Below are 57,671 nucleotides of genomic sequence, written 5' to 3' on the forward strand. Positions count from 1 at the left end.
AGGTCCTGACCCGGTACCGGATGCCCCGGCTGGCCTGCCTGGATCAGGGCACCGGTCTGCCCGTTCGCACACCTGCACCGCAGCGCTACGAGCACGAGAACCCCGGAGACCTGATCCACGTGGACATCAAGAAGCTTGGGCGCATCCCCGACGGCGGCGGACACCGCGCCCTCGGACGCGCCAAGGGGCAGCGGAACCGCCGTGCCGGGACCGGTTATGCCTACCTGCATCATGCCGTCGATGACCACACCCGGCTCGCGTACTCCGAAATCCTCAACGACGAAAAGAAGGAAACGGCCGCCGCCTTCTGGCTGCGAGCCGCCGCATTCTTCGCCGCCCACGGCATCACCGTCAAAGCGGTGCTCACGGACAACGGGTCCTGCTACCGCTCCCGGACCTTCGCAGCAGCCCTGGGACCGCACCTCAAACACCGGCGCACCCGCCCCTACCGACCCCAAACCAACGGCAAGGTGGAACGCTTCAACCGCACCCTCGCCACCGAATGGGCCTACGCCCGGCCCTACACCTCAGAAACCGAGCGCGCCGCCACCTACCCGGCATGGCTCCACCATTACAATCATCACCGAACCCATACCGGCATCGGAGGCAAAACCCCCATCAGCCGCGTTCACAACCTCAGTGGGAATTACACCTAGATCGGCTCGCCCAAAAACCCGGGCTGTCCGTCAGCGGGTAGAGGGTGAAGGGAACCCATCGGCCAAGGCTAGGAACATTGCCCATACCGCCACAGTAAGACTCCGCGCATGGTCATGCCCCAAAGGGAACCCTGTGCGCGTTCGAGCCGCACAGTCACCAAATATTGTTTGGCTTCGCAGCGAGGTCGCTTCTACGAATAGTGTGTGGTGCCAGCAGCGTCCGAGACGGCTTGGCTCGTAGGCATTCAGTGAATATCTACAGCGCGGGACGGCTGGCGCGCCCCACTCAAATGTATCGGGAGGTAGCGACGACGGCAGTCCGGACACTACCCCCACTGTCATGCAGACTGAGGCGATCGGTTCCGTGGTCAACATGCGCCAGCCTTGTCACCGAGGGCTAGAACCCGCTTTGCCCATTTCCGCTTCATCACCGCATGCGCCGGATCCGTCGGAACAGTTCCTCTGCTGGTGGTCGGCGCCTAACGCTTCCTGTTTCCCTTTGGAGGCTCCCGATGCCCGGCATCAGATGGCCATCCGGCGTCCTGGCCCCAAGGAACGCGACCTGCCCCGGAATCCGGGGGTAAATCTCCCGGCATGACGAAACGCCGATTATCAGGTCGGTGGCGCAGATCATGAGGAGCTTCGCGTGGATGCTGTCCCGTGGGTCCACTGGACTCACCGAGCAGTGGAGTCGCTTTGCCACTAATTTCAGAGTTCTCCCCTGACTTGCTTGAATAGAACCAAGCCACGCAAGGTTTCGACCCCGGGGTTAATCGTGACGAAGATATTTGGGGCGAGTTTTGCACATCAGCACTATCCATATTTCCGGATTCCGCGGCTTGGAGACTTCCGTTGCCGTAAGCGAGGGTTTGGCTCTTATCGCTGGCCCCAACAACGCGGGCAAGACATCGGTAGTCGATGCAATTCGGACGACACTCCTACCCTTCAGCGAACGACAAGGAGATCGCTGGGTGAGGCCCACTGACTTCACGCGTTCGACTAGCGCACAGATGGGAGCGGCCGCTCCCATCGAAATCAGTCTTGACATCCAAGGTATTGAGCCGAAAGACAGCGGTCAGCTTATCTCCATATTGTCGCCCTCAAAAGGCGCGGGAACCGGTCGAATTACCCAAAGAACGGATCTCAGTGCAAGCGGGCGGTCGAGAACCCGCTATCTGGGTGGTGACCTAGGGCAGAATGACGTCGAATCCATCGCTCGGGATGCTTTCCGCTTCGTGTATCTACCCGCGCTACGCGACGCTGAGGCAGATCTTCGACCAGGTTTGGGTAATCGCCTTGCAAGCCTGATATCCGCCTTTGCGCCTGCCGACCACGCAGATAGGGAAGAGCTAGTCCGGATTATTCGCGAGGCCAATGATGCACTTGCGAACGTCAGCGCCGTCAAACAATCTGCGGCCGCAGTTCAATCCCGGATGAGTGACATCACCGGGCTCGGCCCGTATGAACAGTCTTCGCATTTAGCCTTTTCGGAAGCCAAGTACGAACGCATTATCGGTAACCTGCAGGCGATGCTTGGAGTGGGGGAACCCCAGCAACTCGCAGACAACGGACTTGGATACAACAACCTCCTCTACATCGCGGTGATACTTGCTGCGATCGAGTCGGACGACACAGTTCCATTGACCGTCGTGTTAATCGAAGAGCCAGAGGCTCATCTTCACCCTCAACTGCAGTCCCGCTTGTTGGAATATCTCAAGAAACTAACCTCCAAGAAGACGCAGGTTATTGTAACAACCCACTCACCCCAGTTCGCTTCTGCGGCAGAGTTGCACCGCCTAACTGTCCTTGCTAAGTGTGAGGAGGGGCAGGGAGCTCAAGCGAGGCATTTGAGTGAACTTCCCTTGGATAAAAAAGAGTTCGCACACTTGGGGCGCTTTCTAGACGTGACGAAGTCTGCTCTCCTCTTTGCTGAGGCAGTCATACTGGTGGAAGGTATCGCCGAACAGTTAGTCATACCGGAGCTTGCGAAACGTCTCGACGTCTCACTGAGCGAGCAAGGAATTCAAGTTGTCAGCGTCGACGGGCTCGCATTCACCCCGTTCGTGAAGTTGTTCGGGCCCAAAGGTCTTCGAGGGAAATGCGCCATCGTCTCGGATTCAGACCCAAGAACGGATAAGCAGGGCAATTTGATCCCCGTGTCCGCCGTAGCGGAGGGCTTGAAGACGTTTGAGTCGGTGCAACACAAGGTGCAGTTAGCTGCTAAGACATTTGAATGGGACTTGGCATTCGCCAACTTTGAATCGAAAGAGCTAATCCTCGAAGCCCTCAAAGAAGTCCGACCTCAGGTGGGCAAGGAGGTAGAAAATACGACCTTTTCCTCAGCAACAGCTTTCGCTGACGAGGTTCTAGCCCGAATCGAAGACTATAAGGGACGGTTCGCCCAAGAGCTGGCGGCACTTCTGCACTCCCGCCCACAAATGACGTTTGCAGTGCCGTCATACCTTGAGGCAACGTTGACTTGGATCACCGATGGATCCTGATTTTTGGGCCCCACCTTCTCCGGGGGGTAAGTCATTTGGTCTCTCGCCCATGCAGTTCGCGGCAATGATCGGCACGCGAGATGTCTTCCTGGAAGCCTGTCCAGGGGCGGGGAAGACAACCGCCGTGGCGGGCCGGGTAGCGTGGCTCCATGGGCAAGGAGCCAAGCTTGCCCTGATTTCTTTCACTAACACTGGCGCTGATGAGATGTCGCTCAAGGTGAAAAGGGATCACGGCGTAGCGCTTAACGGAGAAGGATTCTCCGGTACTATTCATTCCTTTCTACAGAAATACGTGCTGACCCCCTTCGCTCACATACTTGTCGGAGGTAGCACAGCAGTGCGAATAGATCCTGAGATGGTGCGCTCAATGGATCCGCCAAATATCGATACGACCAGGTACACCTATCACTCGGATGGCAGGATCGGGCACAATGATCCATCCAAGAGCCTGGAAGCCGGAGACGACGTTGCCGCCATCGGGGACGCAAAGCAACAAGCTATCCTAGCCGGATTCGTAACACCCAATGACGCGATTTACTGGTCAGTAAGGGTTTTGGCTGAGGTCCCGGGCGTGGCTGCTGCGCTGGCTAGGAGATTCGACGAAATCATCGTTGATGAAGCTCAGGATACGTCAAGGCTCCAGCTCTGGAGCCTCAGTTGGATCAAAGCGAACGGACTAGGATCTCTAGTCCTGGTCGGCGACTACGACCAGTCCATCTACGCTTTCAACGGAGCCAGTACGGACGACTGCAAAGAAAGCGCGAGAAAGTGGGGACTTCATAGTCAACCCCTGACGGAAAACTACCGATCATCACAAAGGATTTGCGATGCTGCAGGCAGGCTACGCGGCGCCATCCCTCCCGATGTAGCTGTAGGAAGCGATAAGGACTGCCAAATCCCACCCCTTGTCTTTCGGTACTCTCCAGGACAAGAGCAAGGCATTAGCGCACGCTTTCAAGCACTGGCCTCTGCCCACGGCATCGAGTCGTCAGATGCCGTAGTTCTCGCGGCCTCCAACGCCACCTGCGCCCAGATCCGAGGAGAGCGGCTGGACTTGTTGCCGCGGGATTTGACCATACTTTTCGAAGCCAAGACACTGACCAGCGGACCCACGATGGCCTTGTACCGGAAAGTAGAAAATCTCCTCCGACGGCTCGCTTTCGGGGGTCGTCCAAACACCGCTGATCCTCTAACAGTGCGAAACCATGTGGTACAGCTGATAGAGGCGCTGCCAACTCCTGCTGGAGATGTGCGGTCATGGGCGGAAACGTCGGTTCGAGTCACAGATTCTCTTGTTCGGGCGATCACTCCAAATCCTGAGTCATCGCTAGAACTAGAATTGTCTAGTGTGCTGGGAGAGCTCAAGGGCGCCAGCAGCCCGACAGCTAGTGCGCCGATTCGAGTTTCAACAATTCATGGGGTCAAAGGAGAATCCATTGGCGCTGTAGCACTAGTTATGTCCCCGCAGACTGACCGTCAACGCCAATATGGTTATCCCGGACCAGCCGGTGTCTTGGCTGCTCGTCTTGGCGACCCGATGACGTCGACCCTCGATGACGACGAATCCTTGAGGCGGTCTTATGTAGCGATGACACGAGCGCGGAAATTGCTTGCCATAGGCATTCCTTCCACAGACGATCCGCCCGTCCTCCAAAACTTCCTTCGTGCCGGCTTTCACCTAGTGTCGTAGCTGTCCGCAATGGCCTGAGTCGTAGCAACCTTGCTCATCGCCCTAATACCAGGAGGTTGCCCTGATTGGGCCCCCGTTAGCAGTCCAGCGTCTATGCGATAGCTAATTGGTTTTCTTGCGTCCAGGTTTCCCAGTAGCGTTTCGGCGTCATGCCGTCCAGGGATCCGTGGGGCCGTTCATGATTGTAGATAGTCTTCCATTCCTCGGCCAAATACTTCGCTTCGGCCATGGTGTCCATGATCTCTCCGGAGAGTTGTTCCCTTCTGAATTGGGCGTTGAAGGATTCGATGAAGCCGTTCTGCCAAGGTGAGCCCGGGTCGATGAAGGCGGTGTCGACTCCGGCGGTATCGCACCAGTCGATCAGTGCGGCGGCGGTGAATTCGGGGCCGTTGTCACACCTGAGGTATGTCGGTGCGGTGCCGGTTTCGGCGATGATGTTCTCCAGCACCGCGACCACGTCAGTGGCTTTGAACGACCTTCGCGGGATGACGGCCAGCGCCGTGCGGGTGTATTCATCGATGACGTTGAGGAACCGGATGTGCCGGCCGCAGGAGGTCACGTCGGATTGGAAGTCGAAGCTGACCACGTGCATCGGATACTGGGCTGTGAGGCGTTTCTGTTCCCCGGCGCCGGGCCCGGTGCGGCGCTTCTTCCGGGCTCTGGGTTTGCAGGTCAGGCCTTCGTCGCGCCAGAGCCTGCGGATGCGCTTCCTGTTCAGCGCTACCCCGTCCCACGCCGGCTGGGCCAGCAGGTGCCAGCGGGCCTTCCGCCAGCCCCACGCCGGGTGCTTCATTGCGATGGCACGCAGCTCCGAGCGGAGCTGCGCCTCTTCGAAGCCCATGTCGGGTTTCTTTTTGCGGAACGCGGACCGGTTCTGCCCCAAGACCTTGCAGGCGAAGCGTTCGGATGCCCCGAACTTCTCCACCGCCATGCGCACGGCACGGCGACGTGGTTCGGGGCTCAGAATTTTCCCTTCGCCACCTCGTTCAGGATGTCGATCGCCAGTTCCTTCTCCGCCAGCAACCGCTTGAGCCGGGCGTTCTCCTTCTCCAGCTCCTTGGTCCGCTTGGACGCTTCGGCGTTCTTCTCAGACCCGTACTGGTTCAGCCAGCGGTACCAAGTCGCCTCGGTGACCTGGAGCTCCTTGACGACCTCGACCATCGGACGGCCATCATTGAGCATCTTTTGGCCCTGCCGGACCTTAGCGATGACCTGCTCCGGGGTGTGTCTGCGTGCCATGATTCGTGAATTACCTCCTGTGTCCATTCTCGGACACGAAACTCACACAAACACTGGACTACGCTCCGGGGACCCAACCAGCCCCAACCTTGATTACCTGCTCGCTCTTGTCCAGGGCGTCATGGGCGCAGGTGTCCGTATCGAGTTCGTGAAGAGAGCCTTGTCTCCACCGGCCAAAACTCCCTCATGGCCCACTAAATGCTCTCAGTCATGGGTGCTTTCGCACAATTCGCACCGGTCCCTGACCAGGGAACGGCAGTGAGAAGGGATTGCGCCGGCCAATCGCCACGAAGCATACAAGGGGGTGAAAGAAGGCTCCCTCGGCCGAAGGGGCCGAACTCGCGCATAATGTGGAGAAGGGCCTTCCGAAAGCTGTCCCTGACCGCGACTATGGCATCAGCCGCGAAACGTTCTATCAGCAGCTATGTTCCGCCGAGGCCAACTAGACCTCCTGACCAACAAACCCTTACACCCATATATGGCTCCACGACTGCCAGTTATCGCGCTCCCACAGCCTGACGAAATCATTATTATCGGCGTTGCGACCCAGTCGCAATTGGACGAGCGGATCGTACACTAGACGATGCCGGCTGGTGGGCGCCTATGTGCCTCTTTGAAGCCAGCTCGATCCGACAGGCGAGCTTGGGGATCTTACGTCGGCCTCTATGTGCGAAACCCTGAAGGCGAGCCAGTCACGCCCAGGCCATTGCGGTGCTCGATTTAAACCAATCCCACTCGCGTGTGATGTTGACAACATGCACATGAAGGCGTCTAATGGATTCGAATCCACTCCCTCTGTCTTCCTTAGTTGGGAATCGAGTGGATTCGAATCCACTGCAAAGACGCACACGAAGGCAGGCAACGTTTTGACCTCCACCCCTTTCTCCCTACTCATGCACCTCGTCGGAGACGAGCGCCAGGCTGAGCTGTTTTCCCCGGCCGAATCAGTTGAGTCGTGGCTTGCCGCGGAGCGGGCTCTCGCGCTGGCGCAGGCCGAGTTGGGCATCATCGCCCACGACGATGCTCAGGCGATTGCCAAGGCAGCTGTTCCCGCGAACGTCGACGCGGAGCGGTTGTGGGGATCGGCCCGTAACGTTGGATACCCGATTCTGGGCATTGTCCGTGAAATTGCGGCTGCCCTGCCTGATGGCGCCAATGGTCGCGTTCACTACGGTGCGACCACGCAGGACATCATGGATACCGGCTTGGCCCTGCAGCTCAAGCGATCAATGAAGCTGCTCGACGAAGAGTTGGGCCAGGTGGGCGACCGTCTCGCCGAGCAGGTCGCTACGCACAGCGACACGATCATGGCCGGGCGCACTCATGCCCAGCAGGCCGTCCCCACGACGTTCGGGGCAACCCTTGCGTCTCTTCTCGGGCAGTTCACCCGGCAGCGTGAACGCCTCGTGCAGGCTTTGCCTCGCATCGCTGTCGTATCGATGTTCGGAGCAGGCGGCACATCGGCCGCATATGGTGCACAGTCTGTGGCGCTTCGTGCCCGGGTTGCTGAATTGTTGGGGCTGGAGAACACGGATGTGCCGTGGCACGTTGATCGGGATGGTCTGGCAGAGTTCGGCTGGCTCTGCGTCACCATCACAGCCACCTGCGCGAAATTGGCACGCAATATCGTGGACTTGTCCCGGACGGAGATCGCCGAGGTATTCGAACCCTACTCTCCTCACCGCGGCGCCTCGTCCACGATGCCGCAAAAGGTCAACCCCATCTCTTCCGAACTCATCATCGGACTGTCCGGTACCGCGGGTGCCCTCGCGTCCTCCCTGGCCCGGATCCAGGAGGCAGGGCATGAGCGCAGCGCGGGGGAATGGCAGATCGAATGGCAGGTCATCCCGCAGCTCGCGTCACTGGCCGGCAGCGCACTGCGCGAAACGTTTGTGATCGTCGATGGTATGCGCGTCGATGCTGAACGGATGCGCCGAAACATGGAACTCGACGGCGGGTTGGTACTGGCCGAGGCGCAGATGATCCAGCTCGCTGCAGAAATGGGCCGCGAAGAAGCGCACGATCTTCTGTACGCCGCTTCCACCCGCGCACGAGAGACCGGATCTGTCCTGGCCGACTCACTGCGGGCCGTGGCAACCGAACAAGGCCTGGACAGTCTGCTCCCGGACAACCTGGTCCAGGCAGTCGATTATCTGGGCGAGGCTGGGTTCATCTGCGAAGCTGCAGTCAGCAAATGGCGCTCGGGCCTCCCCTTGTCCGCTGACTGCCCTCCCATCGCTGACCTTGCCGTCACCGGCGACGCACGCCAAGGAGACCTCGCATGAGCGCATTGGAAGTCACCACCCACAACGACGTCGGTGGAGCCAGCCGGTTCGATTTCATCCGCGCACGCGCTGGACTCTGGATGGCCCTTCCCCTCATGGCCATGGCACTCTTCCTCCCGCAGGATCTCCCCTGGGAGCAACGCGCAATGCTGGGTGTTCTGAGCTTTGTTGTTCTCTTCTGGGTCACCGAAACCCTCCCCATCCCAGTGACCGCACTCATCGGCATCGCGTTGCTGGTCCTGCTCGGAGTCGGGACACCAGCGGAGGTCTACTCCGCTTTCGGATCACCAACCGTGTTCCTGGTCATCGGAGCCTTCATCCTGGCCCGGGCCATGACCGTCCACGGCCTGGACCGCAGGTTCGCCCTCCGTGTGTTGTCTCTTCCACGGATCGGCGACAGCACGTACCTCACCGCGCTGGCGTTCATGGTTGTTTCAACACTGCTGGCCATGCTGGTCTCCGCCTCGGCCACCGCTGCCATGCTCCTGCCCATCGGCATCGGCGTCGTCCGGACCGTCGGGGACCTCATCCACGATCCCGCCAGCGGATCCAAAAGCTACCAGACACGGTTCTCCTGCATGCTCATGCTGGCCATCGCCTACGGCGCCGGCGTCGGATCGGTCCTGACCCCGGTCACCGGGATCGCCAACGTCATCGGGCGCGGGACCGTGGAACAGATGACCGGCTACCAGATCCCGCTCTTCGACTGGATCTCCATCTCCGGACCCTACGTGCTGGGCCTGGGCACACTCATGTTCATCGCACTGGTCCTGATGAACAAACCCGAGACGCGCAACATCCCCAACGGCTCCGCTTCCTTCCGCCAGCAATACAACGAACTTGGCCCCATGGGGCGCGGCGAAAAAATCGTCACCCTCGTCTTTGCACTCACCGTGTTCCTGTGGACCTTCCCGGCCGTCGTCAACACCTTCAACATCACCAACCCCGTGATCGACACCATTGCCTCCCACCTGAACGAAGGATCCGTGGTCGTGCTCCTGGCCGGCCTGCTGTTCCTGATCCCCATCCGAAAAAACACCCCCACCCTGGAATGGAGCGAAGCGGCAAAGATTGACTGGGGAACCGTCATCCTCGTCGGCGTAGGCCTGACAATTGGCGCGATGATGAAAGCCACCGGACTGGCCGAAACCATCGGCAACGCCGTCGCTGAAGTCACCGGGGTCAACAGCCTGATCGTGCTCTGCCTCGTCGCCGTTGTTCTGGGCATGGTCATCTCCGAAACAACCAGCAACACCGCCAGCGTGGGCATCGTTGTCCCGATCATCATCCCCATCGCAATGGCCATCGGAGTCGACCCACTCATCCCCGCCATGGCCGCCATCTTCGGCGGAAACGCCGGCGCGATGCTCCCGGTCTCCACACCACCGAACGCCATCGTCTACGGATCCGGCTACGTCCCGATGCTGCGGATGATCAAGACCGGCATCGTGGCGGACCTGGTCACCATCCCACTCATTCTCCTCACCGTGATTGGAATCGGCTCCGCAATCGGGCTCTCGCTGCCCTAACCGAACAGACCGTACCCGACCCCGCTAATAGGATGGACTCCATGGTCAAACTGACGGACGTCGCCCGCGCAGCCGGGGTCGGGTACGGCACAGCCTCCCGGGCGCTCAGCGGCAAAGGCCCCGTCGGCGGCGACGCACGCACCCGCGTCCTCCAAGCCGCCCGGGAACTCGGCTACGTCACCGACGGCACAGCACGCGCCCTCCGTGAAGGCCGCACCCGCAGCGTCGGACTCATCGTCCCCGACATGACCAACGAGTTCTACACCGCCAGCGCCGAAGTGCTCCAAGACGTCCTGCGCACCGCAGGCCACCATCTCTTTGTCGCCACCACGGGCAACCACCCCGGACTGGACCAAGAAGCCCTGCAAGCGATGGCAGCCCGCCGCGTCGACGGTATCGTCCATGTACCCTCCGGCCCGGCGGCCGCGCACCAATCCCCCGTTCCCGTCGTCGAACTCAACCGCTACAGCGGCCGACAAGTACCCGCCGTGGTCAGCGACGACATCAACGGAGTCAAACAACTCACCGAACTCGCAGTAACCGCAGGCTACACAGACATCGCCGCAATCGTGGGACCAGAAACCTACAGCACCAGCCGCGACCGACTGGCCGGTTTCAAAGCCGCCGCCGAAGCGGCAGGCTTCGAAGACAGCCCGACAGCAGCCAAACGTTTCCGCATCATCTCCTCTGACTTCTCGGTAGCCGGCGGAAGCGAGGCCATGACAACTCTGCTGACCAAACCGCCCCAAGCCGTTCTCCCCCTGAGCAGCCGACTCGTGATGGGCGTCCTCAAAACCGCACGCGCACACGGGATAAGATTCCCCGACGACATGGCACTCGCCGGATACGGCGACCCCGACTGGTTCGAAATCTGGGGCCCCGGCATAACCACCTTCGCACCGCCGCTCAGCGAAATGGGCGCCAAAGCAGCAGAAACCCTGCTCGACCTCATCAACAGCGAAGACATCGACCCATCAATCAACCGACTCCCCGGAACCATAAAGCAACGTGGCACCATGTAGCCAACAACCGCTAAACCCACGCTGCCACGCGCCGAAGCGCCCCCGCCAAGGCTGAAAGTCATCCCGGTGGAGGGCTGCTGGTTTGACGGAACCACAATTATCGGCGTTGCGACCGATTCGCAACTGGATGAGAAAATCGCGCACTGAACGGTTCTGGCTGGTCAGATGACCCGCCGGGGACGACGGTGACGAACCATGGCTAAGACTGTGCACATCGCGGCCTCGGGCAGGCACAGGAGACGCCAGCGCGCCGATATGCTGGTGAGGTGCTGAACCAGTTTTGGGCTACTGCAACAAGGCCTTACAAGGTCCTTGTCTTCGGTTCAATGGCCTTAATCGCTGCCGGAATCGTTCTCTCGATTGTTGGGAATGCCTCCCAGAACCAGGGAGTGGCGTTCGCTGCGCTGCCGGTCATCGGTGCGGGGCTTGTGCTCCACGGTGCGGGAAGGGTGATCCGGGGCCGGACCGTCATTAGGATGCTTCGGAAATAGCCGGGGATTCCGTCCAGGCATTCGCAAGCCTGACGGCTGTGGTGAGAGCAGGCACCGTGGGACGAATACCCCCGGCTCTCAGTGGCTTCTGCTTCAGGGTGCCTGCTCCCCCTCGATTGACCCGCGCCTGCTGGCCGCTCCGGCGCCGCCCGGCGAACTGCTGACCTGGCATTCGCCGCCCATCACTTTGGAATACCTTTACCGAACCCAATCCGACCACCATGAACTCGTCAAACCATTCAGCTCAGGTGAGCTGGAAGCGAGGGCAGGTTTGCCTCATTGCAGAACTGGAGTTTCCAATACGCGTTCCGCGCAGCATGGTCGATCCTCGTCGGGAGGTACGCAGGGAGTGTCCGCATTAGGATGGGGAGATGAACCGTTGCCTAGCCATGTTCATCGGGATCCCTGTCCTCCTCGCTGTGGCTGGTTGCGGGCAGGTGCAGGACGCCGCCAAGAGCGTCGCCAGTGACGCCGCGTCGCAGGCAGCGACGGCCGCCGCCGACGCCGTTCGGGGTCAGATCTGCTCGCCGCTGCAGGACGGGCAGCTCAGCGCACAGGACAAACAAGTCCTCTCGGGCCTGCTCTCCACTGCCCAGACCGCCGGTGTCCCGGCCCAGTTCATCACCCCGCTAGAGGAGATAGCTCAGGCCGGCGACCAGGTTCCCGTTGCCTCGGTCACAGCCTTACTCAAGGCCTGCGGTCTCAGGCCGAGCCCGGCACCAAGCAGCAAATAGCAGCCTGCGGGGCAGTTAGACCACTCTCAATGGCACGGGGCCAAATTCCGTGCACCGGATGCCGTTCTAGCTGGATCGACACTCCAATGAGCGCTTGCGGTGATCAGTCAGCCGGACCTACAACACTCTCTCGGCCCGCTGCCGCCTTCCCAGCAAGCCTCAAGGTTCACATAGGCATAATTGACCGAAGCTTCGGTCAACCGCTATTTGACCGAAGCTTCGCCAGTCTCGGGCCGCCAGAGTGCGCTGTGAGGCAGCCCAGAGGACGAAGAGTACCCGCCAGATCGTGGCAATTCATTGGCTGATTCCCCAGCGCACTGCCATAAAGTCCAGAGCTCCCGGCAATGCCCTGGACGCCATGTCCCAGGAGTGGCCCGTGTTCGCGATCTCCCGGGTCTCAATCATGAACCCGGCTTCCCCCGCGGCCGCTGACAACACCTCCATGTAGCCGAGAAATTCAGGGTCCTTGGCGCCGGCAGCGAAATAGGCGGTTTTCCCGGCAAAGTTTCCCTGCTTCATGAGCTGCAACGGGGTCTGCGCTTCGAAGGACGCCGTATCCCCGCCGAAAGAGACGTCGATCGTTTTCTGCCGTTCCTTGGCCAGGGCGGGTTCCTGCTCGCTGGCAAACGCCAGTACGGACGGATAGAGGTCAGGATGCCTTGTGCCCATCTGCACGGCGCACGTGGCCCCGAAAGAAAACCCACCCACAGCCCACTGCCGGGGATCATTATCAACGTCGAGGGTCTGACTGATCCAAGCAGGTACATCCTGGGACAGGAACGTATCCGCCTGGGCGATCCTGCTGTCCATACACATCGTATTGCCGTTAGCGGACCCGTTCGGGTCTACCACTACCACCACTGGTGCAAGACCATTGTGCGCGGCGGCAAAACGGTCCAGCTGGCTGCGGAGCGCCCCTCCGGTGAGCCAATCGGCGGGACCGCCGGGCTGACCGGAAAAGAGCACCAACACCGGCAGTGCCGGGCGCTGAGTACCTCGATACGCCGGCGGGAGATAAATGAACGCCTCGCGCATGTTCAAGCCTGAGCGGGGACCCGGGATCGCGGCTTTTCGCAGCAGGCCTACGCTCGGAAGATTTCCTGGAGACGTCCAATTGTCCAGGTTTGTGGGGGCGGGGCCGCCAGGCTGGCGCATCAGTCCGGTTTCAAGCGGCTGAATCCGCGCCACTGCCGTTCCCAGAAGGTCGCCTACGGTTCGGTTAAGGCCAAAATAGGCATTGATCTGGACCGCGCTCAACAGGAGTACGCCAAGCAGGGCAGCCGTGGCAGCTGCCTTGCCGCGCCACCGTGGGCCTCGAAGACGAACAAGCCATAACAGCAGGGCGCCGACTCCTGCCACGGACCATGCCATGATCTCCCAGGGGAGCGTTCCCGGGAATATGTAGAAGACGTAGACCAGAAACCAATGAACGGCGGCGACGACGGCAGCTGCGAGCAACACAGCGATGACCGCCCTAAGGGCCCAGCGAACACCGCGGCCCCACAGAAGATACAGGCCGCCGGCCGCACCCGCGGTCCAGGCACACCACAGCACCGGGCCCTGCACCAAAGAGATGTCGGCTATGAAGTCCACTGCAGCTATTCCCCGTCCCCGGCGTCCTAAAGTTCATTCTCACCACGGCCGGATGCCTCCGTCAGGAGAATTCGTGTTCACGGTTTGGAGGCATTGCGCTCGGGCGGGGGCACAGACGGCGACTGTATCAAGAGCACTCATGTGCATTGCTTCTCGCTCCTGAACCGTCTGGGTAAACGCGCGACGATGCCATCGCGTTCCGCGATACGACGGAACTGGCTCCCAGTCGTCCACTATGTCCCGGCCAGCCTGACCGGCACTATAGGGACTCTCCGTGTTGTGTGGGGTTCCATCCGAAATTGACCAACAACCAGGTCAACCGCGGCATCGGCCGCCACACTAAAGCGTAGAGTGAGCAAGGCGGACGCGCGTCCCATCCGCCATGGAATCTCAAACTGTTCCGTCCGCCGCATTCGTCAGGCATACGTTCTCGCCTGAGCACCCCGATCCGGGCGGGGAACCGGCCCGCCGGAGCTCCCCGACTCGGGTAAATTGGAGGCATGTCCTTCCGAAGCTCAGCCATGACCCATGCCCTCCGGTGGGTAGCTTTCGCCGGGATTGTTTTATTCTTAGCCGGCTGCACGCAGCAGCCTTCTGTCGAAACCGCAGATATCCCTTCCTGGGAGGCGACAGCCCTGCCGGCAACTGCAACGATCGTGGCTGAGGGCTCCGGCAAGATCCTAGACACACAGCCTGTTGTCACCAGCCAGAACGTACCGGAGGGGAGCTATACCCTGACGCTGGCATGCGACGGCGGTGGCAAGGCCTTCCTGACAGCACGCGTGGGCGACGGAGAATCAGTCCGCCTCGGCGCTGCCTGCTTCGGCGCCCGGGAGAGCACCAACTTCGATGTTCCTGTGGCCGGCCCACTGGAAATCACTGCATCGAGCGTGGACGCCCCCGTTCTCTACGCCTATCACCTCACCCCCCGCACCTAGACGCACTGTTCCTCAGAATGCGCCCAGCCATCTCTCAGTACAAACCCCGGCACCTTTCCCGAGCGCGCAGTTGCCGTGTGCTGCCGACTACGAGTGGTGCCAGAGCCAAGACCGGCAGGGGTAATTAATCCGTCCTATTCGGAACTGCTGCCGCTAGGCCCTGAAAAGAGAACAGCCGCCCGGGAACGATCCACCACCGAAGCGTCCGCTCTAGCAGCAAAACGTGGGTTGAGATATTTCCGTCAACCGGAGATCCGTTTATCAGCCCGTGAAATCGACGCAGGGCAGCAGGATGGGCTTACTCTTTCGACACTGGGTAGAACTACAATGAGTGCCGGGGTTTACGTCACGGGACGGCGTGGGCGGATTTGAAGGCAGAGAAAATGGATGAACGAAGGGCACGCCTGGTGCGTGGCTGGGCGGCGGCTGCTGCGGCGACGTCCATTGCTGCCTTCTCCCATGTCTTCGCCGGCGGCTTCTCCCCGGATCCGGCGCTTCTGGCCTTGTCGCTGGCCGTTTCGGGTCTGGTGTGTACGGCTTTGGCGGGCAGAGTGTTGTCGTTATGGCGGCTCTCGGCGGGCGTTCTTCTGAGCCAAGCTCTCTTCCATGGTCTGTTCAGTCTTAACCCAGCCTCCCAGGCGGAGGTCCCCCGTTCTGGCCACGCCGGCCATGCAGACCATTTGCCGATGATGGACCCTGGCGCTGTAGCGGCCATGGACCACACCTCCCCGCTGATGTGGGCAGCCCACGCCGTCGCGGCCTTGGCTACGATAGCCGTGCTCAGACATGGCGAGGTCACGGCGGTTCGTTTGGCCATGGCTCTGCGGCTCCGGTTGATTCCATTCCTCATCGTTTGCCGCCCTTTGGCCCTGGCTCCTCAGGCAGCACTCGATCCTTCGAGTTGGCCGGTCCGGGCCCGACGAAACCTCGGCGTTCCCTTGTTGGTGATGCGTCACCGAGGACCACCGCTGCGGCCCAACATGACCCGGGCGCGTCGCGCCCTCATCACTCTTTAACCCCTGCCCGCCGACAATGCGGTTGCGGGGTGGGAAGCAGCCATGGCAAATAGTTCTTTGCGTTCTTTTCCGTGGCGGGCCCCTGACAGCGGCAGATTTTCACTGCTGCTGGCCGTGCTCCTATGCCTGGGCTTAGGCCTTGCAGGTGCAACATCAGCGTCCGCCCATGACGACTTGATCTCGTCAACTCCCGGCACCAACGAACGACTGCCCCAAGGGCCGTCGAGTGTGGCGCTGCGGCTTAGTGCTCCCTTGCTGAAAATCGGCAACGAAATCCGTGTGATTGATGCCGCATCGACCAACTGGGCTCAAGGAGAGGCCGTACTGGCAAGGGACACCCTCACCCAGCCGCTCGCTCCGAATCTGCCCCCAGGCGAGTATCAGGTCCGCTGGCGGGTGGTCTCCAGCGATGGCCACCCGGTTAACGGCAGTTATTCGTTCCTTGTTGGGGACGACGCCCAACTCGGATCCATCCCGGCTCCGGGTTCGACACAGGTCCCGGCGGGATCGGCGGCCTCACCGGCCGCCACGGATCCCTTCCAACAGGTTCCCGGTTGGATCCCTGCCGCCGGGTTCGGAGCCGTTGCTGGGCTCGGACTCTATCTGGCGTGGGGCTTCGTCCGCCGTCTCCGCAAGGCGGCGCGCGAAAGCGACTAAGCCGGCCACTCATTCAAATATCAAACTTTCCGCTGCCCACAGGCAGTCATTCGTGGCAGCGGCCGACTCCATCAGGAGCTTATTCATGTCTAAAAAGACCCTCTACCCCGTCCTGTCCATGCTCGCGGCAACCACTCTCGCACTGACCGGGTGCGGCCAAGGTACCGCGCCAACATCATCCGCTTCCGCCACCGCAAGTATGGCCGCACTGACCATTTCCGAACCATGGGTCAAGGCGGCTGATTCAGGAATGTCCGGGGCCTTTGGAACGATCCGCAACAACAGCGACAAAGACGTGACCATCATCAGCGTCAGCACCCCGGCCACTCCCATGGCCGAACTTCACGAGACGGTCATGGGAGCCAACGGGACCATGCAAATGCAAGCCAAGCAAGGCGGATTCGTGATCCCGGCCAACGGGGAACTAAAGCTGGAGCCCGGCGCCAACCACATCATGCTCATGGACCTGTCCAAACCCGTCATTGCGGGGGACGAGATCACTTTCGAGCTGGAAGCCTCCGATGGAAACAAGATCCCGTTCACGGCTCAGGTCAAGGACTTCGCCGGCGCCAACGAGACGTACACATCCGGGGAGGGCTCCTCACCGACACCCGGGTCCGCGACCAAGGAGTCCACGGGGCCGAACCACAGTGAGTCCGCGACCCGGGCCCCGTCAAAATAGTGCCAGCGAATACTGAGAAGCCGGAACAAACCGGAACGGGAGTTCGCCGTCGGCATCTGCTCTTCGGCGGTGCCGCCGCAGGCCTCGGGGCCCTCGCCGCGGCCGGGGCGCAATTGGCCAGCTCCGGCGCCGCAACCAACCCGGCACAAGCGGTCGAAGCCAATGGTTCGGAAACCGTGCCGTTCTACGGCCCCCGGCAGGCGGGGATCGACACCGGCGCGCAGGCACATGGCGTCTTCATCGCCCTGGACCTGTCGCCGGAATCAACGCCACAGCGAATTAAGTCACTCCTCAAACTGCTCAGCAGCGACGCCGCCAATCTCACCCAAGGCAGGGCTGCGCTGGCCGACACTGAAGGCGAACTTGCGCTTCGACCGGCACGGCTGACAGTGACATTCGGGTTCGGGCCCCGCTTGGTCGACGCCGTGCGACCGGAGCGGCGGCCTTCGTGGCTCAAGGAGCTTCCCGCGTTCTCCATCGACAAGCTCGTCCCTGAATTCAGTGACGGAGACTTGCTGTTGCAGATCTGTGGTGACGATCCCCTGACCGTTGCCCATGCACAACGGATGCTGCTGAAGGACAGCCGGAGTTTCACGACGGTGCGCTGGGTGCAGACAGGTTTCCGGCGCGCCTACGGTACCGAGAAACCGGGTACCACCATGCGGAATCTCTTTGGCCAGGTGGACGGCACCAGCAATCCGGAACCAGGCACCGAGGGTTTCGAAAAGGTTGTCTACGGGGACGGGAAGATTCCCGCCTGGACCGAGAATGGAACGTCGCTAGTCATCCGTCGAATCAGCATGAACCTGGACAAGTGGGACGAACTGGATCGCTCCGGGAGGGAAGAATCCGTTGGACGCAAGCTCTCCAACGGGGCACCTCTGACGGGGAGCGGCGAACATGATGACCCCGACTTCGCCGCCGTCAATCCTGTCGGTTTCCCGGTGATCGCCGAGTTCTCCCACCTGAGGCGGGCGCGCCCGGAGGATCCAAACCAGCGGATCTTCCGACGTGCTTTCAACTACGACGCATCCCCCGGAACCGGAGCATTGTCAGATTCCGGACTGATCTTCGCCTCCTACCAGGCAGATGTGGACCAGCAGTTCGTGCCCATCCAACGCAGTCTGGACGAGCTTGACCTGCTGAACGAGTGGACAACCCCGGTCGGCTCGGCCGTGTTCGCCATCCCCCCAGGATGCGCACCCGGCGGCTTCGTCGGGGAGCAGCTCTTTAGCTGAGCACCAAGGAGGCAGTGGTCGCGCGCGGAGCTTCCCGCGGGGCCACTGCCCCAGCTCTTCAGCCCGGTGTGCGCGTCGGGCAGCTTCACCGGGAGAGCCAAGAACGCCGCACCAACAACGGCCGACACCGGCCGGACCAAAACGGTGGCACGGGTCTCCGGCCCGTGTTGGTTCGCATGCTGTCCACGCAGCACCATTGCTGCGGCAGTCTTCTAACACGGAGACCACCACTGATTCTGCAAGCCAAGATGCTGGGTCCGCGGCATGGGTGAGGGTCAAAAGTGGTCCGGCTAAACGGCCACTACCCAGATCGCGTCGGAGGCGGAAGACCCCAGATCAATGCTTCGTTCCTGGCCGCTGAGACGGATCGTCGTGAGATCTGCGTAGCGGCGATGCTCCTGGACGGACAACTCAGTGTCCGGTGACAAGCCAAGTTCGGTGAAGTACCGCAGCATCTCCGGGTCTGCGTCGGAAATACGGGTGACCGTAACGGTAACACCGGCTTCCGCGGCCGAAAGCTGGGTAGCAATGGGCTGCCACTGCGGCCCGCCGATGGAAGGAATGGGGTCCCCGTGCGGATCGCGCGTGGGACGTCCCAGATGCTGGTCGATGCGTTCGATCAGTTTGTCAGAGACGGCGTGCTCGAGGACTTCGGCCTCCTCGTGGACTTCGTCCCAGCCGTAGTCCAGAACCTGGACGAGGAATGTCTCCAAGAGGCGATGCCTTCGCACCATCGTGACGGCATGCTTTCGACCTTCATCCGTCAGCTCAATGCTGCCGTAGGGTGCGTGGGTCACTAATCCCTGCGCCGCCAGCTTCTTGATCCCATCGGACACCGTGGGGGGACGCACGCCAAGGCGCTCAGCCATGGCGCCAACACTGATCGGCGTCGCGGTCCACTCCGTGGCGGACCAGATCAGCTTCAGATAGTCCTGGGCCGATGCGGAGAGGTCAGAAACAAGCATTGCTTCATACTACTTTGCCGGGCCCCGCAAATGTTAGCCTTATCGAACACTATTGTTTCAAAGGGGAAACCTAAGGAGTTTGCAGTGCCGAAATTCAGCATCGAGAAGCTGCTCACCCGGCGATCTATGCTCTCCGGCGCCGCGGCCCTCGCCGCCGTCCCGGCGTTCTCGGCGTTGACGCCCGTGGGGGCCCGCGCCAGTGATGGCGGGCAGCACGCCGGCCACGGCACCCCGAACCAAGGAGCGGCCGCTCCCGCATCCACCGGCGAGCAGGTCACAGCCAAGGCGCTGACGGCGGACGCCACCGGCATGAGCCATGCCGGCCACGCCGGGTTCGCCGGAGGCTCGGTCATGCCTGACAGGGCCGGCATCGACCCCACAGCGATCCTGCGGGATTTCGACCGGGGAAAGACCAGTACGCTGCCGGACGGCCGGACGTTGCGCGAGTGGGACATCATTGCGGTGGATAAGGATTTTGAGATCGCCCCGGGAGTGACGTTCCCGGGCTGGAGTTACAACGGCAGGATCCCGGGACCGACGCTATGGGCGCGTGAAGGGGATCTGCTGCGGATCCATTTCACGAACGCCGGCGCGCACCCGCACACCATGCATTTCCACGGTGTCCACCGCGCCGAGATGGACGGTACACCCGGCATCGGGGCCGGGTCGATCTCCCCTGGCCAAAGCTTCACCTACGAATTCGATGCCACACCGTTTGGCACCCACCTCTACCACTGCCACCAGTCACCGCTTGCCCCGCACATCGCCAAGGGACTCTACGGCGGATTCATCATCGAGCCGAAGGACGGCAGGCCCGCCGCAGGCGACGAAATGGTGATGGTGATGAACGGCTACAACACCGACGGCGGGGACGACAACGAGTTCTACTCGGTCAACGGCCTGCCCTTCCATTTCATGGACTTCCCCGTCCAGGTCAAGCAAAACGAACTGGTCCGGATCCACCTGATCAACGTCCTCGAATATGACCCGATCAATTCGTTCCACGTGCACGGGAACTTCTTCCACTACTACCCCACCGGGACCATGCTCACCCCGAGCGAGTTCACGGACACCATCTCCCAGGTCCAAGGCCAACGCGGCATCGTGGAGATCCGCTTCCCCTACCCGGGCAAGTACATGTTCCACGCCCACAAAACCGAGTTCGCCGAGCTCGGCTGGATGGGCTTCTTCGAGGTGAACCCGGCATGAGTATCGACGAAAAAACCAGCACGCCCACACCGGCCGCGGCCCGAGACGGCCGCCCGTCCATGCCCCGCTGGCTCCTGGGCCTGGGACCGGTGGTCCTGATCGCTGTTCTGATGGCAGTGTTCGCCCTGCTCAACGGCCCTGGGTTGGCCAAACTCGGCGAAGGCGCCCCTCCCAAGGAAGAAGTCACGATCGAAGACGTCCGCTTCCTTCCCGGGCAGATCCAGATCACCGCCCGCAACGAAGGCCCCGACCCGGTCACCATCGCCCAGGTGAACGTCTCGGACTATTACGCCTCCTTCACCCAAACCCGCAACACCATGGCACCGCTGGAGGCCACAACCCTGACAGTCAATTACCACTGGGTGGACGGAGACCCATACGAGATCGCCCTCGTGACCTCCATCGGCGGCAAAATCCCGGCCACCGTCGACGCTGCGGCGCTGAGCCCGGAGCGAGGCACGTCGTTCTTCGGACTCATGACCCTGCTGGGCATCTACGTCGGTGTGATCCCGGTAGCGCTGGGCATGCTGTGGATGCCTTTCATCCGCCGCTCCTCAGCCTCCTGGATCCGGCTCCTGCTCGGTGTCACCGTCGGCCTCCTTGCCTTCCTGACCGTCGACGCCACCCTCGAAGGGATGGAGCTCGTCGCCGGCAGCGGCGCATTCGGCGGGCCGCTGGTGGTGTTCCTCGGCGCCTTCGCCGCCTACCTGGTCCTTGAGGCAACCGACGCCTGGATGCGCGGGCACCAGGAACCGGCGCCAGCTGGAACACCGGCGGTCTTGCCGCCACGCAGACTCGCGCTGCTGATTGCCATCGGCATCGGCCTGCACAACCTGGGCGAAGGCCTGGCCATCGGCTCGGCCTACGCTGTAGGTTCCTTGGCGCTCGGGGCCACGTTGATCGTGGGCTTCGCCATCCACAACACCACCGAAGGCCTGGCCATCGTCACCCCGCTCGCGAAGGAACCCGCCCGACTGGGACGGCTCGCCGTGCTGGGCCTGATCGCAGGTGCCCCGGCCATCGCAGGGGCCCTCATCGGAGCCAGCGTCTACCAACCCACGCTCGCGGCTTTCCTCCTTGGGCTCGGCGCCGGCGCCGTCGCTCAGGTAGCCTTCAAAATCCTCCCCCTTATGAAAGACTCCACCGGGAAAATCCTTAACCCCCTCGGCAGCGCCGGCATCATCCTCGGACTCGCCACCATGTTCCTGACCGGCCTGCTCGTCCAAGCCTGACCGCCTCCCACCGACCGTGGCCCCTTGGGCCGGGCACCCTGGGACGCCGCCGGATCAGTACCCTCAGGCCCCGAGGCAGGCGCCCTTTGGGGTGATGGCCTTGCGGCCACCTGTCGGGGACCCTTACACTCCTGCCAAGGGTGACTGGGATGGTTCCGGTGGCTCGCCGCAGTCCGGTCGTCTTTTCCGGACGTGGTGTGCCAGGTCTGGTGTCGTCGGAACGTTCACAGTTGCCCCGGCAGTGAAGTGAAGATCGTGGTTTGACTCTGGCTGGGGAGCGGCAAGCAGGGACTGTGCGGCAGGCATGGACCCATACCGCAACAGACGTGCCCCCTCGCAGGAGTTCCGATGCCCGGTCGTTCAGCCAACCGCCCCCGCCCCACTTTCACGCGCCTGGTCGCGCCCTTGGTCCTGGCTTTGGTTGCTGCGGTGCTGCCGCTGGGCGTCCCCTCTGCCACGGCGGTCGGGCCGTGCGAGCCCGTGGTGAATCCGGTGGTCTGCGAGAACTCCAAGCCGGGCAGCCCGGCCTCGGAGTGGGACATCACCGGACCCGGAGATGACAGCATCCAGGGCTTCTCCACCGAGATCAGCGTCAACGCCGGTGATCCGATCCGGTTCAAAATCGATACCGATGCCCCCACCTACACCATCGCGGTCTACCGCACCGGTTGGTACGGCGGCGACGGGGCCCGCAAAATCGCCGATGTCACACCCTCGACCATGCGCCAGAACCAACCGCAATGCCTCAACGACCTCAGCACCGGCCTCTACGACTGCGGCACTTGGGCGGTGTCGGCGACGTGGCAGGTCCCGGCCACCGCGGTGTCCGGGATCTACGTCGCTTTGCTGACCCGGCCCGACACCGGCGGGCAAAGCCACATCACGTTCATCGTCCGCAACGATGGCAGCACCTCCGATGTCGTCTTCCAAACGTCCGATCCGTCCTGGCAGGCCTACAACCCCTACGGCGGGGCCGACTTCTACCAAGGTCCGAACGGCCGGGCGTACAAGGTCAGCTACAACCGTCCGGTAGCGACACGCGGCGGACCCGGCGGCCGTGACTTCTACTTCGCCAACGAATACCCCATGGTGCGCTTCCTGGAGCAGAACGGCTACGACGTCAGCTACATCAGCGGCCTCGACACCCACCGGAACGGCGCCCAGCTGCTCAACCACAACGTGTTCCTCTCCGTGGGCCACGATGAATACTGGTCCGGCCCGCAACGGGCCAACATCGCCGCGGCCCGGGACGCGGGCGTGAACCTGCAGTTCCTCTCCGGCAACGAAGGCTACTGGCGCACCCGGTTCGAGCCCTCGAGCGTCGACGGCGGGGAAGGCAGGACCCTGACCTCCTACAAGGAAACCTGGGCGCACGCCAAGATCGATCCCAGCCCGGAATGGACCGGCACCTGGCGGGACCCCCGCTTCGCCTCCCAGGCCAACGGCGGTGGCCTGCCCGAGAACGCGCTGACCGGCACCATCTACATGTCCAATTACTCCGACCTGCCGGTCACCGTTTCCTCGGAAGAAGGCAAAACACGGCTCTGGCGCAACACCTCCCTGACCACACTGCCGGCCGGTTCCTCGGCCGAGCTGGCACCCCACACCGTAGGGTACGAATCGGACGAGGATCTCGATAACGGGTTCCGGCCCGCAGGCCTCGTGCGCCTGTCCACCACGGTCGGGGACGTCCCGGAATACCTGCAGGACTTCGGGACCACCGTCGCCCCCGGCACCACCAAACACCACGTGACCCTCTACCGGGCTGCAAGCGGGGCCCTGGTGTTCTCCGCCGGCAGCGTGCAGTGGAGCTGGGGCCTGGACCAGGTCCACGACGGCGAGGGCGCCCCGGCGGACCCGCGGATGCGGCAAGCCCAGGTCAACCTACTGGCCGACATGGGCGCCCAACCGGCAACCCTCGCCGCCGGGCTCGTCGCGGCAACAGCCAGCAACGACAGCACGGGGCCATCGACCATCATCACCACACCGGCCAACGGGGCCACCATCGGTCACGGTGCCAGCGTCACGGTCACCGGAACAGCCACCGACACTGGAGGCGTCGTGGCCGGTGTGGAAGTCTCCACCGACGGCGGAACCAGCTGGCACCCCGCCCAAGGCAAACAAAACTGGACCTACACCTACATCCAGAAAGGCCTCGCCACAGCCACCATCAAGGTCCGCGCCGTCGACGACAGCGCCAACATCGGCCCCGCCGCGACCGCCACCGTGGCCCTGGAGGGCCCCTACAGCGTCTTCGGCCAAACCGTCCCGGCCGTGCAGGACTCCGGCGACGGTGGCGCCTACGAAATGGGCCTGCGCTTCACACCCTCGGTGGATGGGTTCATCACCGGTATCCGGTTCTACAAGAGTGCCGCCAACACCGGCACCCACACCGGGTCCTTGTGGAACTCCGCCGGGGAACGCCTGGCCACGGCCACGTTCACCAACGAAACAGCCTCCGGTTGGCAAAGCACGTTGTTCAGCCAGTCAGTCCCCGTCACGGCAGGACAGAAATACACGGTCTCGTACTGGGCGCCCAACGGCCGCTACTCCGTGCAAAACTACCAGTGGGCCAGCTCCGGATCCGAGGACGCCCCGCTAAAGGTCGCCGGCGGCTTCGGCGCCGAACCGGCCGGTGTCTACGGCACCTCCCCCGGCTACCCCACCAGCAGCTACAACGGCGGGAACTACTTCGCCGATGCCCTGTTCACCACCGTGGACAATTCACCCCTGACAGTCTCGGGACACACACCGTTCCCGTCCTCCTCCAGTGTCCCCGCCACCACCACGGTCAGCGCGGTCTTCTCCAAACCAGTCACCGCCGCCAGCGTCCAACTGACCCTGCAGTCCCCCGCCGGTCCCGTTGCCGGAACAACTGCCTATGACCCAGCCACCCGTCGGGCAACGTTCACCCCATCCTCCGCACTGGCCTTCAGCACCACCTACGCTGCTGCAGTGGCCGGCACCGACGCCCAAGGCGGCCCCGTCACCGCCGGGGGCACCTGGTCCTTCACCACCGGGGCGAGCCTCCCCGTTCCCGGGGACTGTCCCTGCAGCCTGTTTAATGACTCCACCACACCGGGCATCGCAGAGATCCAGGACGGCACTACCCTGACCCTGGGCGTCCGGTTCTCCAGCGTCGCGGCAGGTGAGGTGACCGGCCTCAGGTTCTACAAGTCCGCCACCAACACCGGCACCCACAACGGCGCCCTGTACACCGCCACCGGCCAGCAACTGGCCACCGTTGACTTCGCCAACGAAAGCAGCTCCGGCTGGCAAACAGCCCTGTTCAGCCAACCCGTGCCCATGACGGCCAACACCGACTACATCGTCTCCTACACCTCCCCCACCGGAACCTACTCGGCCACACCGGCCGGCTTCGGGCCGGGGCTGAACGTTGGGCCGCTGCGGACCGTGGCCGACGCCGGAGCCTACACCTACAGCGCAGGCTTCCCCAGCTCACGCTCAACCGCCAGCTACCTGGTCGATGTCCTCGTCAACGTCCCACCACAGGTCTTCACCCTCACCGGGCAAACCCCGCTGCCGGGTTCCTCCAGCATCGCCCTGGAAACCCCCGTGACCGCCGTGCTGTCCGAAGCCACCGGAAGTAACGGCGCCGCGCTGGCCCTGAAAACCAGCTCCGGGACCGCCGTTCCCGGGACCACCGCCTACGACCCCGACACCCGGCAGGTCACTTTCACCCCCGGAGCGCCCCTGATCGCCAGCACCTCCTACACGGCAACCGTGAACGCGACGTCCGCCTCCGGCCGGCCGCTGACCGGAGGAACCTGGTCCTTCACCACCGTCCCGGCACCGCGGACACCCGGGGTGTGCCCCTGCACCCTCTACCAGGACACCGTCCTGCCCGGCACCAGCGAAGTCAACGACGGGGTGCCGCTGACCCTCGGTACCCGCTTCGCCACCGACACCGCCGGGGACGTCACCGGCCTCCGCTTCTACAAAGCCCCCGGCAACACCGGAACCCACACCGGATATCTGTACAGCACCTCCGGCCAGGAACTGGCCACCGTCACCTTCACAAACGAAAGCAGCTCCGGCTGGCAAACGGCCGCCCTGGACGCGCCCGTGACCGTCCAGGCCAACACCGAATACATCGTCGCCTACACCGCCCCCACCGGACGGTACTCCTACACCCGGACCGGTTTCGGCAACGGGTTCTCCTCCGGTCCCCTGCGCACCGCCGAGGATTCGGGCGCGTTCACCTACACCGGCGGGTACCCCGGCTCGGCCTCCACCGCCAGCTACCTCGTGGACCTGGTCTTCTCCCCGACCCTGCCACCACTGACAATCACCTCCCGCACCCCTGCCCCGGGTGCAAGCATGGTCCCGGACACCGTCAAACCCTCCCTCAGTTTCTCCGCCCCCATCACCACCGGGGCGACCTTCACCCTCACCGCCGGCGGCTCGACGGTGGCCGGAACCACCACCCTGTCCGGCGACGGCCGGACCCTGACCTTCACCCCGGCCACTGCCGTGCCGGCCAAGGCAACCATTGTGGCCAGCGTCGACAACATCGAGACCAACCAAGGCCAGAGCCTGCCCACGACCACCTGGCAGTTCACCACAGCTGATCCGGACGCCACGCAAACCTCGATGTTCGGTGGCCAGGAACCACAAACAGCGTCCGCGCAGGACCCCTCATCCGTGGAACTCGGGACAGCGTTCGCAGTCACCGAACCCGGCACCGTGACGGGCATCCGGTTCTACAAAGGACCCGGGAACACCGGAACACACACCGGGTCCCTCTGGAATGCGGCAGGAACCCGGCTTGCCCAGGTCACCTTCACCGACGAGACCGGCACCGGCTGGCAAACCGCGGCGCTGCCCAGCCCCGTGACCCTGACACCCGGGCAGACCTACATCGTGTCCTACCTGGCACCGAACGGAGGCTACTCCTACACGCCGGCTTTCTTCACCAACACCTGGGCCGCCGGCATTTTCACGGCTCCCGGGCCTGCCAACGGCCGCTACGTTTACGGCACAGGGGGGCTCGCGCCCACCAATTCGTGGAACGCCACCAACTACTTCGTCGACGTTCTCTTCAGCACCGCCCCGGCATCCCCGGGCCCCTGACCTGACCGGACCTCGCCGCGGCAACCACTGAAACCCAACGCGATGCCCGCAGCCGATGGTTCTCAGCGGAGTACTGCCGGTGACCAGGCGTGTTCGATAAACAGCGATGGTGCCGTGCCCGGATCCGTGCCGAGCTTCCAGATGTTGGTGTCCCCCGAGGTGGCCTCGTCGGCCAGCCCATACAACAGGGTCCGGTCATCGAGCCATTCGATCTGGTCATCGACGCTTCGCTTCTCCGCCAGGACCGTTTCCTGCCCGGTGGCAAGATCCAGCACCGCGACGGACCAGTGCGCCGCGAGCGGTTCGCCGATGTTCTTTTTGAAGGCGATCCGGGTCCCGTCCGGTGAAAGCGAGGGACATTCGACATTGTCGGCGATAGCGGTCAGGGTCCTGGCGCCGAGGGACCCGCGCACCAGCCAGATCCTGCCGGACGAAGCGGCGGTGGCGTAGAAAACGTCATCCTGCCCTGGCGCGAAGGTCACCCCCCAGATGTTCCGGTCGGCCGAGACAAGCCGTTCGCCATTGACCATCAGGGCGAAATCCTCAAGATTCACCGGACTGTCGGTCCCCTGCCTGATCTCCGTGGCGGTGGAAAACCCAGCCACGGCATACGAGTGGCCCGAGACGAACACGGTGGTCGCGATCCGTGATCCGTCGCCGCTGATCCGGGTCCGGCTCGGGATCCCGGACAACGGCCACGAACGCATCTGCTGCCACTGATCATCGAGCACCGAGACGTCGTAGGTCGTCACCAATCCGCGATTGGACCGAAGACACACCACGGTCCGCGCCGCACCGTACACCCGGTCGCACTGTTGCCCGCTGACAGCCCGGGCGCCACCGGGCGCCGCCAACGGCACCGTCGCCGCGTTGCCATACCCCTGGCCGGCCGCTGTGTTCCGGAAAAGGACAAACGGTTCCTGCGGCAAAGGCTGCCCAGCGACCACACCAACGTTCGGCGCGGCCAGGCGGCTCTGCTCAAACCGTTGAAACGCGCCCACCGCATACACGCCCGCCGCGGCCAACACCAGGACAGTGACAGCCAACAGGAGACCCCACCGGAGCTTTCCCGCCCCGAGCCCGCTCAAACCAGCCCCCGGAAACGCCCGTGCACAGCTACCTGCACCGACCCCGGCAAACTGAGGACGCCCACCTGGCCCACGCCGGCTCGCTCAGCAGGCGGGCCGGAGGCAAGCGTTCCTGCCGCCGCGCCCACTCCGGACGACAGAAGACCGCCCGGAACTCATGGCGTATCCCCGGGGGTGGTGCACTGGCAGACGGACTCCACCGCCAGAATGGTTCCCAGCAGGTCCTCAAGGGCATGCGCCAGTTTCGGGTCGGCGAGTTCGTACCGGACCCTGCGGCCCTCGGGCGTGGCCACGACAAGACCACAATCACGCAGACACGCCAAGTGATTGGAAAGGATCTGCCGGCTCACACCCACCAGCTCGGCCAGCTCCCCCGAATAAGCCGGGCCCTCCTTCAACCGCATCAGCACCGAGGCCCGGGTGGGATCCGCCAGAGCCTTGCCGAAGCGTGCCAGGACACCTGTTTCAATCGCAGTCTTCACAGGTTGATATTACAGGTTCTTGTGTAACAATGCCCCTATGCCGCCCACCGCGTGGCGGGATACGGCACAGTTCTTTCACGTTGCCGCGCCCAACCAACAGGAGCCCACCATCATGTCGTTCACACAACCCGGCGGAGCAGCGCAGGGCGCCACGATGCCCTGCCCGAAATGCGGTTCGACGATGCTGCCCATGCAACGCTTCGAGGTCACCCTCGAACAGTGCAGCGGCTGCAGCGGCATCTTCCTGGACCGCGGCGAACTGGAACAACTCATGGCCGCCGAAGCCAGGTTCTATGCCCAGCCACCTACCCCGCCCGGCTACACCCCCCAGCCTCCGCCCTACTACCCAGAGCAGGACCGCGGGCGCCAGGCCCCCGGAGGCTTCCTGCGCGACCTGCTCGGCGGGTCCACAGACCGCCGCCGGGGCGGCCATGGCGGCGGCGGACATCATGGCGGCGGCCACCACTAGCAATTCCTTCCGACCCCACGGCGCCTCCCTGGGGGCATGCCAGATCCAGTAGCGGTAGCCAGCCCGCGACCAGAGCGGCCTGGTCTGTGCAGGAAATTGGTCTGGCAGGCCAAGGCCGCCCCCTTAATGTACATAATTGCGTGTATTCACGATTCAATGTACTTTTAAGGACATGGAAACCCTGACCCACGCCCCCGTGCTCGCGCGGTTCGGTTACGCCGTGTCGGACCCCACGAGAGCCCGGATCCTGCTGGCCCTGACCAGGGAACCGGCGTACCCCTCCAAACTGGCAGAGACCTTGGGTGTTTCCCGGCAGAACATGTCCAACCACCTGACGTGCCTGCGCGGCTGTGGCCTGGTCGTGGCCCTACCCGATGGTCGCCGGACCCGGTACGAGCTCGCCGATGCCAGGCTCAGCCATGCCATCACGGACCTGCTCGGTGTGGTTCTGGCGGTTGATCCCGCCTGCTGCGCCCCTGAGAGCCCCTGCCCTGCCTAACAACTGATGGAAGCCCCGCGGGGACCGACCCGACAGGCCCCTGAATTGTCCTGGAGGGCTGGTCCCGGGTTTTACCGCGACATGATGGAGAGACGACGATGAGCGACGCCTGCTGCAACCACGACGAACCTGAAGATGAGGGGGAAACGAGCGAGAAGTACGCCGAGAAGCCTGGTTTCTGGCGGAGCACAGAAATCCGGGCTGCCCTGGTTGCCGGCGTGCTGCTGCTCGCCGCCTGGATCACTTCGGTCGCAGGTGCCGGGGACTGGGTGACACTGCCGTTGGAGGTGGCGGCGTTGCTGGTTGCCGGGTGGACGTTCGTTCCTTCTGCTCTCCGCCGGCTTCTCAAGGGAAAGATCGGCGTCGGTACCCTGATGACCATCGCGGCGCTGGGTGCCGTCGCTCTGGGGCAAGTCATGGAGGCGGCAACGCTGGCGTTCCTGTATGCCATCTCCGAGGGTCTGGAAGAATACTCGTTGGCGAAGACCCGCCATGGGTTGCGGGCCCTTCTGGACTTGGTGCCCAAGGAGGCCACCGTTCTGCGCGCCGGCCAGGAGGTGACGGTCGATCCCCGGACTTTGGCGATTGGTGACAGACTCATCCTCCGCCCAGGCGAACGACTGGCCACCGACGGAACCGTCCTGACCGGCAGGACGGCCCTGGATACCTCTGCCTTGACCGGCGAATCCGTTCCCGTCGAAGCGGGGCCCGGCACGGCGGTCTTTGCCGGATCGATCAATGGCACCGGCGCCTTGGAGATCGAGGTCACGAGCACTTCGGAGTCAAATTCCCTCGCACGGATCGTGCATATTGTCGAGACCGAGCAGTCCCGCAAGGGCTCAAGCCAGCGACTGGCCGACAGCATCGCACGGTGGCTGGTACCTGGCATCTTGATCGTGGCCGCTCTGATCGCCGGTTACGGTTTGGTGGTCGGGGAACCGGCGCTGTGGTTTGAACGGGCTCTGGTGGTCCTCGTTGCCGCGTCCCCGTGCGCGCTGGCTATTTCTGTTCCGGTCACCGTTGTCGCCTCGGTCGGCGCCGCCAGCCGTATCGGTGTCCTGATCAAGGGTGGCGCCGCGGTGGAATCCTTGGGGCGGATCCGCACGATCGCCCTGGACAAAACGGGCACGCTGACCCGGAACCAGCCGGCAGTCGTCGACGTCGTTTCCGTAGAGGGGTCGACCAATGATCATGTCCTTGCAGTTGCTGCAGGTCTGGAGTCACGCTCGGAGCACCCTTTGGCAAAGGCCATCCTGGCAGCCAACCCCACCCCGCCTCCAGCGGTGGATGTTGAGACCGTGCCCGGTGCCGGCGTCCGGGGTGTCGTGGCGGGCACAACGGCCCGACTAGGCCGCCCGGGCTGGATCGAACCGCAGGCCCTGACCGCGGATGTCACTCGGATGCAGGAAGCCGGGGCCACCGCGGTCCTGGTCGAGGAATCAGGACAGCTCATTGGCGCGATCGCGGTCCGTGATGAGCTTCGTCCCGAAGCCGCCTCGGTCATCCGGGAGCTGACCCGGCACGGCTACGAAACCGTCATGCTTACCGGAGACAACGAAATCACGGCTGCGTCCCTGGGCCGGGAGGCCGGGATCACCGAAGTCCATGCCGGTCTTCGTCCCGAGGACAAGGCCACGATCATCCGTGTGCTGCAGACCCGGCAGCGGACCGCGATGGTCGGTGACGGCGTCAATGATGCGCCCGCCCTGGCCACGGCCGACGTCGGAATCGCCATGGGGGCGATGGGCACTGACGTGGCCATCGAAACCGCCGACGTTGCCTTGATGGGCGAGGACTTGAACCACCTGCCCCAGATGATGCTGCACGCACGCAGGACACGGGCCATCATGCTGCAGAATGTGGGGATGTCCCTGGCCCTGATCGCCGTGCTGATTCCGTTGGCCCTGTTCGGTGTGCTGGGCCTTGCTGCAGTCGTGCTGATCCACGAACTGTTCGAGGTTGTTGTCATCGGCAACGGTATCCGTGCCGGACGGGCCAAGGCTCTTCCGACGGGCACCGCCACACCGTCTTCGTTGAGTAACGCTCCGGTGTCCGCGTGAGCGCAATACACATCCGTCGTTCGCGGACGGGACGGGCTTTTCTGGGATTGGCAGCCCTGGGCTTGGCCGCCATGGACCTGGTGGTCAAGACCCTGGTCGTGGTCACCATGGCCGATGGAAGGACGGCCGACCTTGGACTTTTCAATCTGCGCCTGCATTACAACACCGGGGTCGCCTTCAGCCTCGGCTCGTCGTTGTCGCCCTGGGTTGTCGTGGCAGCGACGGCCGTCATTGTCGCGGGCATTGCCGTGTTCCTGTTCCGCTCGGTCCCCGGATACAACCGTCTGTCCCGGGTCGGGGCCGCCGTGTTGCTCGGCGGTGCGATGGGAAACCTGATCGACCGCTTGGACGGGGCGGGCGTTGTTGACTACCTCCACACCGGCTGGTTCCCTACCTTCAACCTCGCGGATGTGTTTGTTGTCGGCGGGGTCGGCCTGCTGATCCTGGGCTACCTGCGCCCTCCCGCCAAGCCCCGGAGTGGTGACTGATATTCATGGGTATTGGTGACTTCTTCGCTTCCACGGTGGTCTCCGGGGCCCTGGTCATGGCACTGCCGTTGGCCGCTATCGCGGGCCTCGTGTCCTTCCTCTCTCCCTGCATCCTGCCCTTGGTGCCTGGCTACCTCGGCTTCGTCTCGGGGCTCACGGACCCGACCCAGCCCCGCAACAGGCGCCGGGTCCTGGCCGGGGTTGCACTCTTCATCCTCGGATTCGGGGCCGTGTTCACCCTGTACGGGGCGGCGTTCGGGGCCATCGGGTCATGGCTGTTGCGCTGGCAGGATCCACTCATGCGGGTCCTGGGCGTCATTGTGATCCTGATGGGGTTGGTGCTGCTGGGACGGTTCTCCTGGCTGCAGCAGACCCGTAAGTTTCAATTGCCCGGAAGCGGCGGGTTATCCGGCGCTCCGCTGCTGGGTGTGGTGTTCGGGCTGGGCTGGACGCCGTGCATGGGTCCCACACTCAGCGCCGTGCTGAGCCTGAGCGTGACGTCGGCGAACGCCTGGCGCGGGGCGTTGCTGGCGTTCGTGTACTGTCTTGGACTCGGTATCCCGTTCCTGCTGGTCGCGCTGGGCCTGAACTGGGTGTCCAAGGCCCTCGCGGTCATCCGCCGGCACATCCGGGCCGTCAATATCGGCGGTGCCGTCATGCTCATCGTCCTGGGCATCCTGATGGTCTCCGGGATCTGGGTGCAATGGATCTACCAGCTCCAAAACCTCGCCGGAACCTTCCTCATGCCCGTCTAACCCAATGAACACCCCGACACATGCAAAGGCCCCAACCGATGACCCCACACCTCCCACCCAATCCCCGCCCCGCACGCCGCACCGTGCTCGGCCTGGGCGTGGCCGTGATGGCCCTGGCCGGCTGCGGGTCCAAGGACAACCTGGCCCAACAGGCCAACGCCGGAGACAACAAGAACTACATAGCCGGCGACGGTTCGGTCAACGAATACCCTCCCGGGTCCCGCGGGGCCCCCGTCACCTTGGAAGGTGAACTGTTCAGCGGGGAGAAAGTCACCGCACGGGACTGGGAAGGCAAGGTGGTCGTCCTGAACTTCTGGTACGCGGCCTGCGCCCCCTGCCGCGTGGAAGCACCGGACCTGGCAGCCCTGTCGGCGGAGTTCAAAGACCAAGGCGTGCTGTTCTACGGCGTCAACGTCCGCGACGATGCCGCCACGGCCGCGGCCTTCGAACGGACCTTCAACATTGCCTACCCGAGCTTTGATGACAGCGACGGCAGCGTGCTCCTGGCCATGACCGAGTACGTCCCGCCCCGCGCGGTTCCCACGACGCTGGTCCTGGATAAGCAAGGACGCGTCAGCGCCCGCATCCTCGGAGCAACCCAGAAGGGCACACTGAAGGCCCTGATCACCTCAGCCGCGGCCGGAACCTGAACCGGCCACCGCCGGCAACAATGAAGGACACACCCATGTCGACCACCACACCCCTGGCCGGGACTGGCCCCGTCGGGGACACCGCCCCGGCGGCCGCCAGAGACGCCGCACCCGTGCTGATGACCCGCGACAGGCCCCTCGGCTGGCTTCTCGTCGTCACCGGAGCCCTTGGCTGGCTGGCCTCCGGGATCCTGGTCCTGGAGAAACTCCAAAAACTGAGCAACCCCGGGTATGAGACCGTCTGCGACATCAACCCGTGGATCTCCTGCGGCCAGGTCATGCAAACCTGGCAAAGTTCGGTCTTCGGGTTCCCGAACATGTTCATCGGTATCGTGGCGTTCGCCGTCATCATCACCGCCGGCATGGGCCTGCTGTCCGGGGCGGTCTTCGCGCGCTGGTATTGGCTCGGACTCCAAGCCGGTGTCACGCTGGGCTTCGCCTTCGTCATTTGGCTCTGGTCCCAGGCACTGTACGCGATCCACGTCCTGTGCCCGTTCTGCATGGTCGTCTGGGCGGTGATGATTCCGCTGTTCGTTTGGGTCACCGCACGGAACATCACCCACGGCATCATCACCATCCCAGCCCGGGCGGCGCGCGTCGTCGGCGAATCGGGCTGGGTCGTGACCGCTCTGCTCTACGTCGCCGTCGCTGCGAGCATTTTCTTCGCCTTCCTCCACGTCTTCGTGGGCACCCCCGGCCTTTAGCAGCCCCACCCCCCGCTGCGCGGCAGCCATCGAGGGAATCTCCTGTGACGGACAGGGTCCGTCCCGACCAAGGACCACGGCGCATGGAGCAGAAGCAACGCCCGGATCACCACCGTCCCGGACCGCGGCCGGTCCCAGGGCCCAACCGGCCCACCGTCCTCACCGGACTGCGTGATTTCGTCGACTCGATCGCGAACACGTCCCCGGCCCGTCTGGCGTTCACGGTCTTCGTTTTCGTGATTCTGCTCTTTACCGGCCTGCTGTCCTTGCCGGCTTCCTCCGCATCGGGTGAAGCCACGCCCCTGCACCAGGCCATGTTCACCGCAGTGTCAAGCGTCTGCGTCACGGGCCTGACCGTCGTCTCAACAGCCACGCACTGGTCCTTCTTCGGGCAACTGGTCATCCTCATAGGCATCTTCGTGGGTGGTTTGGGTACCTTGACCCTCGCCTCCCTGCTGGCCCTCATGGTCAGCAAGCGGCTTGGCGTCCGCGGCAAACTCATTGCCCAGGAAGCCATGAACAACGCGGGCCGGCTCGGTGAAGTGGGTACCCTCCTGCGGATCGTCATTGTCACGTCCGTGGTGATCGAGGCCGCCCTTGCCCTGGCTCTGATTCCCCGGTTCATGCTCCTGGGCGAACCGTTCTGGCAGTCGGTCTGGCACGGGGTGTTCTACTCGATTTCCTCCTTCAACAACGCCGGCTTCACGCCCCACTCGGACGGCATTGTCCCCTACGAGACAGACCTCTGGATCCTCATCCCGCTCATGCTGGGAGTGTTCCTGGGCAGCCTCGGCTTTCCCGTGGTGATGGTCCTCCAGCAGAACGGCCTGAACTGGAAGAAGTGGAACCTCCACACCAAGCTCACCATCCAGGTGTCCTTCATCCTGCTGCTGGCCGGAACGGTCCTCTGGGCTTTGATGGAGTGGGACAACGTGCGGACCATCGGCACCATGCCGGCCGGCGAGAAGGTTGTCCATTCGCTGTTCGCCTCCGTGATGACACGGTCCGGCGGGTTCAACCTGGTGGACCAGAACCAGCTGGAGCCCACCACCATGCTGCTCACGGATGCGCTCATGTTCGCCGGCGGCGGTTCCGCTTCCACGGCCGGTGGCATCAAAGTGACCACCATTGCCGTCATGTTCCTCGCCATTGTGGCCGAGGCCCGCGGTGACGCCGACGTCAAGGTCTACGGCCGCACCATCCCCCAAGGCACCATGCGGGTGGCCATCTCGGTCATCGTTGCCGGAGCCACCCTGGTTTCCGTTGCAGCTTTCTTGTTGCTTTCCATCAGCGGCGCTTCACTGGACAGGGTGCTCTTTGAAACCATTTCCGCCTTTGCCACCGTGGGACTGAGCACCAACCTCAGTGCCGAGCTGCCGCCGTCGGGCGTTTACGTCCTCACAGCCCTCATGTTCGCCGGCCGGTTGGGCACGGTCACCCTTGCTGCGGGTTTGGCTCTGCGCCAGCGCAGCCAACTGTTCCACTACCCGGAAGAGCGGCCCATCATTGGCTGAGAACCTGACGGCAGACGCCGAAGCCAGGGGTTAGAGCCATCCCTGGGGGTTGACGGTCTGCCCGTTGAGCAGGACCTCAAAGTGCAGGTGGCAGCCGGTGGAGTTTCCGGTGGTCCCGGCCGCTGCGATCCGTTGACCCGCACCGACGGTCGCGCCCACCGCGGTTTCGATGGCGGCCAGGTGGTTGTAGGTGCTTTTGAGTCCGTTGCCGTGGTCGACCACGATCCGGTTTCCGCCGCCATAGGGTGACCAGCCGGCCTCCACAACAGTCCCGGCGCCAGCAGCGAACACAGCGGTTTGGCAGGCCGCGACGAGATCCTGGCCCGTGTGAAGTTCACCGGTTCCGGTGATCGGGCTGGTTCGGATGCCAAACGGCGACGCAATGGACATGCTGGCCAACGGCGCTCCGAGCCGGCCCGAGGAAGCAGCAGGGGACGTACTGGCTGCCTTGGGTGCAGCCACAGCCCCGGCAGCCGCTACCGGCGCCTTCGCGGGCGGGGCCGCCTTGGTGGTGACGCCCGGGCGTTCGAAACTGATCGAGGCCCCCGCCGAGGCCTGCACCGGCGCGGCCGTTGCCGCGGAAGCTGCCACCTGTTCGGTGGTGGCGGTGGGAGCCGGGTTGGCGTGGGCGGCGGTCAGCGCGACGGTGAGGACCGTGGCCACGCCCAGGGTCGTCGCGGCTGTCACCTGTTTGCCCCGGCTCCAGGTCATGCCGCTGGCTGAGGCGTGGCGGGGTGTTCGGGTGGCCGCGGTCCGGGAGGCCGGCAACGCCATGATGGCGGTGGTGGGTTTCCGGCGGCGGCCATGGGGAGATGAAGATGCCACGCAAGGATCCTTTCGATCCGCCTGCGAAGTTAGCTGTCGGGTTCGGGCCAAGGAACAAGCCCGGCCGTGCATCGAGTGCCCTCTGGCCTTCGACGAACGGCTTCACCCCAAGGCAGACTGGCTGCCGGTTCTGGGTCCTCCACCCCCGCCGCGGAAAAAGATCGTTGATCAATGCCACCGGCGGGGTTCAGCGTGCGGCATCAAAGGCTTTTATTACAGAAAAACCTGAATCAATAGTAGCGACAAAGCCCGATCGTTACAATTCCGTGACCAGGGCACTCCATGGCGTGTCACGACCGGCCGGGTGTCCTCGCTCGGGATCCACCATACCTGAAGGGATCTTCAGATGATCAGTCGAGGTGGCCCTCGAGTCCTTCGTGTCCGGCGTCCCGGTCAAAGGCCCAGGGAGTCCAGCAGGGCATCTTCCTCTTCGGCTCCCCGGCGGGCTCGCCGGGGCCGCGTGGAGCGGACTTCCCCCTGGTCTTGACCGTCGGCTTGGTCGTGTTCCTCGGCCCTGATGCGGGCGTGTTGCCGGGCCATGTAGCCGAAGCCGACGAAAGCCAGGACCCCGAAGGTGATCCATTGCAGGGCGTAGGAAAGATTGGATCCTTCCTTCACGGCCGGGGCGGCCAGGGGCTGCGGCACGTTTCCCGGCTGCGGGGATTCGGAGGCCATCAGGCCATAGCTACCGGTCATGAGGGGGTAACCGATTTCCTGCTGGTAGCCGGCCAGGTCGATGCTGGCCAGCTGGCCGGCGGGAGCGTCACGGCCCAGGTCAGGTTCGGCCGGTTTGATCCTCACCACGGCAGCCACCTGCCCTTCCGGTGGGGCGGGCACGCTGTCCGGGTAACCGGGGCGTTGGTTCCCGATCGGCAGCCACCCTCTGTTGATGACGATGGTTTCGCCGGTGGCGAGCCGGAAGGGAACGACGACTTCGTAGCCGGGCGCGGAATTGTTGGGCCGGTTGCGGATGATCCGCTGGTCCCGGGGCAGGTAGCGGCCTTCCACGGCTACGGTCATCCATTTGGCATCGGGTGCGGGATTGTTGAAGTGTGCCCGGGCCTCAGCGAAGGGAACCGGTGGCTTGTCGTAGTTCTCCTGGACCCGGCGGATCTCCGCGACCGCCTGGTTCCGGCGGTCCATTTGCCAGTTTCCCAGGGCAAGGCAGGCCGCGGCGAAGGCCGCGGCGGCCAGGAGGTATCCCGCCCAGCGCCAGGACAGCAGAAAGCGGTAACTCACGGGGCGTCCTCCTGTCCCCAGTGCCGGGTCAGCAGCGAGCGGATGGCTGTTGCTTCCGGGGCCAGCCGGTGGTCCTCGCCACGGGCCAGGAGGCCGTATTCGACCATGGTCCTGCCATCCTCGGTGTTCCCGGCCCGGACCCAGACACGGCGCCGGTTGATGTACAGGGAGATGATCAGTCCGAGCACGGCGAGGCCGGAGAACACCAGAACCCCTGCCTGGCCGGGGTCGCTGCGGACGTCGACGCCGATGTAGCGCTTGAGGCCGTCGAAGCTGATGCTTCCCTTGCCCTCGGGCAGCGTATAGGTGGCCCCGGGGCCCAGCGTGATGCCTTTGGCGGGGAGGTCGCGGCCGTTGAGCTGGGTCAGGTTCTTCACGTCCAGGCTGTACACGTTTTGAGGTTGCCCGGTATCCAGCCCGAGGTCTCCGTAATAGGAATTCAGGTTCAATTGGGGGTTGAACGGGTCCGGATCGAAGCTGTAGGCCACGCCCGCCTCGTTGGTGACCGCCGAGGGCAGAAAGAATCCGACGAACCCCAGCTGGGAGGGGGCCGCGTCGGGGGCTTTGATCACGACGGTGGAAGTGTAGACGCCGTCGTTGGGGATGGAGACCACAGGGCCGCTGAAGGCGGTCTTTCCGGTGCCGTCCTTGATGGTGACGACGGGTGCGTAGCCGTTGCCCACCAGGAACATTCCGGTAGCGCCGAAATAGACCGGTTCGTTGACTTTCAGGATCTGCTGCCGCGTTGTGCCCTCCGCGCCGTCCTTGGTGGTCAAGGTGGCGGTGAAGTCAATCGGCTGGCCGAACTGTTTGGTTGATTCACGGTCGAAGCGGACATCGAAGTTTTCCAGGGTGACGGCGAACGGGGCAAGGGTGGCGGCGTCGAAATTGGTCCCCGGGGTGAAGGCATCGTAGCTGACCAGGGTGTTGACGAAGGTACCGCCCTCGATAATGATTTTTTGTCCGCGGTAGCCGAACATCCCACCGATCGCGACGCAGACCAGCACCCCGATCAACGAGGTGTGGAAGAGCAGGTTCCCGGCTTCCCTCAGGTAACCGCGTTCGGCTCCCACGGAGGGCAGGTCCCCGTCAGCGTCGCGGACGTGGACGCGGTAGCCGCGCTCCTTGAGCAGCCTGGCGGCGTCAGTGACCGCTTGTGCCGCCGGAACCGCGGCGTCGGCGGGCAGGATGAGGGTCCCGTAGTGGGGCAGCCGGGAGAGCCGATTGGGAGTGCGCGGTGGTTGTGAGCGCAGGGCCTTGTAGTGGGCCCTGGCCCGCGGGGTAACGCAACCGATCAACGACAGGAAGAGCAGGAGGTAGATGGCGGAGAACCAGGCGGAGGCATAGACGTCGAACAGTTGCAGCGCGTCGAGGATTTCACCGTATTCAGGGTTGTCTTTGATGTAGCGGGTCACCAGGGCCGGGTTGGCCGGGCGTTGGGGAAACAACGATCCCGGGACGGCGGCGATGGCCAGCAGGAGCAGCAGGAACAGGGCCGTTCGCATGCTGGTCATCTGCCGCCAGGCCCAGCGCAGCATGCCCCTGGCGCCCAGCGGCGCCGTGACGGGCAGGGTTTCTGTGGTCCGGACGGGTCCCGGAGACTGGCGGGCCGTCATCGTTCGCGCACCGGGCGGTTGGCCAGCTGGCGCAGGTACTCGTTGTAGGCATCTAGGTCCGGGTCCCCTGCCACCGCGGCGCTCCGGTCGGCTTTGACCCATCCCCGGGCCTCCTCGCGCTGCCAGCGCACGAGGATGAACATCAGCAACAGCACCCCGGGCAGTTCCCCGTAGGACCAGGCCAGGCCGCCGGCCAGACCCTGGTCCGCCATGACGTCGAGGTTCCAGCTGGCCGGCGGGTTCGCGAAGAAACGGACCATGGGCGCGGTGGCCATCATGATCACGACACCGAAGAAGGCGTGTAACGGCATTTCGGCGAAGATGTCCAGCATCCTGCCGAAATGTGTCTGGCGGGTGGGCAACGGATCCGCAGAAATCAGTGGGACGGTGAACAGGATACCGGAGGCAAGGAAGAGCAGTTCCAGGCCCACGTGGCCGTACCAGTTAGGCAGCAGCAGGTCAGCGATCCCGGAGAAATACACGCCGTAGAAGCTGAGCAAAAACAACGGCACCATGAAGGCGGGGTGGATGGCCAGCCTGCCCCAGCGGGAACGCAGCCCCCAGAGGGCAATCTTCAGGACCGGGGTTCCCAGACGGTTGTGCGGGGTGGCGCGCAGCAGCAGCGTTCCCGGCGACCCGATGACCAGCAATGGCGGGACGGCCATCATGAGTGTCAGTTGCTGGAACATGAAGATGGAGAACATCCGCAGGCCGTAGCCTTCGATGCCGGCACCCATGATGATGATGATGGCCAGGCAGCCGAACAGGAAGGAAATGGTGCGTACGACCGGCCAGTGCCGTCCCTGTCGCCAGAGCTTGATCGCCCCGGCCAGATACAAGAGCGCTGCCAGCAACGTCAGCGCGGGGATCAGCGGTACAGGTTGCAGGTTGGGGGAAAGGTATTCGCCCAGGGAGGGCGGCAGTGATGGCAGCCAGACGGGGCCGGCGACTCCCGGGTCATCCATGACTGGACTCCTGCCGGGCCGGTACCTGCCGCCGGGTGGGGGCTACTGGGTGCTGACGGCCTTGAGGCGCTCCTGGCCGGCGTGTCCGACGTGGGTCAGGCCGAGGTCCAGGAGCATGCGTACGTGCGCGTCGGCCAGGGAGTAGTAGGCCATGCGCCCGGCCCGGCGAACCTGCACGACGCGCGGTCCGCGCAGCAGGCGCAGCGCATGGGAGACACCGGATTCGCTCAGCCCGGTGGTTGCGGCCAGGTCGCACACGCACATCTCCCCTTCGAGCAGGGCGATGAGGATCCGGACCCTGCCCGGATCCGAAAGGAGTCCGAAGATCACGGCGAGATCGGTGACGTCGGATTCCTCGGGCATCCGTGACCGGACGGCCTCGACCTTGTCGGCGTCGACCAGACGGACGGCGCATTCGCTGCCCGACGGCGCGGGCGTGCTGCGGGCTGCCTGTATTGTTCCGGTCATTCATCAAGACTACCTCTACCTGCTAATGCTTCGCATTTGCCTTCGATCCCGCCGCTGCCGGACTGGACCAGGGCAGCGGTACGATTAAACGTCTGAATAACTCTACAGATAATCTGGAATCGTGCCGGACCCGTGTCGGTGCGACTTGGCCCCGCTCAGTGATGCGGGGTCAGGCCCGGATCACCAGTAAGGACTCAACGTGGCTTTGAAGGCCCCCGCCGCCGGCGGCAGTGCCGCCGTCTCGCCGAAATTGCGCTGGCTGGCGGTGGCCGGTGCGATTGCCGTGATCGTCGTTCTCTTGGCGACCGCCTATGGCAGGGGAAGTCTCCCGGCGGAGACCCGTGATCCGGGGGCATTGGTCCGTTGGGGTTACGGCGTGGCCCAGACCATGCAGAACGTTGCCGCTGCGGCCACGATTGGCGCCCTCATTTTCGCGGCCTTCATCGTTCCACCACTGGCCCGGGGCCGCCGCCGTGGCCTTTGCACCGACTCCCGCGGGCCGGACCTGTCGGCGGCGCAGCTGTCGGCCGAAGCCGAACACCCGGCCTTCTCGCGGATCATGGTCCTGGCCTCCGTGTCGAGCCTTGCCTGGACCGTGTCGGCGCTGGCCGTACTGGTTTTCAGCTTCTCGGACATCGCCGGCATCCCGCTCTCGGGCAGCGCGCAATTTGCCGCGCAACTGACCTCCTATGTCACGGAACTGCCCAATGGCGCCGCGTGGTTGTGGGTGGTCATCATTTCCGCGTCCGTTGCCACCCTGACCTTCGGAGTCCGGTCCGTGAACGGGTTGGCCCTGACGGCACTGCTGGCCCTGGGTGGACTGCTGCCGGTGGTGCTGATCGGTCACGCCGCCGGCGGGAGTGATCACGAGCAGGCGATCAACTCGCTGGGCCTGCACCTGGTCGGTGTATGTCTGTGGTTCGGCGGGTTGATTGCGCTGGCCGTGGGTGGAACCGCGCTGGGCAAGGACACCGCCGAGGTCCTTCGCAGGTTTTCCACCCTGGCCGGCTTCTCCTTCGCCCTCGTCGTGGCCTCGGGCATCGTCAACGCCACGATACGGATCGATTTCCCCTCAGGGCTCGCCTCCCCCTACGGGGTGCTGCTGATGGCCAAGACGGCCGCAGCCATCGCACTGGGAGCCATTGGCCTGCTGCACCGCAAACGCCTCATCCCGGCGCTGAGCGTGAAATCCGGAAACGGAAAGTCCACTGCGCTCTTGTGGCGGTTCATCGTCGTCGAGCTGCTGATCATGGGTGCGGTCAGCGGCCTGGCCGCCGCGCTCAGCCGCACCCCGCCACCGGCGGGGGAAGACATCCGCCCCGCCCTGACCAAAGCAGAAATCCTGACCGGATATCTGCTTCCACCCGAACTGACGCCAGAGCGCTGGTTTACCATCTGGCGCCCGGACTGGCTGTGGATTGCCTTCGCCGTCCTGGCCGCGTACCTCTACCTGGCCGGAGCCCGGCGGCTGCGCCGCCGCGGGGACGCCTGGCCCTGGGCCCGGAGCGTACTCTGGCTGATCGGGCTGGTTGCCCTGGTGTTCTTCACCTCTGGCGGGCCCTCGGTTTACGGGCGGATCCTGTTCAGCGCCCACATGCTCGACCATATGGCGCTGACCATGATCGTCCCGGTCTTCCTGGTCCTCGGCTCCCCCGTCACCTTGGCCCTGCGTGCCATGAAACCGCGGAAGGACGGCTCCAGGGGTCCACGCGAGTGGACCATGGTCGTGGTCCATTCCAAGGTGGCCGCCGTCGTGACGCACCCGCTTTTTGTTGCCGCCAACTTCGCCGGCTCCATCGTGCTGTTCTACTATTCCGATGCCTTTGGCTTCGCCCTGCGCGAGCATGTTGGCCACGAACTGATGACCGTGCACTTCCTGATCACCGGATACCTGTTCGTCCTGTCCATGATCGGAACCGATCCGATCCCCCGCAGGGCCCCGTACCCGCTCCGGCTGCTCCTGCTTCTGGCCACCATGGCTTTCCACGCTTTCTTCGGTGTCACCCTGATGGGATCGACCACTCTGATCCAGCCTGAATGGTTTACGGAACTGGGCCGTGAATGGGGCGCATCGGCGCTCGATGACCAGCAGATGGCCGGTGCCATCACCTGGGGCATCGGCGAAATACCAACCCTGCTCATCGCCGTCGGCGTGGCGGTCATGTGGTCACGTTCGGACGCCCGCGAAACGCGCCGCAGCGACCGGGCGGCTGCGCGGACCAACGACGCCGACCTCGACGCCTACAACGCCATGCTTGCCCGACTGGAGGAACGCGACGAGAGGAGCCAGCGCCATGGCGGCCGAGGCTGACCCAGACGACAAACATGACATGTATAGTACAGAATGTTCTGAATCCAGATGTTCCTGTACTATCGCGGGTATGCGGATCCTTTCGACAATCGACGTCATGGCCCGGTTCGGCAAGGCCCTGGCTGACCCGACGCGTGCAGCGGTGCTGCAGGAACTCAAGGACGGGCCGGCTTTCCCTGCCGATTTGGCCGAGACCATTGGTGTCAGCCGGCAGATCCTGTCCAACCACCTGGCCTGTCTTCGTGACTGTGGCCTGGTCGCTGCCGAACCTGTTGGTCGGCGCATCCGGTACGAACTCGCCGACGCAAGGCTCGGCCACGCCCTGAATGACCTGCTGGACACCATTTTGTCGGTCGACCCGGCGGGCGATTGTGTCGATCCCGGGTCCGCCCCGTCCACGGAAGCGCGTTCCGCCGCTTCCCACGATCCTTTGGAGGTCCGCCATGAGCGGTCATGACCACGACCACGCGGCTGAGGCTACCGCGCGGCGCGGCAAACTGATCACGGTCTTCGCCATCACGTTCACCGTGATGATCGCCGAGATCATCGGCTCCGTGCTCACCGGCAGCCTGGCGCTGCTGGCTGACGCGGGGCACATGTTCACCGATTCAGCCGGCCTGCTGATAGCACTGATCGCAGCCTCCCTGGCCTTGAAACCAGCCACCCTGCAACGGACCTGGGGTTACAAGCGGGCCGAAATCATTGCTGCCGCGGGACAGGCGGCGCTGCTGCTGGCCGTGGGCGGCTTTGTCATCGTCGAAGGCATCCGGCGCCTCTTCGAGCCCCCCGAAGTCGGCGAATCCATGATGCTCTGGTTCGGCATCATCGGCTTGGCGGGCAACGCGGTGGGCCTGCTCATCCTGGCCTCCGGACGGAACCACAACTTCAACATGAAGGCCGCCTTCCTTGAAGTCCTCAACGACGCGCTGGGCTCTATTGCCGTCATCACCGCCGCCATCATCATTGCCGTGACCGGGTGGCTGCAAGCCGACGCGCTTGTGTCCTTGCTCATCGGGGTCCTCATTATCCCGCGTACCATCAAACTGCTGCGTGACACTGTCAGCGTCCTGATGGAATCCACTCCCAAGGGCCTGGACCTGGCCCTTGTCCGTGAGCACATCCTGGCCCTGCCGCACGTGATCGATGTCCATGATCTCCACGCCTCCCTGGTCGCTTCCGGAACACCCGTCCTGTCAGCTCACGTGACAGTGGAAGACAACTGCATGATTGACGGGCACGCAGCCACGATCCTGGCGGACCTGCAGGATTGCGTGGCAAAGCACTTCGACATCAGCGTCGAACACTCCACCTTCCAGATCGAGCCCGCCGCCCACCGCGACCAGGAAAGCATCCACCACTGATGACACAAACAAAAACGCCTCCCCCGCCCATGGACACTGCCAAGAAGGCCCGGATCTTCATCTGGGTACTGCTCGGTGTCCTCGTCACCATCGGCGTGATCTGGTACACCGTTTTCTCCCTCACCAAACCCGACCCCACCGCCGCCGCACCAGCCGCCGAAGCCCAACTCGTTCGGGACGACAGCCACCGCGTCACCGCCCCGGTCACCGAGAAGGCCCAACTGGTCGAGTTCCTTGACTTCGAATGCGAGGCATGCCTCGCAGCCCAACCCCTGGTCGAGGAACTGAAGAAGGAATTCGGGGACCGCATCACGTTCGTCAACCGCTACTTCCCGCTCCCGGCGCACAAGAACTCCGCCAACGCCGCACTGGCCGTGGAGGCCGCAGCACAACAAGGCAAGTACGAGCAGATGTATGCCAAGATGTTCGAAACCCAGTCCCAATGGGGTGAGAAGACCGACTCCCAGGCACCCCTGTTCCGGACCTTCGCCCAGGAACTTGGCCTCGACCTGGCCGCCTACGACACCGCGGTGGCCGATGACAAAACCAAGGAACGCATCAGGAAAGACATCGCCGACGGCACAGCGCTTGGCGTCAAAGGCACTCCCACGTTCTTCCTCAACGGCGAAATGCTCACCCTGAACTCCAAGGAACAATTCCGGCAACTACTCGCCGACGCGGCCAAGTAACAGGCCCACCCCTCGGACGGGCCTGCCCAAGCTCCGCGGCCCGTCCCTATCCTTGACCCACCTGACCAAACCCGCTGAAAGGACCGGTGCGACGATGAAAGCTGTACGCGCACCGTTCCTTCTGCCCCGCGCCGCCGGTGTCGCCCTGACGGTCCTTGTGCTGGCCGCGGCGGCCCACGTCCTGGCAGGAGGCGAACTGCCCGCCCTGCCGGTCCTGTCAGCCCTGGCGGCAGTGGTGACCCTGACGGCCGTCGTCCTGGCCGGACGGAAAATGACGACACCGGTACTGGCCGCGTACCTGGGCATCTGCCAGGCCGCCCTGCACCTGGCCTTCTCCGCCCTCTCAGGACCCGGCACCCCGGTAAATGACCTTTCCGGGCACCACCCTGCGGTGCTTGGTCCGGGCCCCGGCGGCGGAGGTGTGCCCGGGGTCCACGATCATCTCAGCGCGGACATGAGCGCCGGGATGCTCGCCATGCACGTCGCAGCCGTCATGGCCACGGCACTGGTGATGGCCAAGGGCGAAGCCGCAGTTTGGGCTTTGGCTTCCTGGCTGCGGCCGTTGGTGGACCCACCCGCGGCGGTTTCGATCAGGACACCGCATTTTGTCGTTCAGGCTGATGCAGACCTTCTTCGGTTGCGGCCCGGGAGGCCGGAACGGCCGCCGGCGCGGGGACCACCCTGGCCCGCCGCCGCCTTCACGCCCTGAGCCATGGGTTCGGGGCGTTGCTCGCGCGCACACTCGCAAGCCGCCATCTCACCGAACAGAAATGCAGAACACCATGAATCCCCGAAACAAACGACGCTTCCGCCTGCGCCTGGCACTCGCCGCCGCAGTGCTGCTCCCGGCCTTGTCGGCAGCGCCGGCCATGGCCCACGACGCCCTAGAGTCCACCGTCCCGGCCGCTGACACTACAGTCACCACGGCTCCAGGCGTGGTATCCCTGACGCTCTCCGAGCCTCCGATGGACGCAAGCCAGCTCAACCTCAGCGTCATTACCGTCACCGACGAGGCAGGAAAAACGCTCAGCGACGGCAAAGTCACCGTCGAGGGAGCGACCATCTCCACCGCCATCACAGCCGGGACCAACGGCCCCTACAAGGTTCTGTGGAGGACAGTCTCTTCCGACGTCCACCCGATCGAAGGCACCTACACCTTCACCGTCCAAGACCCGGCACAGGCCGTCACAGCCACACCGTCCGCGGCACCGACACCGACGCCAACGGCGACTGAAAGCGCAACTCCGGCCGCAGCCACGAATCAGTCGCCGCCAGAAGCTGCGCGGCCTGACGACTCGAACGCTCCCATGGCGGTAGGAATCGCAGCAGCCATCCTCGCGGTAGCGGCAGTGGTTTTCTTCATCGCCCGTAAGCGCCGGGACAAAACACCAGCCCAGTAATACCGCTGCTCACAACGGCCGGCGCCCGTCAGACCGCAAAACCCCGGGTCTGGCGGGCGATCGTGTTTATTCCAACGTTGCCGATGCGCGCCGGCGTGCCACGGCGCGCGAGATCACGGCAGCGATGACTCCCGCGACCATGACCAGCAGGGAAGCCAAGCCGACATAAAACACGACATTGGAAAGACCAGACGGCGCTGATGAACCATCCACAACGGCCATGATGCTAAGCCAGTACGCGACCGTGGCGAGCACCCATAAAACGCCGGCAGCAGCCGTCAGCCACGTCCAGTGCGAAAACCACGACCGACGGTGCCCGTAAGAGAAGGCAACGGCTATCGCCACCACACCAGCCACAGCAAGCAGCTGCAATCCAAAAACGTACGGCCCGGCAAAGAGCCCCACAGGCACACACAGACCACCCACGAGCACGAGCCGCCGCGCAGCCAGTGGCATCCTGGCGGCCTCGGTCACTGGTACAGACGCACTTGCATCAGGCTCTGGGGACATCCTCTAGCAACTCCTCGGGGAAATAACGGCGCCACTACCGACTCCGTTGGAAGACACTGGGCGCGTCTCAGGAGCCAAACGACCCCATCAGCCCAATATATGAACATACTTTCATATAGTTGGCCGCCGGATCACCCTGACAAAACCAAGAGGCAGGGTCACGGAACAGTTCACCCTACGTATCCTGTGCAGGCTCGCCAGTGTTCGGGGCCTCGACCGTCATGATCGGTTTGAGAGCGGTGACACGATCAGGGGGTCAGGATCTAGCGACAGTGGTCCTTCGCTGGGGATGGCTGCTCGACTCCCTCAGCCATGGCACCACCAACCAGGCCGATGCTTGCAGGGTGTGGGTCCACGTTTTCCGGTACCGTGCGATAGCGCTCAGGCCGCGTCAGGTCACACAGGCCCGGCAGTCGAGTGCCATTCGGGCAATACCAGGAACCGGTCGGGCTAATCCGTGCCCAGGTCCGAGACGGCCTCCACGCTGCCGCCGCGGAGCCGGTGTGTCTCATGCAGTTTCGCGAGCCGCTCCGGGTCGTTGAGTAGGTCATCGGGTACGTCCACGATCTGGGCGGTTTGCCCCTCAAGGGGCTGGATCTCGTGCCAGAGTGGTGGCCCTTCGCCCTCAACGGACGGTACTGGGCCCGGCTCCGGGCCTATGGCGAGAATCTTGCCGTTCTCGTCGCTGATGACGGTACATTTCATGGTGCTCCCCTAGCGCAGCGCTGTGATCAGGAGACGGTAGCTGGCGCCGTATGAGCTCTCAGCTCGCAAATCAGCGAAATACGTGAGCCTGTCACGGCTTTGGCTGAATCCGTTGCTGAGCGTCGTCACGCCACCTGTTGACGTCACTATCGAAGGTGGCATGGCAACAGCCAGGATGGCGGGCCCGAAAGCGCGATCCTCCCACCAGAAGGAGTGACGGACGGTCGCTCCAGGTGCAATGTAATTGCCGAGAATCCCACCTTGTGGGAGGAACCATTGATTCATTGTGAAACCTCTTGCTAGATCCGGGACATGGGCAGCGCGGTAGTTAGACCTTGGCACCGGCAGTCCGCGATGACAAGACCCAGATCTTCTCTGCACTTCGGTTCCAAACCGAGCGCAGCGAGAAGACCCGGGCCACAGGACTTCGTCGCGTTATGTCAGCGCCTCCGAAGCTGCCGTCATGAGCCTGGACGTATCAACCCACGGCTTTGCCAGTCTTGAATCAACTCACCTGCGCCCGCGGAGTTGTCTCACGCCCCTACCGGTAGGTCGCGACCCTGAACTCCTCTACTTCGGTAGGACGGGCCGCCTTTCGAGTTCCGCTCTATGGGTTTCGTGGCATCGCCGATGGAGTCAGAACCGTAGAATCCTTAAGTGCTTGCGATACTGGGTACTGCAGTGACTGTGACAGGTTTGGATGGCCCCGGTAGGACGGTTATTTCTGGCCCCACTTCGTGACTTGCCGGGGTTTCGTGACGGTTATATGTGGCCCCACCTTCAACGTTGTTTTCATCAGTGGATGGATGCGGCGGAGGGTTGGTCCGGATGGAGTCAAGGGTGGAGTTGTTCGCGCGGATTCGACGGGATGCCCGGGTTGAGGGTTTGTCTGTTCGTGCGTTGGCGGTCCGTCATAAGGTGCACCGTAGAACGGTTCGCCAGGCGTTGGAGGCGGCTGCTCCTCCGGAGCGAAAGCCGAGGCGGGGTGTTGCGTGGCGGTTGGAGCCGTTCAAGGGCGCGATCGACGAAATGCTTATCGGTGACACGACTGCGCCTCGGAAGCAGCGGCATACGGCCCGGAGGATTCTGGCCCGGCTGATAGAGGAGCACGGAGCGACCGAGCTGTCGTATTCCACGGTGAGGGATTACGTGCGGGTCCGTCGGGCGCAGATCGATGTCGAGGCTGGACGCAGGGTAGAGGTATTCGTTCCGCAGGAACATGCACCTGGGGCTGAAGCGGAGGTTGATTTCGGCGAGGTCTTCGTCGTGCTCAACGGAGAGAAGACCAAGTGCCACATGTTCGTGTTCCGGCTATCCCATTCGGGGAAGTCCATTCATCGGGTGTATCCGACCCAGGCCCAGGAAGCCTTTCTTGAGGGCCATATCGAGGCGTTCAATGAGATCGGCGGTGTCCCGGTCAAGCACATCCGCTATGACAACCTCACGAGCGCTGTTACTTCGGTGTTGTTCGGGCAGGGCAGGAACCGGCAGGAGAACGATCGTTGGGTGTTGTTTCGGTCTCACTATGGGTTCGATGCCTTTTATTGCCAGCCAGGTATTGCCGGGGCGCATGAAAAGGGTGGGGTTGAAGGAGAAGTTGGGTGGTTCCGCCGGAACCGGCTCACCCCGATGCCAGTCGTTTCGTCCCTGGATGAGCTCAACAGCAGGATCAAGGGTTGGGAATTACTGGACGAGGGCCGCCGGATCAATGACAGGATCAGGACCATTGGTCAGGATTTCGCTGCGGAGCAGTCTTGTTTGGCGTCGTTGCCGGTTGAGGTTTTTGATCCTGGTCTGGTGCTGAGTCCGCGGGTGGATCGTTCCTCGATGGTGACCGTTCGGATGGTGAAGTACTCGGTTCCTGCGCGGTTCATTGGGCGCCGTGTGAGGGTGTCGTTGCGTGCTTCGGAGGTCGTGATTTTCGATGGTCTCGTGGTGGTGGCCAGGCATCAGAGGATCGCTGCCCGGACAGGGTGTTCGGTTCAGTTGGATCACTATCTGGAGGTCTTGAAGACCAAGCCCGGCGCGTTCCCGGGTTCCACGGCTCTGGCGCGGGCGCGGGAGTGCGGCGCGTTCACCAGTGCTCATGAAGCATTCTGGGGCGCCTCGCGGAGGGTCAACGGCGATGCTGATGGGACCCGGGAACTGATTGATGTGCTGTTGCTGCATCGTTGCATGGACGCCGGTGACGTCGAAGCGGGGATCATTGCCGCTCTTGCTGTGGGGGCGGTCAGCGCCGATGTCGTCGCGGTCGAAGCCCGCCGGCACGCCGCCGAAGCCACCTCGGCGGGTGGGGCCAATACGGGCCGTCATCTCGGTCCACCCGCGGTCCGGGAAGTGCAACGGGTTGTCAGCCTGACTCAGCGCCGCCTGATGGACCCGGCTGCCGTCATCGCTGGGCTGCCACACGATACCCGACCGCTGCCCACGGTCAACGCCTATGACGAACTGCTCGCAAAGCGCAGCTCACACACCACCGAACAGGGATCAGCGTCGAAGGAGAACATCTCATGAGTCCCACCGCACCGGCCGCCACCATCACCCCGACGCTACGCCGGCGGCGCGGCCTGACCGAACAAGCGGCGATCGCGGCCGTGGACCAGGCCTGCCGCCGGCTCCGCCTGCCTACCGTCCGGGCCGTGTTGAACGAAGCCCTCAGCGTTGCCGGGAAGGAACAGCTCACTTATAAGGGGTTCCTGGCCGAACTGCTGCTGGCAGAATGCGACGACCGGGACAGGCGGTCCTCGATCCGCAGGGTGAAAGCTGCTAACTTCCCGCGGAACAAATGGCTTGGGGATTTCGATTTCGACGCCAACCCGAACATCAACCCCGCCACGATCCACACCCTCGCGACCGGGGACTGGATCCGCAAAGGCGCCCCGCTCTGCCTAATCGGCGATTCCGGGACCGGCAAATCCCACCTGCTGATCGGGTTGGGCACGGCCGCCGCCGAACAGGGCTACAGAGTTAAGTACACGCTCGCGACACGTCTCGTGAACGAGCTCGTCGAAGCCTCCGACGAAAAGGTCCTGGCCAAGACGATCGCCCGCTACGGCAGGGTCGATCTGCTCTGCATCGATGAGCTCGGCTACATGGAACTGGATCGCCGCGGCGCCGAGCTGCTGTTCCAGGTCCTGACCGAGCGCGAAGAGAAGAATTCGATTGCGATCGCCTCCAATGAATCATTTTCGGGCTGGACCAAAACGTTCACGGACCCAAGACTCTGCGCCGCGATCGTGGACCGGTTGACCTTCAACGGAACGATCATTGAAACCGGCACCGATTCCTACCGCCTCGCCCACACCCTGGCCCAACAAACCGCAGGCTAGCCAGAGATCGGTCACCACCCGGGTTGAATAGGGCACTGAATCTGTCGGTGGGGGCGGCTCCCGACGCAACAAGTTCACAGCTGCAGAACGATAACATCCCTTTCGTGGGCTATCATCGACATATGGCGATTGAATTTGTGGATCCTGACGATGCCTGCGGTCAGCTTGATCCGGCGGCAGCACTGTTCCATTCCCTCAGCGACCCGACGCGGCTGAGTATCGTGAAGCGCATGGCCGGCGGTGAGGTGCGGGTCGGTGACCTGACCGGGGAGTTGGGCCTGGCCCAGTCCACGGTCTCTGCCCATGTTGCCTGCCTGCGTGATTGCGGTCTGGTTGAGGGGCGGGTGCAGGGCCGCAGCGTCTATTACTCGCTGTCCCGTCCGGAACTGATGGACATGCTCGCCCAGGCCGAGGTCCTCCTGGCCGCCACCGGCAACGCGGTTAGCCTGTGCCCGAACTACGGTGCCGGAAGCACCAGCCCGGTCCCGACGAAGGAGAACGCACGATGAGTGATGCCTGCGGCTGCAGCGACGAGAAAACCGGGACCGAAGAAGTCGGGGAAGCTGTTGGGTTCTGGCAGGTCAGTGAGATCCGGGCGGCGGCCGTCTCCGGTGTGCTGCTCGTGGCGGGGTGGATCGCTTCCCTGACCGGCGGGCCGGCGTGGCTGACGCTTCCTCTGGAAATCATCGCGCTGCTCGTTGCGGCCTGGACGTTCGTGCCTTCCACCCTGCGGCGCCTGGTCAGAGGCAGGATCGGGGTTGGGACCCTGATGACGATCGCCGCCGCCGGCGCCGTCGCCCTCGGGGAGTTCGAGGAAGCGGCCATGTTGGCCTTCCTTTACGCCATCTCCGAAGGGTTGGAGGAATACTCGCTGGCCAAAACGCGCCGCGGCCTGCGGGCGCTGCTGGATCTGGTCCCGGCCGAAGCGACCGTCCTGCGCAACGGCGCAGAAGTCACCATCGACCCGGCAGAACTCGTCCCCGGCGACCGGATGGTGGTCAGGCCCGGGGAACGGCTGGCCACCGACGGCACGATCATCACCGGTCGCACGTCCCTGGACACCTCGGCCCTGACCGGCGAGTCCGTTCCAGTCGAAGCCGGCCCGGGAAACGAGGTCTTTGCCGGGTCGATCAATGGAACAGGCCCGCTCGAGGTTGAGGTGACCAGCACCGCGGAGAACAACTCACTGGCACGGATCGTGCATATCGTCGAGGCCGAGCAAAGCCGCAAGGGACCGGGCCAGCGCCTGGCCGACTCCATCGCCAAGAAACTCGTCCCCGGCATCCTGATCGCCGCCGCGCTGATCATCGTCTTCGGGTTCATCGTGGGCGAACCACTGTTGTGGTTCGAACGCGCCCTCGTCGTTCTGGTCGCCGCCTCACCCTGCGCCCTGGCGATCTCGGTGCCTGTCACCGTCGTCGCTTCCGTCGGGGCGGCCAGCCGCATCGGCGTGCTCATCAAGGGCGGAGGCGCCCTGGAAACCCTCGGCAAAATCCGCACCATCGCCCTGGACAAGACCGGAACCCTGACCCGGAACAAGCCCGCCGTGATCGACATCGCCGCGACGGGCACCGCGACCCGGGAACAGGTCCTGGCCCTCGCGGCCGGCCTGGAAGCCCGCAGCGAACACCCGCTCGCCCGCGCGATTCTGGCCGCCGCCACGGACCGGGCCGCCGTCACCGACGTGGACGCCGTCCCGGGCGCCGGCCTGGAAGGCCGGCTCGATGGCAGGACCGTCCGCCTCGGCCGCCCGGGCTGGATCAACGCCGGTCCGCTGAGCGCCAAGGTCGAGGCGATGCAACACGCCGGCGCGACCGCCGTCCTGATCGAGGACGACGGCCAAGTCATCGGTGCCGTCGCGGTCCGCGACGAGCTGCGCCCCGAAGCCCGCGAAGTCATCGCCCGGCTGAGCGCCTCCGGCTACACCACCGCCATGCTCACCGGAGACAACATCATCACCGCCACCGCCCTGGGCAAGGACGCGGGCATCACCGAAGTCCACGCCGACCTCCGCCCCGAAGACAAAGCCGAGATCATCCGCACGCTCAAGACCCGCCAGCCCACCGCCATGGTCGGCGACGGCGTCAACGACGCACCGGCACTGGCAACCGCGGACACCGGCATCGCCATGGGGGCCATGGGCACCGACGTCGCCATCGAAACCGCCGACATCGCCCTCATGGGCGAGGACCTGAACCACCTTCCCCAGGTCCTCGAGCACGCGCGCCGAACCAGGAGCATCATGCTCCAGAACGTGGGCCTGTCCCTGGCCCTGATCGGCGTGCTGATCCCGCTTGCGCTCTTCGGTCTGCTCGGCCTGGCCGCCGTGGTCCTCATCCACGAACTGGCCGAAATCGTCGTGATCGCCAACGGCGTCCGGGCAGGCCGGACCCGCCGCGACACGGCACTCAAAGCGCAGCCCACCGCAACCTTGGAACCGGCAGCGTGAGCGACGAAGCCCCAGTCCGGCCCGGTGGCGGGCCCGCCAGGACAGCCCACCTCCGGGTCAGGACAGCACTGCTCGTCTCGGCAGCAGGCCTGGCCGCCGCCGACCTGGCTGTGAAAACCGTGGCCGAAGCCCTGCTCTCGAACGACTCGACAATCGAACTGGGCCCACTCAACATCAGGCTTCTCTATAACCGCGGCGTCGCATTCAGCCTCGGAGCGGACCTGCCAACATGGGCCGTCATCGCCGCGACCGGCGTGATCATCACTGCCCTGCTCTGGTACACCCTGACCACCGCTCCATCCCTGACCGGCCCATCCCGCGCAGGAGCAGCCCTGCTGCTCGGAGGCGCACTCGGGAACTTCATCGACCGGCTCGACGGACAAGGCGTAGTGGACTACCTCCACACCGGCTGGTTCCCCACCTTCAACCTCGCTGACATATTCGTCACCACCGGCGTCGGGCTCCTCGTACTCGGCACACTCTTCGTGAAGCCGGCAGCCCCGGACAGGGCGAAAACAGAACCATAAGCGGTGGCCACCGCCCGGAACCTGACCCGCGAAAACGACCAGGCACAGGCCCCAGCCTGTGCTCCACACCCAACAGCCCGACAGCTCACCCCGACGAACAGCCACGCTCCTGAAACGGGGCCCGACCAGTGGTCCTGCACGCTATCGACATGCACAAACGCCCATTCCGCCCGTGAAAAGTGGGGCCAGAAATACCCGTCCCACCGGGGCCAACAAAGGTTGACATAGCCACTGCAGGAGCCTTCATCTCCTTGCCCCGCTATGACGTTGCCTTTGCTAGGGAACCCCGTAAGCAAGGAGGACCGTGGTGAGCAGTCAAGCGGAGGAGCGCCCGTTCCGCCCCGCACCTGAAACACCCTCACTGTTCCCTCCGGTCAACCCCGACCAGGAGCTGTTCGAAACCGCCGCGGGAACGCTGCGAATGCTGGCCGAACCGACCCGCCTGCACCTGCTCTGGCAACTTGCCCAAGGCCCAAAGACCGTGACCGAACTCGTCGACACGGCCACCATGCCACGCACCGTTGTCAGTCAGCACCTGGCCAAACTCCGCCTCAGCGGCCTGGTCGATACCCGCAAGGACGGCCGGCACGTCATCTACTCCCTCCAGGACGGACACATGGTCCGCCTGATCCAGGAAACCATCAACCACGCCGACCACCAGATCACCGGCGAACCCACCCACAACCCCTAACCAACCCCGAATAACGGGTCGATAGATCAGACCCTCGCAGTCCAGTCCTTGCATGCCACTCGGAGCGAACGCCGGGCGTACGGTCGTCCTGGGACTTTGCACCTGCATCGGCGCACCCCAGCCGTTCCTGCCAGTTCAGACAAATTGATAGCGCTCGAATTGAGCGAAAGCGGAGATGATCACGGCCACGACTCCCCGACTTCTCTGCTGGGATCCATCCCAAGGTCAGTGGTCTTTGATGTCGCGCGCTATGAAGCATCCAAGGGTTCCAAGAGACGACTGGCCTTCCTCCCAAGGCGATCAAGTTTCCAAAAACGCCAAGCCGCAGAACGGTGTTCTCTTCGGTCAAACTCACCCACACATCACCAAGGCGTACCATCGCTACTTCTTGTCCCATCAAACGCTGAACACAGCACAGTTGAGAAAACCTATGTGAGACAGTTTGCCTAGACGACGTCGAGCTCTAGAAAACCCGGACTCTTCTTCCGACTTACCCGAGACTTTTGGGTCTCACCAAAGGATCCTTTGATGCGACGTTAACCTGAGTCCTGTGAAGTCTGAGGGACTCTATTTCCTCTCCAATTCGCCGATGATTTTCATCATCTCTTCCGTGGCTTTCACGACGTTCAGAACCGGGCGAACGTGGGGGAAGAATGAATCCATGTGCTCCTGCTCTGCAGACCAGAGTAAGGAGACTCCTACGTACCCGAGGTACGACTGAGTCTCATACGCGCGCAACTCCCTGCCATCTGAGCTAACCCAAGCAAAGGTTGGGCGGAGCCAAAGCCCGTGAATTGGTGACCCTTGCGAGGCACCATATTTGCGCAGGAGCCACAACCCTTCATCTATGGTAAAGCAGAACCTTACGTTCTTGGCGGTGACGGCGCCGTTCAGAAACTCGAGCAAGCCCGCCGGGACGGGAAGGCCGTCGAGAACCATGCGTGATGCAAAGTGTTTGGCAAAGTACCGTCCGAGGTCGAGTTGCTTTCGTTCCCAATCGATACCAAATATGGCCTTCATGTCCAGACCTGGTGCGCCCCACAGACTGTCTGCGTTCTCCCATATGTAGGCGGAGTAAGTGTCATAGGCCCGATCGAAAGGCTGACTGCGGGTATCGTTGCACCGTCGGCAAAGGTCCATCTCAAACCTCACGGCCGGCGATTTCCTTATGCTCTGGATGTTGTGGAGTCTCCCTTCATCACCACCCCATACAAGGTTCGGACCGTCGCCCTGCAAACGTGCCAGGTCCGTTCGCTTGTACTTGTGTTCTCTGCTGTCAGCTACGGCGCCGCACCACCAGCAGGTTCCGTCGCGCTCCACGCGAAATGGCGACAGATCGGGGTGGGAATCGCGGAAAAGATCCATGTTCTAAGTATTCTCGATGGCACTGACAGAATTCCTGGACCTGTAGCGGCGATTCGCTTACAACCGCAGGGACGACATATGGGTGCTTATCGGCGACTGCTACTCGTCCCACTTCGACACGTCCCGCTGCCAGTCAACCAACGGGAGTAGAAGCACCTGCGTAAACTCCCGTGCGTCAACGAATCCGACGTTTCCGCAGGTGAGCTCAAGTTTTCCTTATGGATGTACGTGCCTTGCGCCGTTGGCAGGGCTGCCTTCGAATCGCTTAAGGCCGGGGTTTCCTGCATTAGATGCAGGTTTCCACGAGTGGGGAACTGTTAGTCGAATCCTCTGAAAGCGCCGTCGGCGCCTGTGTCGTCCGCAAATTCTTCCCAATCCATGTTCGCTATGTTCAAGTTGTTGTCGACACTCCATAGTCTGCGCGCGATACAACGGAACTGCTGGTGCGACAGATCGTTCAGATCCACCACCAACACGGGATAATCGGGTCCCAGAGCAATTCCGTCCACTATGAAAAGGACACTGGCGTGCTCGGCATTGCCCAGGGCCACAGCACGGAGGCGTTCCTATTCAGCGTTGTTCCAAGCGCTGTCGTCGACTATTTCGACGTAGGCGCGAAAGCCGTCGTCGTTCTCCGTCAAAACAACGGAAAGTGCATCTGACCAGGCTTCCGCATCGCTGAAATTCGTGCGGATCAGAAGCGAGTCCTTGGAACTCGGAAGAGTTGACATGCAGCCATCCAACCATGGGCTTCAAAGTGGCTTCACGATCTACATACGAGTGTCCGCCGGCGTACTCCCGGCCCATGAATAACCGTGCATGCCAGTTGAGTGGGACGAGTAGAAGGAGATGTGAGAACTGGGCTCTCGGCGCCTTTAGCTGTTTGCGTAGGTCAGGCGGTTGTAGCGAGAAGTAGGGAAGGCGCAAGCGGGTTCGGTTCCGAAAGGCGTGACGGGCTCCGTGCAGTCATCAGGACAGTAAGTCGTTGATGACGTTGAACATTGCCGCAGTGGCCGGGCCTGCAAAGGGGTCGACCGGCAGCGGTGTCGAGGAGAGTTTGACGCCGACAACACCAGTTCTCCGGTTGATGTACACCATTTGTCCGTGGATGCCCAGGCAGAACACGGCATCGCGGTCCTTCGAAAGGAACCAGAACTGGCTTCGGTACTTTCCGCCTGGCATCCTTTCTGCATAGCTTCCAGCGGCAAAGGCTTGATCGGAGTCGCGGCCTCCGGAGAAGATATCCTCAACCCAGTCGGAGGACAGGATGCGGTTGCCTCTTAAGGACACGCCTCCGTCGCGAATCATCGCGCCGAAGAGGGCTAGGTCAGTCAAGCAGGCACTGATTCCGCCATCGAATATACCCGTTCCGGCGGAGTCGACGGAAAGCCAGGCATCGAAGTCTGCTGCGAGGGGAAACCAGAGCAACTCGGAAGCGAGGTCTGAGAATTTCCTGCCGGTAGCGGCCTCGCATACCCATCCGAGGACATCTGTCTCACAGCTGCGGTAATCGAAGTGTCCACCATGGCCGCGCTCCTGCTGCACTTCGCACAGAAATGCCTTTAGACCACATGCCGCGCCGTTCTTCGTTGCGGACCATCCGACCGCCTCATCCAGTTGGCGCACCTCGGACGTTGGGTCAAGATAACTCTCTGAAAACCGGACCCCACTGCGCATGTCCAGTACGTTGCGCACAGTAGCGCCCTTGTATCCGCTGGAACTGAGAACGGGGATGTAGTGC

General features: G+C 63.4%; 50 protein-coding genes, 2 pseudogenes and 1 riboswitch (1 of these 53 running past the window's edge). Of the genes and pseudogenes, 37 read left to right on the forward strand and 15 right to left on the reverse strand.

The window, feature by feature from the left end; translation table 11 throughout:
• The 4 genes and pseudogenes from OCL88_RS12465 to OCL88_RS12475 all read left to right on the forward strand — a co-directional run.
• Positions 1-656, forward strand: a 656-nt coding sequence (locus OCL88_RS12465; protein WP_264962720.1) for an IS481 family transposase, incomplete at its 5' end; no start/stop codon positions are given.
• 800 nt (positions 657-1,456) lie between these two features.
• A pseudogene (locus OCL88_RS21280) lies at positions 1,457-1,603 on the forward strand (AAA family ATPase); the annotation flags it as partial.
• A 24-nt stretch (positions 1,604-1,627) separates the two neighbouring features.
• Positions 1,628-3,157: an ATP-dependent nuclease gene (locus OCL88_RS12470; RefSeq protein ID WP_264962721.1), complete on the forward strand. Its 1,530-nt coding sequence runs from the start codon at positions 1,628-1,630 to the stop codon at positions 3,155-3,157.
• A gap of 49 nt (positions 3,158-3,206) precedes the next feature.
• Positions 3,207-4,847 carry an ATP-dependent helicase gene (locus OCL88_RS12475; RefSeq protein ID WP_264962722.1) on the forward strand — a complete coding sequence of 547 codons (1,641 nt, stop codon included), beginning with the start codon at positions 3,207-3,209 and terminating at the stop codon, positions 4,845-4,847.
• 91 nt (positions 4,848-4,938) lie between these two features.
• Here OCL88_RS12475 and OCL88_RS12480 read toward each other — a convergent pair.
• Positions 4,939-6,086 (reverse strand): IS3 family transposase gene (locus OCL88_RS12480; RefSeq protein WP_156784043.1). Its coding sequence is split into 2 segments (ribosomal slippage): positions 4,939-5,813 and positions 5,813-6,086, totalling 1,149 coding nucleotides; the frame shifts between segments, so codons are not numbered across the junction.
• An 866-nt stretch (positions 6,087-6,952) separates the two neighbouring features.
• Between OCL88_RS12480 and OCL88_RS12485 the strand changes: the two genes are divergently transcribed.
• The 5 genes from OCL88_RS12485 (at position 6,953) to OCL88_RS12505 (ending at position 12,147) form a co-directional block, all read left to right on the forward strand.
• A complete protein-coding gene (locus tag OCL88_RS12485) occupies positions 6,953-8,371 on the forward strand; it encodes an adenylosuccinate lyase family protein (protein ID WP_210730854.1) in 1,419 nt (472 codons plus the stop codon).
• Positions 8,368-9,900 carry an SLC13 family permease gene (locus tag OCL88_RS12490; protein ID WP_168529329.1) on the forward strand — a complete coding sequence of 511 codons (1,533 nt, stop codon included), beginning with the start codon at positions 8,368-8,370 and terminating at the stop codon, positions 9,898-9,900. Before OCL88_RS12485 ends, OCL88_RS12490 begins: the two co-directional genes overlap by 4 nt.
• Before the next feature lie 41 nt (positions 9,901-9,941).
• The gene (locus OCL88_RS12495) at positions 9,942-10,922 is read left to right on the forward strand and encodes a LacI family DNA-binding transcriptional regulator (protein WP_168529331.1); all 981 of its coding nucleotides are present in this window, start codon (positions 9,942-9,944) and stop codon (positions 10,920-10,922) included.
• Between the two features lie 326 nt (positions 10,923-11,248).
• The gene (locus OCL88_RS12500) at positions 11,249-11,413 is read left to right on the forward strand and encodes a DUF3188 domain-containing protein (protein WP_210730858.1); all 165 of its coding nucleotides are present in this window, start codon (positions 11,249-11,251) and stop codon (positions 11,411-11,413) included.
• Between the two features lie 371 nt (positions 11,414-11,784).
• Positions 11,785-12,147, forward strand: a complete 363-nt coding sequence (locus OCL88_RS12505) for a hypothetical protein (RefSeq protein WP_168529335.1) — start codon at positions 11,785-11,787, stop codon at positions 12,145-12,147.
• Positions 12,148-12,441: 294 nt separating this feature from the next.
• Here the strand turns inward: OCL88_RS12505 and OCL88_RS12510 are convergent, their stop codons facing one another.
• On the reverse strand, positions 12,442-13,740 hold the full coding sequence (locus OCL88_RS12510; protein ID WP_264962723.1) for an alpha/beta hydrolase: 1,299 nt from the start codon (positions 13,738-13,740) through the stop codon (positions 12,442-12,444).
• A 500-nt stretch (positions 13,741-14,240) separates the two neighbouring features.
• Between OCL88_RS12510 and OCL88_RS12515 the strand changes: the two genes are divergently transcribed.
• The 5 genes from OCL88_RS12515 to OCL88_RS12535 all read left to right on the forward strand — a co-directional run bounded on the left by OCL88_RS12515 (position 14,241) and on the right by OCL88_RS12535 (position 18,271).
• The gene (locus OCL88_RS12515; RefSeq protein WP_168529339.1) at positions 14,241-14,678 is read left to right on the forward strand and encodes a hypothetical protein; all 438 of its coding nucleotides are present in this window, start codon (positions 14,241-14,243) and stop codon (positions 14,676-14,678) included.
• 383 nt (positions 14,679-15,061) lie between these two features.
• Positions 15,062-15,694 (forward strand): hypothetical protein, encoded by a 633-nt coding sequence (locus OCL88_RS12520; protein WP_168529341.1) that lies wholly within the window; start codon positions 15,062-15,064, stop codon positions 15,692-15,694.
• A gap of 174 nt (positions 15,695-15,868) precedes the next feature.
• Complete coding sequence (locus tag OCL88_RS12525; protein WP_168529343.1) at positions 15,869-16,351, forward strand: copper resistance protein CopC; 483 nt, start codon at positions 15,869-15,871, stop codon at positions 16,349-16,351.
• Positions 16,352-16,436: 85 nt separating this feature from the next.
• The gene (locus tag OCL88_RS12530) at positions 16,437-17,033 is read left to right on the forward strand and encodes a copper chaperone PCu(A)C (RefSeq protein WP_168529345.1); all 597 of its coding nucleotides are present in this window, start codon (positions 16,437-16,439) and stop codon (positions 17,031-17,033) included.
• On the forward strand, positions 17,033-18,271 hold the full coding sequence (locus OCL88_RS12535; protein ID WP_168529347.1) for a Dyp-type peroxidase: 1,239 nt from the start codon (positions 17,033-17,035) through the stop codon (positions 18,269-18,271). Before OCL88_RS12530 ends, OCL88_RS12535 begins: the two co-directional genes overlap by 1 nt.
• A 290-nt stretch (positions 18,272-18,561) precedes the next feature.
• Here the strand turns inward: OCL88_RS12535 and OCL88_RS12540 are convergent, their stop codons facing one another.
• The gene (locus OCL88_RS12540; RefSeq protein ID WP_168529349.1) at positions 18,562-19,236 is read right to left on the reverse strand and encodes a metal-dependent transcriptional regulator; all 675 of its coding nucleotides are present in this window, start codon (positions 19,234-19,236) and stop codon (positions 18,562-18,564) included.
• Between the two features lie 84 nt (positions 19,237-19,320).
• Between OCL88_RS12540 and OCL88_RS12545 the strand changes: the two genes are divergently transcribed.
• The 3 genes from OCL88_RS12545 to OCL88_RS12555 all read left to right on the forward strand — a co-directional run bounded on the left by OCL88_RS12545 (position 19,321) and on the right by OCL88_RS12555 (position 26,771).
• The gene (locus OCL88_RS12545; protein ID WP_264398859.1) at positions 19,321-20,445 is read left to right on the forward strand and encodes a multicopper oxidase domain-containing protein; all 1,125 of its coding nucleotides are present in this window, start codon (positions 19,321-19,323) and stop codon (positions 20,443-20,445) included.
• On the forward strand, positions 20,442-21,677 hold the full coding sequence (locus OCL88_RS12550) for a ZIP family metal transporter (RefSeq protein WP_168529351.1): 1,236 nt from the start codon (positions 20,442-20,444) through the stop codon (positions 21,675-21,677). Before OCL88_RS12545 ends, OCL88_RS12550 begins: the two co-directional genes overlap by 4 nt.
• 348 nt (positions 21,678-22,025) lie before the next feature.
• Positions 22,026-26,771 (forward strand): DUF4082 domain-containing protein, encoded by a 4,746-nt coding sequence (locus OCL88_RS12555; RefSeq protein ID WP_168529353.1) that lies wholly within the window; start codon positions 22,026-22,028, stop codon positions 26,769-26,771.
• 62 nt (positions 26,772-26,833) lie between these two features.
• Here the strand turns inward: OCL88_RS12555 and OCL88_RS12560 are convergent, their stop codons facing one another.
• On the reverse strand, positions 26,834-27,817 hold the full coding sequence (locus tag OCL88_RS12560; RefSeq protein WP_264398861.1) for a TolB family protein: 984 nt from the start codon (positions 27,815-27,817) through the stop codon (positions 26,834-26,836).
• A gap of 197 nt (positions 27,818-28,014) precedes the next feature.
• Positions 28,015-28,341, reverse strand: coding sequence for an ArsR/SmtB family transcription factor (locus OCL88_RS12565; protein WP_264398862.1), 327 nt, complete (start codon positions 28,339-28,341; stop codon positions 28,015-28,017).
• A gap of 37 nt (positions 28,342-28,378) precedes the next feature.
• On the opposite strand from OCL88_RS12565, the gene OCL88_RS12570 reads away from it, so the two are divergent.
• From OCL88_RS12570 to OCL88_RS12605, 8 genes are all read left to right on the forward strand, one after another.
• Positions 28,379-28,810 (forward strand): zf-TFIIB domain-containing protein, encoded by a 432-nt coding sequence (locus OCL88_RS12570; protein WP_264450108.1) that lies wholly within the window; start codon positions 28,379-28,381, stop codon positions 28,808-28,810.
• A 172-nt stretch (positions 28,811-28,982) separates the two neighbouring features.
• A complete protein-coding gene (locus tag OCL88_RS12575) occupies positions 28,983-29,309 on the forward strand; it encodes an ArsR/SmtB family transcription factor (RefSeq protein WP_168529357.1) in 327 nt (108 codons plus the stop codon).
• 98 nt (positions 29,310-29,407) lie between these two features.
• The gene (locus OCL88_RS12580; RefSeq protein WP_168529359.1) at positions 29,408-31,369 is read left to right on the forward strand and encodes a heavy metal translocating P-type ATPase; all 1,962 of its coding nucleotides are present in this window, start codon (positions 29,408-29,410) and stop codon (positions 31,367-31,369) included.
• Positions 31,366-31,857, forward strand: a complete 492-nt coding sequence (gene lspA, locus OCL88_RS12585) for a signal peptidase II (RefSeq protein WP_168529361.1) — start codon at positions 31,366-31,368, stop codon at positions 31,855-31,857. The genes OCL88_RS12580 and lspA (OCL88_RS12585) overlap by 4 nt, the downstream gene beginning before the upstream one ends.
• A 5-nt stretch (positions 31,858-31,862) precedes the next feature.
• Positions 31,863-32,612, forward strand: a complete 750-nt coding sequence (locus tag OCL88_RS12590; protein ID WP_168529363.1) for a cytochrome c biogenesis CcdA family protein — start codon at positions 31,863-31,865, stop codon at positions 32,610-32,612.
• Positions 32,613-32,650: 38 nt separating this feature from the next.
• Entirely contained in the window at positions 32,651-33,262 is a 612-nt protein-coding gene (locus OCL88_RS12595) for a TlpA family protein disulfide reductase (RefSeq protein WP_168529365.1), read from the forward strand.
• Positions 33,263-33,297: 35 nt separating this feature from the next.
• A complete protein-coding gene (locus OCL88_RS12600; protein WP_168529367.1) occupies positions 33,298-33,966 on the forward strand; it encodes a vitamin K epoxide reductase family protein in 669 nt (222 codons plus the stop codon).
• 83 nt (positions 33,967-34,049) lie between these two features.
• On the forward strand, positions 34,050-35,480 hold the full coding sequence (locus OCL88_RS12605) for a TrkH family potassium uptake protein (protein ID WP_264398863.1): 1,431 nt from the start codon (positions 34,050-34,052) through the stop codon (positions 35,478-35,480).
• Positions 35,481-35,510: 30 nt separating this feature from the next.
• On the opposite strand, the gene OCL88_RS12610 is transcribed toward OCL88_RS12605, so the two are convergent.
• The 5 genes from OCL88_RS12610 to OCL88_RS12630 form a co-directional block, all read right to left on the reverse strand.
• Complete coding sequence (locus OCL88_RS12610) at positions 35,511-36,305, reverse strand: M23 family metallopeptidase (protein WP_264398865.1); 795 nt, start codon at positions 36,303-36,305, stop codon at positions 35,511-35,513.
• A gap of 4 nt (positions 36,306-36,309) precedes the next feature.
• A riboswitch (cyclic di-AMP (ydaO/yuaA leader) is annotated at positions 36,310-36,508 on the reverse strand.
• A gap of 190 nt (positions 36,509-36,698) precedes the next feature.
• Positions 36,699-37,544: an SURF1 family protein gene (locus OCL88_RS12615; protein WP_168529369.1), complete on the reverse strand. Its 846-nt coding sequence runs from the start codon at positions 37,542-37,544 to the stop codon at positions 36,699-36,701.
• Positions 37,541-39,160 (reverse strand): cytochrome c biogenesis protein ResB, encoded by a 1,620-nt coding sequence (locus OCL88_RS12620; protein ID WP_168529371.1) that lies wholly within the window; start codon positions 39,158-39,160, stop codon positions 37,541-37,543. Before OCL88_RS12620 ends, OCL88_RS12615 begins: the two co-directional genes overlap by 4 nt.
• The gene (locus OCL88_RS12625) at positions 39,157-40,125 is read right to left on the reverse strand and encodes a cytochrome c oxidase assembly protein (protein WP_168529373.1); all 969 of its coding nucleotides are present in this window, start codon (positions 40,123-40,125) and stop codon (positions 39,157-39,159) included. The genes OCL88_RS12620 and OCL88_RS12625 overlap by 4 nt, the downstream gene beginning before the upstream one ends.
• A gap of 42 nt (positions 40,126-40,167) precedes the next feature.
• Positions 40,168-40,593 (reverse strand): ArsR/SmtB family transcription factor, encoded by a 426-nt coding sequence (locus tag OCL88_RS12630; RefSeq protein WP_168529375.1) that lies wholly within the window; start codon positions 40,591-40,593, stop codon positions 40,168-40,170.
• 199 nt (positions 40,594-40,792) lie between these two features.
• Between OCL88_RS12630 and OCL88_RS12635 the strand changes: the two genes are divergently transcribed.
• The 6 genes from OCL88_RS12635 to OCL88_RS12660 all read left to right on the forward strand — a co-directional run bounded on the left by OCL88_RS12635 (position 40,793) and on the right by OCL88_RS12660 (position 46,354).
• A complete protein-coding gene (locus OCL88_RS12635) occupies positions 40,793-42,904 on the forward strand; it encodes a cytochrome c oxidase assembly protein (protein WP_168529377.1) in 2,112 nt (703 codons plus the stop codon).
• 70 nt (positions 42,905-42,974) lie between these two features.
• Positions 42,975-43,361, forward strand: a complete 387-nt coding sequence (locus OCL88_RS12640; protein ID WP_168529379.1) for an ArsR/SmtB family transcription factor — start codon at positions 42,975-42,977, stop codon at positions 43,359-43,361.
• Positions 43,348-44,265 carry a cation diffusion facilitator family transporter gene (locus OCL88_RS12645; protein ID WP_168529381.1) on the forward strand — a complete coding sequence of 306 codons (918 nt, stop codon included), beginning with the start codon at positions 43,348-43,350 and terminating at the stop codon, positions 44,263-44,265. The genes OCL88_RS12640 and OCL88_RS12645 overlap by 14 nt, the downstream gene beginning before the upstream one ends.
• Entirely contained in the window at positions 44,265-44,954 is a 690-nt protein-coding gene (locus OCL88_RS12650; protein ID WP_168529383.1) for a DsbA family protein, read from the forward strand. Before OCL88_RS12645 ends, OCL88_RS12650 begins: the two co-directional genes overlap by 1 nt.
• A gap of 94 nt (positions 44,955-45,048) precedes the next feature.
• Positions 45,049-45,663 (forward strand): hypothetical protein, encoded by a 615-nt coding sequence (locus tag OCL88_RS12655; protein ID WP_168529385.1) that lies wholly within the window; start codon positions 45,049-45,051, stop codon positions 45,661-45,663.
• A 73-nt stretch (positions 45,664-45,736) separates the two neighbouring features.
• Positions 45,737-46,354, forward strand: coding sequence for a copper resistance protein CopC (locus tag OCL88_RS12660; protein WP_264962724.1), 618 nt, complete (start codon positions 45,737-45,739; stop codon positions 46,352-46,354).
• A gap of 66 nt (positions 46,355-46,420) precedes the next feature.
• Here OCL88_RS12660 and OCL88_RS12665 read toward each other — a convergent pair whose 3' ends face one another.
• On the reverse strand, positions 46,421-46,810 hold the full coding sequence (locus tag OCL88_RS12665) for a hypothetical protein (RefSeq protein ID WP_168529430.1): 390 nt from the start codon (positions 46,808-46,810) through the stop codon (positions 46,421-46,423).
• A 504-nt stretch (positions 46,811-47,314) separates the two neighbouring features.
• Entirely contained in the window at positions 47,315-47,569 is a 255-nt protein-coding gene (locus OCL88_RS12670) for a hypothetical protein (RefSeq protein ID WP_168529390.1), read from the reverse strand.
• Positions 47,570-48,397: 828 nt separating this feature from the next.
• Here OCL88_RS12670 and istA point away from each other — a divergent pair.
• The 6 genes from istA to OCL88_RS12700 all read left to right on the forward strand — a co-directional run bounded on the left by istA (position 48,398) and on the right by OCL88_RS12700 (position 54,565).
• On the forward strand, positions 48,398-50,083 hold the full coding sequence (gene istA, locus OCL88_RS12675; RefSeq protein ID WP_168529392.1) for an IS21 family transposase: 1,686 nt from the start codon (positions 48,398-48,400) through the stop codon (positions 50,081-50,083).
• Positions 50,080-50,898, forward strand: coding sequence for an IS21-like element helper ATPase IstB (gene istB, locus OCL88_RS12680; protein WP_264962725.1), 819 nt, complete (start codon positions 50,080-50,082; stop codon positions 50,896-50,898). The genes istA and istB overlap by 4 nt, the downstream gene beginning before the upstream one ends.
• Before the next feature lie 122 nt (positions 50,899-51,020).
• Positions 51,021-51,407: an ArsR/SmtB family transcription factor gene (locus OCL88_RS12685; protein WP_168529396.1), complete on the forward strand. Its 387-nt coding sequence runs from the start codon at positions 51,021-51,023 to the stop codon at positions 51,405-51,407.
• Positions 51,404-53,347, forward strand: coding sequence for a heavy metal translocating P-type ATPase (locus OCL88_RS12690; RefSeq protein ID WP_168529398.1), 1,944 nt, complete (start codon positions 51,404-51,406; stop codon positions 53,345-53,347). Before OCL88_RS12685 ends, OCL88_RS12690 begins: the two co-directional genes overlap by 4 nt.
• A complete protein-coding gene (lspA, locus tag OCL88_RS12695) occupies positions 53,344-53,874 on the forward strand; it encodes a signal peptidase II (protein WP_168529400.1) in 531 nt (176 codons plus the stop codon). The genes OCL88_RS12690 and lspA (OCL88_RS12695) overlap by 4 nt, the downstream gene beginning before the upstream one ends.
• A 307-nt stretch (positions 53,875-54,181) precedes the next feature.
• Complete coding sequence (locus OCL88_RS12700) at positions 54,182-54,565, forward strand: ArsR/SmtB family transcription factor (RefSeq protein WP_168529402.1); 384 nt, start codon at positions 54,182-54,184, stop codon at positions 54,563-54,565.
• A 567-nt stretch (positions 54,566-55,132) separates the two neighbouring features.
• Here OCL88_RS12700 and OCL88_RS12705 read toward each other — a convergent pair.
• From OCL88_RS12705 to OCL88_RS12720, 3 genes and pseudogenes are all read right to left on the reverse strand, one after another.
• On the reverse strand, positions 55,133-55,930 hold the full coding sequence (locus tag OCL88_RS12705; protein ID WP_264962726.1) for a hypothetical protein: 798 nt from the start codon (positions 55,928-55,930) through the stop codon (positions 55,133-55,135).
• A gap of 317 nt (positions 55,931-56,247) precedes the next feature.
• A pseudogene (locus OCL88_RS21285) lies at positions 56,248-56,661 on the reverse strand (DUF6924 domain-containing protein).
• Positions 56,662-56,899: 238 nt separating this feature from the next.
• Positions 56,900-57,671, reverse strand: partial view of a serine hydrolase domain-containing protein gene (locus tag OCL88_RS12720; protein WP_264962729.1) — the 3' portion only. 203 nt of this gene lie beyond the right edge of the window; 772 of the gene's 975 nt are visible here — the last part of the coding sequence; its start codon lies off the right edge, out of view; it ends in the stop codon at positions 56,900-56,902.

The sequence above is a fragment of the Paenarthrobacter sp. PAE-2 genome (assembly GCF_026013155.1).
GTDB classification, from domain to species: Bacteria; Actinomycetota; Actinomycetes; order Actinomycetales; family Micrococcaceae; genus Arthrobacter; species Arthrobacter ureafaciens.

Bases quoted from the DNA above. Each gene is read 5' to 3' on its own strand.
- OCL88_RS12500 (WP_210730858.1), top strand. From the start codon at position 11,249: ATGGCCTTAATCGCTGCCGGAATCGTTCTCTCGATTGTTGGGAATGCC.
- OCL88_RS12705 (WP_264962726.1), bottom strand. From the start codon at position 55,930: ATGGATCTTTTCCGCGATTCCCACCCCGATCTGTCGCCATTTCGCGTG.
- OCL88_RS12670 (WP_168529390.1), bottom strand. From the start codon at position 47,569: ATGAAATGTACCGTCATCAGCGACGAGAACGGCAAGATTCTCGCCATA.
- OCL88_RS12660 (WP_264962724.1), top strand. From the start codon at position 45,737: ATGAATCCCCGAAACAAACGACGCTTCCGCCTGCGCCTGGCACTCGCC.
- OCL88_RS12690 (WP_168529398.1), top strand. From the start codon at position 51,404: ATGAGTGATGCCTGCGGCTGCAGCGACGAGAAAACCGGGACCGAAGAA.
- OCL88_RS12580 (WP_168529359.1), top strand. From the start codon at position 29,408: ATGAGCGACGCCTGCTGCAACCACGACGAACCTGAAGATGAGGGGGAA.
- OCL88_RS12530 (WP_168529345.1), top strand. From the start codon at position 16,437: ATGTCTAAAAAGACCCTCTACCCCGTCCTGTCCATGCTCGCGGCAACC.
- OCL88_RS12655 (WP_168529385.1), top strand. From the start codon at position 45,049: ATGAAAGCTGTACGCGCACCGTTCCTTCTGCCCCGCGCCGCCGGTGTC.
- OCL88_RS12555 (WP_168529353.1), top strand. From the start codon at position 22,026: ATGCCCGGTCGTTCAGCCAACCGCCCCCGCCCCACTTTCACGCGCCTG.
- OCL88_RS12600 (WP_168529367.1), top strand. From the start codon at position 33,298: ATGTCGACCACCACACCCCTGGCCGGGACTGGCCCCGTCGGGGACACC.
- istB (WP_264962725.1), top strand. From the start codon at position 50,080: ATGAGTCCCACCGCACCGGCCGCCACCATCACCCCGACGCTACGCCGG.
- OCL88_RS12475 (WP_264962722.1), top strand. From the start codon at position 3,207: ATGCAGTTCGCGGCAATGATCGGCACGCGAGATGTCTTCCTGGAAGCC.
- OCL88_RS12645 (WP_168529381.1), top strand. From the start codon at position 43,348: ATGAGCGGTCATGACCACGACCACGCGGCTGAGGCTACCGCGCGGCGC.
- OCL88_RS12640 (WP_168529379.1), top strand. From the start codon at position 42,975: ATGCGGATCCTTTCGACAATCGACGTCATGGCCCGGTTCGGCAAGGCC.
- OCL88_RS12665 (WP_168529430.1), bottom strand. From the start codon at position 46,810: ATGCCACTGGCTGCGCGGCGGCTCGTGCTCGTGGGTGGTCTGTGTGTG.
- OCL88_RS12575 (WP_168529357.1), top strand. From the start codon at position 28,983: ATGGAAACCCTGACCCACGCCCCCGTGCTCGCGCGGTTCGGTTACGCC.
- OCL88_RS12595 (WP_168529365.1), top strand. From the start codon at position 32,651: ATGACCCCACACCTCCCACCCAATCCCCGCCCCGCACGCCGCACCGTG.
- OCL88_RS12630 (WP_168529375.1), bottom strand. From the start codon at position 40,593: ATGACCGGAACAATACAGGCAGCCCGCAGCACGCCCGCGCCGTCGGGC.
- OCL88_RS12620 (WP_168529371.1), bottom strand. From the start codon at position 39,160: ATGACGGCCCGCCAGTCTCCGGGACCCGTCCGGACCACAGAAACCCTG.
- OCL88_RS12515 (WP_168529339.1), top strand. From the start codon at position 14,241: ATGTCCTTCCGAAGCTCAGCCATGACCCATGCCCTCCGGTGGGTAGCT.
- istA (WP_168529392.1), top strand. From the start codon at position 48,398: ATGGAGTCAAGGGTGGAGTTGTTCGCGCGGATTCGACGGGATGCCCGG.
- OCL88_RS12605 (WP_264398863.1), top strand. From the start codon at position 34,050: ATGGAGCAGAAGCAACGCCCGGATCACCACCGTCCCGGACCGCGGCCG.
- OCL88_RS12520 (WP_168529341.1), top strand. From the start codon at position 15,062: ATGGATGAACGAAGGGCACGCCTGGTGCGTGGCTGGGCGGCGGCTGCT.
- OCL88_RS12625 (WP_168529373.1), bottom strand. From the start codon at position 40,125: ATGGATGACCCGGGAGTCGCCGGCCCCGTCTGGCTGCCATCACTGCCG.
- OCL88_RS12650 (WP_168529383.1), top strand. From the start codon at position 44,265: ATGACACAAACAAAAACGCCTCCCCCGCCCATGGACACTGCCAAGAAG.
- OCL88_RS12685 (WP_168529396.1), top strand. From the start codon at position 51,021: ATGGCGATTGAATTTGTGGATCCTGACGATGCCTGCGGTCAGCTTGAT.
- OCL88_RS12540 (WP_168529349.1), bottom strand. From the start codon at position 19,236: ATGCTTGTTTCTGACCTCTCCGCATCGGCCCAGGACTATCTGAAGCTG.
- OCL88_RS12590 (WP_168529363.1), top strand. From the start codon at position 31,863: ATGGGTATTGGTGACTTCTTCGCTTCCACGGTGGTCTCCGGGGCCCTG.
- OCL88_RS12495 (WP_168529331.1), top strand. From the start codon at position 9,942: ATGGTCAAACTGACGGACGTCGCCCGCGCAGCCGGGGTCGGGTACGGC.
- OCL88_RS12550 (WP_168529351.1), top strand. From the start codon at position 20,442: ATGAGTATCGACGAAAAAACCAGCACGCCCACACCGGCCGCGGCCCGA.
- OCL88_RS12490 (WP_168529329.1), top strand. From the start codon at position 8,368: ATGAGCGCATTGGAAGTCACCACCCACAACGACGTCGGTGGAGCCAGC.
- OCL88_RS12570 (WP_264450108.1), top strand. From the start codon at position 28,379: ATGCCGCCCACCGCGTGGCGGGATACGGCACAGTTCTTTCACGTTGCC.
- OCL88_RS12505 (WP_168529335.1), top strand. From the start codon at position 11,785: ATGAACCGTTGCCTAGCCATGTTCATCGGGATCCCTGTCCTCCTCGCT.